At 63.4% G+C, this 57,671-nt stretch carries 42 protein-coding genes, 2 tRNA genes and 1 pseudogene (1 of these 45 cut by a window edge); 17 read left to right on the forward strand and 28 right to left on the reverse strand.

Features of this window, described 5'->3' with window-relative positions:
- Both B4L76_RS15710 and B4L76_RS15715 read right to left on the reverse strand, forming a co-directional pair.
- Positions 1 to 11, reverse strand: partial view of a hypothetical protein gene (locus B4L76_RS15710; RefSeq protein ID WP_296233741.1) — the beginning only. 472 nt of this gene lie to the left of the window's left edge; the window shows 11 of its 483 coding nt (coding positions 1–11); its start codon is at positions 9 to 11; its stop codon lies beyond the left edge, outside the window.
- 249 nt (positions 12 to 260) lie between these two features.
- Positions 261 to 485, reverse strand: a complete 225-nt coding sequence (locus B4L76_RS15715) for a hypothetical protein (RefSeq protein ID WP_225776701.1) — start codon at positions 483 to 485, stop codon at positions 261 to 263.
- A gap of 1,112 nt (positions 486 to 1,597) precedes the next feature.
- Here B4L76_RS15715 and rmuC point away from each other — a divergent pair.
- Entirely contained in the window at positions 1,598 to 2,971 is a 1,374-nt protein-coding gene (gene rmuC / locus B4L76_RS15720) for a DNA recombination protein RmuC (protein ID WP_296233784.1), read from the forward strand.
- Here rmuC and B4L76_RS15725 read toward each other — a convergent pair.
- The 3 genes and pseudogenes from B4L76_RS15725 to bglX all read right to left on the reverse strand — a co-directional run bounded on the left by B4L76_RS15725 (position 2,943) and on the right by bglX (position 10,086).
- Positions 2,943 to 6,419: a hybrid sensor histidine kinase/response regulator gene (locus B4L76_RS15725; protein WP_296233742.1), complete on the reverse strand. Its 3,477-nt coding sequence runs from the start codon at positions 6,417 to 6,419 to the stop codon at positions 2,943 to 2,945. The genes rmuC and B4L76_RS15725 overlap by 29 nt on opposite strands.
- A gap of 113 nt (positions 6,420 to 6,532) precedes the next feature.
- Complete coding sequence (locus B4L76_RS15730) at positions 6,533 to 7,711, reverse strand: MFS transporter (RefSeq protein WP_296233743.1); 1,179 nt, start codon at positions 7,709 to 7,711, stop codon at positions 6,533 to 6,535.
- A 117-nt stretch (positions 7,712 to 7,828) separates the two neighbouring features.
- A pseudogene (gene bglX, locus B4L76_RS15735) lies at positions 7,829 to 10,086 on the reverse strand (beta-glucosidase BglX).
- A gap of 191 nt (positions 10,087 to 10,277) precedes the next feature.
- Between bglX and B4L76_RS15740 the strand changes: the two are divergent.
- Positions 10,278 to 12,155, forward strand: a complete 1,878-nt coding sequence (locus B4L76_RS15740) for a 1-acyl-sn-glycerol-3-phosphate acyltransferase (RefSeq protein WP_296233744.1) — start codon at positions 10,278 to 10,280, stop codon at positions 12,153 to 12,155.
- A gap of 9 nt (positions 12,156 to 12,164) precedes the next feature.
- On the opposite strand, the gene sugE is transcribed toward B4L76_RS15740, so the two are convergent.
- From sugE to rdgC, 3 genes are all read right to left on the reverse strand, one after another.
- Positions 12,165 to 12,482 carry a quaternary ammonium compound efflux SMR transporter SugE gene (gene sugE, locus B4L76_RS15745; protein WP_085675375.1) on the reverse strand — a complete coding sequence of 106 codons (318 nt, stop codon included), beginning with the start codon at positions 12,480 to 12,482 and terminating at the stop codon, positions 12,165 to 12,167.
- Positions 12,483 to 12,709: 227 nt separating this feature from the next.
- Entirely contained in the window at positions 12,710 to 13,675 is a 966-nt protein-coding gene (locus B4L76_RS15750) for a bile acid:sodium symporter family protein (protein WP_296233745.1), read from the reverse strand.
- 182 nt (positions 13,676 to 13,857) lie between these two features.
- On the reverse strand, positions 13,858 to 14,778 hold the full coding sequence (rdgC, locus tag B4L76_RS15755) for a recombination-associated protein RdgC (protein WP_296233746.1): 921 nt from the start codon (positions 14,776 to 14,778) through the stop codon (positions 13,858 to 13,860).
- Positions 14,779 to 14,994: 216 nt separating this feature from the next.
- Here rdgC and B4L76_RS15760 point away from each other — a divergent pair.
- The 6 genes from B4L76_RS15760 (at position 14,995) to pcaQ (ending at position 24,153) form a co-directional block, all read left to right on the forward strand.
- Positions 14,995 to 15,070 (forward strand) — tRNA-Val (locus B4L76_RS15760).
- Positions 15,071 to 15,083: 13 nt separating this feature from the next.
- Positions 15,084 to 15,160, forward strand: a tRNA-Asp gene (locus B4L76_RS15765).
- A gap of 423 nt (positions 15,161 to 15,583) precedes the next feature.
- Complete coding sequence (locus B4L76_RS15770) at positions 15,584 to 19,609, forward strand: bifunctional nitrate reductase/sulfite reductase flavoprotein subunit alpha (RefSeq protein ID WP_296233747.1); 4,026 nt, start codon at positions 15,584 to 15,586, stop codon at positions 19,607 to 19,609.
- Between the two features lie 302 nt (positions 19,610 to 19,911).
- Positions 19,912 to 22,464: a nitrite reductase large subunit NirB gene (gene nirB, locus B4L76_RS15775; protein ID WP_296233748.1), complete on the forward strand. Its 2,553-nt coding sequence runs from the start codon at positions 19,912 to 19,914 to the stop codon at positions 22,462 to 22,464.
- Entirely contained in the window at positions 22,464 to 22,826 is a 363-nt protein-coding gene (nirD, locus tag B4L76_RS15780) for a nitrite reductase small subunit NirD (protein WP_296233749.1), read from the forward strand. Before nirB ends, nirD begins: the two co-directional genes overlap by 1 nt.
- A gap of 394 nt (positions 22,827 to 23,220) precedes the next feature.
- Positions 23,221 to 24,153 carry a pca operon transcription factor PcaQ gene (gene pcaQ / locus B4L76_RS15785; RefSeq protein WP_296233750.1) on the forward strand — a complete coding sequence of 311 codons (933 nt, stop codon included), beginning with the start codon at positions 23,221 to 23,223 and terminating at the stop codon, positions 24,151 to 24,153.
- Here pcaQ and B4L76_RS15790 read toward each other — a convergent pair.
- The 11 genes from B4L76_RS15790 to B4L76_RS15840 all read right to left on the reverse strand — a co-directional run bounded on the left by B4L76_RS15790 (position 24,144) and on the right by B4L76_RS15840 (position 35,669).
- Positions 24,144 to 25,490, reverse strand: coding sequence for a TolC family outer membrane protein (locus B4L76_RS15790; protein WP_296233751.1), 1,347 nt, complete (start codon positions 25,488 to 25,490; stop codon positions 24,144 to 24,146). The two genes, pcaQ and B4L76_RS15790, sit on opposite strands and share 10 nt — an antisense overlap.
- A complete protein-coding gene (locus tag B4L76_RS15795; protein ID WP_296233752.1) occupies positions 25,460 to 27,031 on the reverse strand; it encodes a DHA2 family efflux MFS transporter permease subunit in 1,572 nt (523 codons plus the stop codon). Before B4L76_RS15795 ends, B4L76_RS15790 begins: the two co-directional genes overlap by 31 nt.
- Positions 27,028 to 28,092, reverse strand: coding sequence for an HlyD family secretion protein (locus tag B4L76_RS15800; protein ID WP_296233753.1), 1,065 nt, complete (start codon positions 28,090 to 28,092; stop codon positions 27,028 to 27,030). The genes B4L76_RS15795 and B4L76_RS15800 overlap by 4 nt, the downstream gene beginning before the upstream one ends.
- A gap of 73 nt (positions 28,093 to 28,165) precedes the next feature.
- A complete protein-coding gene (locus tag B4L76_RS15805) occupies positions 28,166 to 28,966 on the reverse strand; it encodes a DUF3050 domain-containing protein (RefSeq protein ID WP_296233754.1) in 801 nt (266 codons plus the stop codon).
- A 38-nt stretch (positions 28,967 to 29,004) separates the two neighbouring features.
- The gene (locus tag B4L76_RS15810; protein WP_296233755.1) at positions 29,005 to 29,976 is read right to left on the reverse strand and encodes a fatty acid desaturase; all 972 of its coding nucleotides are present in this window, start codon (positions 29,974 to 29,976) and stop codon (positions 29,005 to 29,007) included.
- Between the two features lie 10 nt (positions 29,977 to 29,986).
- The gene (locus B4L76_RS15815; protein ID WP_296233756.1) at positions 29,987 to 30,814 is read right to left on the reverse strand and encodes an SDR family NAD(P)-dependent oxidoreductase; all 828 of its coding nucleotides are present in this window, start codon (positions 30,812 to 30,814) and stop codon (positions 29,987 to 29,989) included.
- Positions 30,811 to 31,956, reverse strand: a complete 1,146-nt coding sequence (locus B4L76_RS15820) for an acyl-CoA dehydrogenase family protein (RefSeq protein ID WP_296233758.1) — start codon at positions 31,954 to 31,956, stop codon at positions 30,811 to 30,813. The genes B4L76_RS15815 and B4L76_RS15820 overlap by 4 nt, the downstream gene beginning before the upstream one ends.
- Positions 31,957 to 31,960: 4 nt before the next feature.
- A complete protein-coding gene (locus B4L76_RS15825; RefSeq protein ID WP_296233760.1) occupies positions 31,961 to 32,404 on the reverse strand; it encodes a type II toxin-antitoxin system RatA family toxin in 444 nt (147 codons plus the stop codon).
- Between the two features lie 9 nt (positions 32,405 to 32,413).
- Positions 32,414 to 33,670 carry an aspartate aminotransferase family protein gene (locus tag B4L76_RS15830; protein WP_296233761.1) on the reverse strand — a complete coding sequence of 419 codons (1,257 nt, stop codon included), beginning with the start codon at positions 33,668 to 33,670 and terminating at the stop codon, positions 32,414 to 32,416.
- Positions 33,671 to 33,674: 4 nt separating this feature from the next.
- Entirely contained in the window at positions 33,675 to 34,748 is a 1,074-nt protein-coding gene (locus tag B4L76_RS15835) for an SDR family oxidoreductase (protein ID WP_296233762.1), read from the reverse strand.
- 183 nt (positions 34,749 to 34,931) lie between these two features.
- Positions 34,932 to 35,669, reverse strand: a complete 738-nt coding sequence (locus B4L76_RS15840) for a helix-turn-helix domain-containing protein (RefSeq protein ID WP_296233763.1) — start codon at positions 35,667 to 35,669, stop codon at positions 34,932 to 34,934.
- 269 nt (positions 35,670 to 35,938) lie between these two features.
- Between B4L76_RS15840 and B4L76_RS15845 the strand changes: the two genes are divergently transcribed.
- The 4 genes from B4L76_RS15845 (at position 35,939) to B4L76_RS15860 (ending at position 38,251) form a co-directional block, all read left to right on the forward strand.
- Positions 35,939 to 36,691 (forward strand): FKBP-type peptidyl-prolyl cis-trans isomerase, encoded by a 753-nt coding sequence (locus tag B4L76_RS15845; protein ID WP_296233764.1) that lies wholly within the window; start codon positions 35,939 to 35,941, stop codon positions 36,689 to 36,691.
- A gap of 295 nt (positions 36,692 to 36,986) precedes the next feature.
- Positions 36,987 to 37,427, forward strand: coding sequence for a YkvA family protein (locus tag B4L76_RS15850; RefSeq protein ID WP_296233765.1), 441 nt, complete (start codon positions 36,987 to 36,989; stop codon positions 37,425 to 37,427).
- Between the two features lie 120 nt (positions 37,428 to 37,547).
- Positions 37,548 to 37,886, forward strand: a complete 339-nt coding sequence (locus tag B4L76_RS15855) for a helix-turn-helix domain-containing protein (protein ID WP_296233766.1) — start codon at positions 37,548 to 37,550, stop codon at positions 37,884 to 37,886.
- Positions 37,883 to 38,251: a hypothetical protein gene (locus tag B4L76_RS15860; RefSeq protein ID WP_013971408.1), complete on the forward strand. Its 369-nt coding sequence runs from the start codon at positions 37,883 to 37,885 to the stop codon at positions 38,249 to 38,251. Before B4L76_RS15855 ends, B4L76_RS15860 begins: the two co-directional genes overlap by 4 nt.
- 51 nt (positions 38,252 to 38,302) lie before the next feature.
- Here the strand turns inward: B4L76_RS15860 and B4L76_RS15865 are convergent, their stop codons facing one another.
- A complete protein-coding gene (locus B4L76_RS15865; protein WP_296233767.1) occupies positions 38,303 to 39,280 on the reverse strand; it encodes an EAL domain-containing protein in 978 nt (325 codons plus the stop codon).
- A gap of 118 nt (positions 39,281 to 39,398) precedes the next feature.
- Entirely contained in the window at positions 39,399 to 41,480 is a 2,082-nt protein-coding gene (locus B4L76_RS15870; protein ID WP_296233768.1) for a carboxy terminal-processing peptidase, read from the reverse strand.
- 143 nt (positions 41,481 to 41,623) lie between these two features.
- Between B4L76_RS15870 and B4L76_RS15875 the strand changes: the two genes are divergently transcribed.
- The 4 genes from B4L76_RS15875 to B4L76_RS15890 all read left to right on the forward strand — a co-directional run bounded on the left by B4L76_RS15875 (position 41,624) and on the right by B4L76_RS15890 (position 49,058).
- Positions 41,624 to 42,598: an NAD(P)H-quinone oxidoreductase gene (locus B4L76_RS15875; protein ID WP_296233769.1), complete on the forward strand. Its 975-nt coding sequence runs from the start codon at positions 41,624 to 41,626 to the stop codon at positions 42,596 to 42,598.
- A gap of 99 nt (positions 42,599 to 42,697) precedes the next feature.
- Positions 42,698 to 44,638, forward strand: a complete 1,941-nt coding sequence (locus B4L76_RS15880; RefSeq protein ID WP_296233770.1) for a hypothetical protein — start codon at positions 42,698 to 42,700, stop codon at positions 44,636 to 44,638.
- Positions 44,639 to 44,669: 31 nt separating this feature from the next.
- Positions 44,670 to 46,595, forward strand: coding sequence for a hypothetical protein (locus B4L76_RS15885; RefSeq protein ID WP_296233771.1), 1,926 nt, complete (start codon positions 44,670 to 44,672; stop codon positions 46,593 to 46,595).
- A 228-nt stretch (positions 46,596 to 46,823) separates the two neighbouring features.
- Positions 46,824 to 49,058, forward strand: coding sequence for an autotransporter outer membrane beta-barrel domain-containing protein (locus B4L76_RS15890; protein WP_296233772.1), 2,235 nt, complete (start codon positions 46,824 to 46,826; stop codon positions 49,056 to 49,058).
- A gap of 65 nt (positions 49,059 to 49,123) precedes the next feature.
- Here B4L76_RS15890 and B4L76_RS15895 read toward each other — a convergent pair whose 3' ends face one another.
- The 6 genes from B4L76_RS15895 to B4L76_RS15920 all read right to left on the reverse strand — a co-directional run bounded on the left by B4L76_RS15895 (position 49,124) and on the right by B4L76_RS15920 (position 54,442).
- Complete coding sequence (locus B4L76_RS15895; protein WP_296233773.1) at positions 49,124 to 49,777, reverse strand: HAD family hydrolase; 654 nt, start codon at positions 49,775 to 49,777, stop codon at positions 49,124 to 49,126.
- Between the two features lie 13 nt (positions 49,778 to 49,790).
- Positions 49,791 to 50,780 (reverse strand): ABC transporter ATP-binding protein, encoded by a 990-nt coding sequence (locus tag B4L76_RS15900; RefSeq protein WP_296233774.1) that lies wholly within the window; start codon positions 50,778 to 50,780, stop codon positions 49,791 to 49,793.
- Between the two features lies 1 nt (position 50,781).
- Positions 50,782 to 51,576, reverse strand: coding sequence for an ABC transporter permease (locus tag B4L76_RS15905; RefSeq protein ID WP_296233775.1), 795 nt, complete (start codon positions 51,574 to 51,576; stop codon positions 50,782 to 50,784).
- Positions 51,566 to 52,417, reverse strand: coding sequence for an ABC transporter permease (locus tag B4L76_RS15910; RefSeq protein WP_296233776.1), 852 nt, complete (start codon positions 52,415 to 52,417; stop codon positions 51,566 to 51,568). The genes B4L76_RS15905 and B4L76_RS15910 overlap by 11 nt, the downstream gene beginning before the upstream one ends.
- Positions 52,414 to 53,220 carry an alkaline phosphatase family protein gene (locus B4L76_RS15915; protein ID WP_296233777.1) on the reverse strand — a complete coding sequence of 269 codons (807 nt, stop codon included), beginning with the start codon at positions 53,218 to 53,220 and terminating at the stop codon, positions 52,414 to 52,416. The genes B4L76_RS15910 and B4L76_RS15915 overlap by 4 nt, the downstream gene beginning before the upstream one ends.
- A 157-nt stretch (positions 53,221 to 53,377) precedes the next feature.
- Positions 53,378 to 54,442 (reverse strand): ABC transporter substrate-binding protein, encoded by a 1,065-nt coding sequence (locus tag B4L76_RS15920; protein WP_296233778.1) that lies wholly within the window; start codon positions 54,440 to 54,442, stop codon positions 53,378 to 53,380.
- Positions 54,443 to 54,770: 328 nt separating this feature from the next.
- Here B4L76_RS15920 and B4L76_RS15925 point away from each other — a divergent pair, with 328 nt between their 5' ends.
- Positions 54,771 to 55,484 (forward strand): UTRA domain-containing protein, encoded by a 714-nt coding sequence (locus B4L76_RS15925; RefSeq protein ID WP_296233779.1) that lies wholly within the window; start codon positions 54,771 to 54,773, stop codon positions 55,482 to 55,484.
- 28 nt (positions 55,485 to 55,512) lie between these two features.
- Here B4L76_RS15925 and B4L76_RS15930 read toward each other — a convergent pair whose 3' ends face one another.
- Entirely contained in the window at positions 55,513 to 57,669 is a 2,157-nt protein-coding gene (locus tag B4L76_RS15930) for a mechanosensitive ion channel family protein (RefSeq protein WP_296233780.1), read from the reverse strand.
- Positions 57,670 to 57,671 lie beyond the last annotated feature (2 nt).

A 57,671-nucleotide genomic window follows, 5' to 3' on the forward strand; every position in this document is an offset into this window, starting at 1 on the left:
GCGATACCCATGATGCCCTCGACCAGTTAAGGGCCGGACGGGCGCTGGAGCTTGGCAGCTAGTGAATGATCAGGCCCGCCGGAAGCGGCAAGTACCGCTCGAGTTGAAGTGTAGTGTGATAATGGTCGTGTAAAAGGCTGTTTTTAAATCGATTGCTGCCTGACGTACCGGGCTATATGCCTTACGGCAATTACGCCGGCATCGTTCAGGCAGGCTTGCGATGGGATGATTCAGCGCTTGAATGCCGCCGTATTCATCGTTCACGCGGTGAGCGACTGACGGGTGCGGTCGATGACCGCTTGCAGCGGTTCACTGCGGCTGTACTGCTCGGGGTACAGGCGCTCGGTGTGGCAGGCGACGCCATGTTCGTCTACCAGGGTAAAGCTGAAACTGCCCTTGCGGGGGGCAACGATCAGGCACTTCAGCGGCGAGAAGGCCTGGGAAAGGGTGCCAATGGCAGCCTGAATTTGATGATGGGTTTGCATATTGTTGGAGGTTCCTGCTTTAAACACGGGGGTTATGATCCGTGCATGATAGAAACGTTCCAGTGACGCCTTTATTAAGGGACGAACGAACCTGACTGGAACAGGGCAGCCAGAGGGGGCGCAATCAAAAAAGTGGGCGCTTGGGCTGACTGGTAGGTACTTCAGAGGGCAGGCAGCACGCCGGGGCGAAGGTTCTAGGCCGTCGGGGTGGGATCCTGATCAATCTGTCACGTGATTCGTGCTTGGGCAGCGCAAGGCTGGCGAGTGAATCATCGAATGGGCCGGTCCAGGTTTCAGCAGCTCACACTTGGGCGGTGTGGGTCTGCAAGGACGCTTGAGGCCAGAATTGACTTTCAGCTTGGTACTAACGAGGCGCACCTTACCGGAAATGCAGGCGCTTGGCAAGCATCACAGGCTTGTTCAGGTTAGCCGCGCAGTATGGCGCTTATTTTCCAGGCCTGGAAGGGGGCCAGATGACCCGGAACCGATCTGATGTCCTCTCCCTGCACCCAAATGAAGGTTCCAGGGTGGACTTGTTCACACTCGCAACGGCGCTTGTAACGGCTTGGCAACAGGCTGCGATGCGCTCGCCAATGCCTTGACTGGGCGGTTAAGTCAATGAAAAAAAACACTATTTTCAGCTGGTGAAAAAATCGTCAGTTTGACCGAAAGCCCCGATCTGCGGGGGTTTGCGGGGTATGGGAGGGGGTTGTCCACCGAGTTATCCACAGGAACTGTGGATTGTCCGAAGCGCTTGCTCTAGGACGGGCGTGCCAGCAAGGTAATGAACTGTTCGACAATCGCCAGGCTCCAACAGGGCCTCGATCCATTCACTTGAAAACGTCAAGAAAAGATCGCTGAAAACTTTTTGCAATGTTGTGGAAAATGCCCCAGCTGGACGCAGCAAGAGGGGGTGGCCCTCTGCTGTTGCGTAATCCGCGCCGCAAGCGTTTGCTGATAAGCTGCGCAGCAATCATCCAGGATCATTCGGGGTAAGCATGGCAGTGGATCTGGCCAGCGTTCTGCTGGGCTTGGTGGCGGGGGCCTTGCCCTGTCTGGGGTGGATCATGCAGCTACAGCGCCGCCAGGCGGCGCGGCAGGCCGAGCAGGCCTTGCTCGAAGAACGCCTTGGCGCCGCCCTGTTGGCCCAGACTGGCCTGCAGGCGCAGCTGGACGCCAGCCGCGACGAGATCAGCGATCTAAGTGAAGCCAACTCGGTCAAGCAGGCCCAACTGGCGGCCCAGGGTCGCGAGCTGGAATTGCTCCAGATCGACCGCGACAACGCCCGCGATGCTGCCCATGCGTGGAGCCTCGAGCGCGCCAGCCGCGAAGCCGAACTGCGCCGTCTGGAGGCCCAGACTGCGCGCCTGGAGGCCGAATTGCGCGAACAGCAGGAAAGCCACCAACAGCGTCTGGAAGACTTGCAGGAAGCCCGCGACACCTTGCGTGCACAGTTTGCCGACATGGCCACCAAGATCTTCGATGAGCGCGAACAGCGCTTCGCTCAGACCAGCCAGCAGCACCTGGGCCAGTTGCTCGACCCACTCAAGGAGCGGATTCAGGCCTTCGAAAAACGCGTGGAGGAAAGCTACCAGCAGGAGGCCCGTGAACGCTTCTCGCTGGGCAAGGAGCTGGAGCGCCTGCAGCAGCTGAACATGCGCCTGTCCGATGAAGCCACCAACCTGACCCAGGCGCTGAAGGGCCAGAAGACTCAGGGCAACTGGGGTGAGCTCATTCTTGAACGGGTGCTGGAGCATGCCGGCCTGGAAAAGGGCCGCGAGTACCAGACCCAGGTCAGCCTGAAGAGCGCCGACGGCGAGCGCTTCCAGCCTGATGTGCTGATCATGCTGCCCGGCGACAAGCAGGTGGTGGTGGATGCCAAGGTCAGCCTCACGGCCTACCAGCAGTTCGTGGCCGGCAATGACGAGGCTGCGCTCAAGCAGCATGTGCAGTCGCTGCGCAGCCACGTCAAAGGCTTGTCGAGCAAGGATTACAAGCGCCTCGAAGGCCTGCACAGTCTGGATTTCGTGCTGCTGTTCGTGCCGATCGAGGCGGCCTTCTCGGCGGCCTTGCAGGCCGAGCCGAACCTGTTCCAGGAAGCCTTCGACCGGCATATCGTGATCGTCAGCCCGACTACCTTGCTCGCCACCCTGCGGGTGATCGACAGCCTGTGGAAGCAGGAGCGCCAAGGCCAGAACGCCCGCGAAATTGCCGAACGTGCCGGCTGGCTGTACGACAAGTTCGTGTTGTTCATTCAGGACCTGGACGAGCTGGGCAGCCGCCTGCAGCAGGTGGACAAGGCCTATGCCGCCGCGCGCAACAAACTGTGCGAAGGGCGCGGCAATCTGGTCAGCCGCAGCGAACAGCTGAAACTGCTAGGTGCCCGCGCCAGCAAGAGCCTGCCGGCCGACTTGCTGGAGCGGGCATTGTCCGACGAAGCGATGCCCGAGGAAGTGCTTACTGAACCAGGCTCAGATGGCGATTGAGCAGGGCGCGCAAGGCCGCCGGCTTGACCGGCTTGGCCAGGTAGTCCAGGCCCGAAGCATGCACCATCGCGAGGGTTTCCTTGCTGCCGTCGGCGCTGATCACCACGCCCGGCACCGGCTCGCCAAGGCGCGCGCGTAGCCAGCCCATCAGCCCGATACCGGTCTCGCCGTCGTCCAGGTGGTAGTCCACCAGCGCCAGGTGCGGGCGCATGCCCTTGGCCAGCAGGGCTTCGCATTCGGCCTGGTTGCGCGCGGTCCACACCTGGCACCCCCAACGGCTGAGCAGGCTGTTCATGCCGATCAGGATGCTGTCTTCGTTGTCCACGCACAGCACCTGCAGCCCCGCCAGTGGCTGACCGGCCTGTTCCACCGGGGTGCTGGCCGCCGGCGCCGCCTGACGGGCAATCGGTACGCTGACGCGGAACACCGTACCCTGGCCCGGCCACGAGCGTACTTCCAGCCTGTGGCCCAGCACCCGACACAGCCCGTCGGCGATCGCCAGGCCAAGGCCCAGGCCTTTCTCGGCTCGGGTCTGGTGGCTGTCCAGGCGCTTGAACTCCTGGAAGATCACCTGCAGCTTGTCGTCAGCGATGCCTGGGCCACGGTCCCACACTTCCAGCCACAGCCGTTCGCCCTGGCGTCGTACCCCCAGCAGGATCGGGCTCTTGCCATAACGCAGGGCGTTGGTCAGGAAGTTCTGCAGCACCCGGCGCAGCAGCTTCATGTCGCTCTCCACCCGCAGGCGACTGCCGCGCAGGCGGAATTCCAGGCCTTTTTCGGCGGCCAGCAGCTTGAACTCGGCGCCCAGGGTGTCGAACAGTTCGTTGAGGGCGAAGGGCTTGGGGTCCGGGGTGATCTTGCCGTTTTCCAGGCGCGAGATGTCCAGCAGGTCGCTGATCAACTCTTCGGCCGAGCGCAGCGAGCTGTCCATATGCTGCACCAGTTGCCGGGCCTCTTCGTTCATGCCTTCGGCCTGCTGCGACAGGGCCGCGGAGAACAGCCGCGCCGCGTTCAGCGGTTGCATCAGGTCATGGCTGACCGCGGCCAGGAAGCGGGTCTTCGACTGGCTCACGGCTTCGGCATGGCTCTTGGCTTCGGACAATGCCTGGTTGAGTTGCGACAGTTCGTGGGTGCGTTCGGCAACCCGTTGCTCCAGGCTTTCGTTGGCGTCACGCAGGGCCTGCTCGGCCTCGCGGAACGGCGTGATGTCGGTGAAGCTCATGACGAAGCCGCCGCCCGGCATCGGGTTGCCGATCAGCTCGATCACCCGGCCATTGGGGAACAAACGCTCCGAGGAATGCGCGCGGCCCTGACGCATCCAGTGTAGCCGGCGCGCTACGTGCACTTGCGCTTCGCCCGGGCCGCACAGGCCGCGTTCGGCGTTATAGCGGATGATATCGGCAATCGGCCGGCCTACGCTGATCAGCCCGTCGGGGTAGTTGAACAGCTCCAGGTAACGGCGATTCCAGGCCACCAGGTGCAGGTTCTGGTCAACCACGCTGATGCCCTGGTTGATGTTCTCGATGGCACCTTGCAGCAGGGCGCGGTTGAACTGCAGCACCTCACTGGCTTCGTCGGCGATGCGCACCACGTCTTCCAGCTGCATGTCGCGGCCTTCGATGGCGGCCTTGACCACCGCGCGTGTCGATGAGGTGCCGAGCACCCCGGCCAGCAAGCGTTCGGTGTGTTCGATCCAGTCACCGTCGGCGTTCTGGTTGGGGTTGAAGCCCTTGCCCTGACGGTAGGCGAAGCGGATGAAGCTTTGCCGCGCGCGCTCTTCGCCGACAAAGCGCGAGGCCAGGGTCAGCAGGTCGTCGATCTGCACCGCCAGCAGCGGCTTGCTGCTGGGGCGGGCACTGGTCTGCTGGCCGATGAAGCGGCCGGCCTGCCAATGCTCGGAAACCCGCGTGCGCGACAGCACCGAGACCCAGGCGAAGAGGGTGAAGTTGCCCGCCAGCGACAGCACCACGCCTTGGGTCAGCGGGCTGATCGGCAGGTTCAACGGGTTGCCGTGCAGCCACGCCAGCCCCGGAAACAGTTGCAGCGACCAACCCACACTGTGCGCGGCAATCGGCAGCACCAGGGTATAGAACCAGAGGAAGATGCCCGCCGCCAGGCCGGCGAACACGCCGCGGCGGTTGGCCTGCTTCCAGTACAGTGCGCCGAGCATGGCCGGGGTCAACTGGGTCACGGCGGCGAAGGCGATCTGGCCGATGGTCGCCAGGCTGGCGGTGGAGCCGAGCAGGCGGTAGCTGACGTAGGCCAGCAGCAGGATCACCACGATGGTCACCCGGCGTACCGACAGCATCCAGTGGCGGAACGCCTCGAACGGCCGCTCGGCGTTGGTCCGGCGCAGCAGCCAGGGCAGCAGCATGTCGTTGGAAACCATGGTCGACAGCGCCACGGCCTCGACGATGACCATGCCGGTAGCCGCCGAGGCGCCGCCGATGAACGCCAGCAGGGCCAGGCTCGGGTGGGCCTCGGCCAGTGGCAGGCTGATGACGAACGAGTCTGAAATCACCGTGCCCGGCAGCAACATCTGCCCGGCCAGGGCGATGGGCACCACGAACAGCGCGGCCAGCGCCAGGTACATTGGAAACACCCAGCGCGCCAGGCGCATGTCCTGGGGTTCGATATTCTCCACCACGGTGACGTGGAACTGCCGTGGCAGGCAGATGATTGCCATCATCGCCACGGCGGTCTGTACCACCATCGACGGCCAGTTGATGGTTTCTTGCCAGTAGTCCTGCAAATGGACCGACTGGCGCGCCTGGTTGAACAGGTCGTCGAAGCCGTCATACAGGTTGAAGACGACGAAGATGCCCACGGCCAGGAAGGCCAGCAGCTTGATCAGCGATTCGAAGGCGATCGCCAGGACCATGCCACGGTGGTGTTCGGTCACGTCCAGGCTGCGGGTGCCGAAAACGATGGCGAACAGTGCCAGCACCAGCGACACCACCAGCGCGGTGTCCTGCACACGCGTACCGGTGGCGTCGGCACTGGCGCCGATCAGCAGGTTGACACCCAGCACGATGCCCTTCAGTTGCAAGGCGATGTAGGGCAGTACGCCGACCAGGCAGATCAATGCCACCACGACTGCCAGGGTCTGCGACTTGCCGTAGCGTGCGGCGATGAAGTCGGCGATCGAGGTGATGTTCTGCTGTTTGCTTATCAGCACCATCTTCTGCAGCACCCATGGCGCGAAAATCAGCAGCAGCACCGGGCCCAGGTAGATCGGCAGGAACGCCCAGAGCTGTTCAGCGGCCTGGCCGACCGCGCCGAAGAAGGTCCAGCTGGTGCAGTACACCGCCAGCGACAGGCTGTAGACCCAGGCGCGCAGCTTCGGCGGCAACGGCGTGCTGCGGCGGTCGCCGTAGAAGGCGATGGCGAACATGATGGCCATATAGGCCAGGGCGACCACGGCGATCAGCCCGCTGGACAACGACATGAAGACTCCGAAGCAAAAAAGATAACGCGGTCCCGATCAATCAGTCTGGCACGCAGGTGCCGCTTCGTCAGCGCAGACCATGGTCGCAGTGGCAGGTGGTCGCAGGGTGCATTTCAACCTGTGTGAGTACCCAGCCAATAGAACACCCCTGCCAGTATCACCGACAACACCAGCAGGTAGAAGATCGCCCCGGGCCACAGATGCACCAGGGCAAATCCCACCATCACCGGCCCCAGCGCCGCGCCCAGGTTGGATAGGTTCTGCGCACCGTAATACACCCCGCGCAAGTGTTCCGGTGCAATCAGGTCGATGAACATGTACTCGGCGGGGATGACGATGATTTCGCCCAGGGTGAACACCAGCATCGCCAGGCACCACATCAGCGTCGACCCGGCCAGGGCAAAGCCCAGCAGCCCGGCGATGAACAGGCTCATCCCGGTCAGCAGCCAGGGCATCAGGCGCTGGCGGCTGATACGTCGGCCGATCAGGTACTGCAAGGCAATCACCGTCACTGCGTTGGTGGTCACCAGATAACCGACCAGGCGTGCTGCCTCGCTCGGGCTGCTGGTCACCACCAGGTACTGCGACAGGTAGGCGGTGAACTGGCCGAACACTACCGCGCTCAATACCCCGCCGAGGGTGAAGCACACCAGCCGACGGTCAGCGGCCAACCCTAGCGCCACCTGACCAAAGCCGGCACCGGGTTTGCTCGGCGCGCGGGCCTGCAGGCCGCGGTCGCCAAGGCGCCAGTAGGCCAGGCTCATGGCCAGGCCAAGCAGGGCAGAAACGATGAACGGCAGGTGGTTGTCCAGCTCCAGCATGGCCACGCCCAGCAGCGGCCCGGCGGCATAGCCGACGTTGCTGAGGGTGTATTTGATGGCGAACACCTCGGCCCGCTCTTGCACTGGCAGCAACGCGCAGAAGCCCGCCTTGGCGGCGATGTCGACCACTGCCAGGGCCAGGTTGATCAGCACCAGGCAGATGAAGAAGAGCATCGCTGCGCGGCTGGCAACGGCACCCACGAATGCCAGCGCGAACAGCAGCGAGCACGCGCTGACCAGCGTGTGGTTGCGCAAGGTATCGACCAGGTGGCCGCCATACAGGCTCAACAGCGAGGCGACAATCAGCGCACCGCCTATCAGCAGGCCGATCTGGCTGATCGGCAGCTGGAAGTTATCGGCCAGATACACCACCAGGTAGGGCAGGGTAAGGGCGCGGGCGACGGTGAGCGTGAAGGTAGTGAGCAGCAGAAGGCGAACGGTGTGCGGGTAGCGTTTGATGGCGGCGAGCATTGCCACGTCCTTGTTGTGCTGGTTTGCCGGGCTCAAGCATATGCCAACAGTGGCCCGCTGCGCAGGCAATTCGCGGACGTGCCCGCGAAGGATGTCGGAACAGGCGATCGCTGAGTCTCAGGGCACCAATTCAAAGCTGGCTGTCTGTACTGTTTGCGAGTCCAGACCGACCATTACGTCGAATCTGCCGGGTTCGCCAGCGCAGGTTGCGGTCGACGAAGCTGAGCGCGGAAGGGGGCAGATGAAGGTTTACCTCTCGCACCTGTCCAGGTGCCAGCCACAGTTTTTCGAAGCCCTTCAGTTCCTTCACCGGCCGGCTTATCGAGGCGCTCCGGTCACGGAGGTACAGTTGCACGACCGTTTCCCCTGCGCGCAAACCGTCGTTGCGGACAGTCACTTGCACCTGAAGGGCTTGTCCGGAGAGCAAGCGAGTGCTCGACAAGCGCGGCGAAGAAACGCTGAAGTGGGTGTAACTCAGGCCGTAGCCGAAGGGGTAGAGCGGCGTATCGTCGATGTCGTAATAGCGTGAGCGGTAGGCTGATGGCCTGGCCGGATCGAACGGCCTGCCTGTGTTGAGGTGGTTATAGTAAAGAGGGATCTGGCCCACGCTGCGTGGGAACGTGACAGGTAGTTTGCCTGACGGGTTGTACTCGCCAAAGAGTACGTCGGCGATGGCGTTGCCACCTTCGCTGCCACTGAACCAGGTTTCCAGTACAGCATCGGCCCATTGGCTTTCCTCGTTGATGGTCAGTGGCCGGCCATTCATCAGCACCAATTTCAGCGGTTTGCCGGTCGCCTTCAATGCTCGCAGCAGAGCCCGTTGCTGCCCAGGCAGGTTCAGGTCGGTTCTGCTGGCGCCCTCATGAGACATGCCGCGCGCCTCACCCAGTGCCGCCACCACCACATCGGCCTGACGAGCCGTGGCCACGGCCTCGGCAATCATGGTTTCAGCGGGACGTGAGTCGAAGCTGACCTGGTTGTCTGCAAGCAGGATGAAAGCCTGCGGGTTGTCACTGATGTTTGCCCCCCTTTGCATACAGCAGGCGTGCGCCGGGGGACTGGGCACCTTGTAACCCTTGGCGCAGTGTCACGGCCTGCTCGGGTTGGCCATTGGCGTGCCAACTGCCTAGGATATCCACGGCATTGTCGGCGAGGGGGCCGATCAGGGCGATGGTTGCTTGCCGGCTCAAAGGGAGCACCTGGTGACTGTTTTTCAGCAGTACCAGCGAACGGCGTGCCATATCTCTGGCCTGGGCACGGTGCAGTGTTTGTTCGGCGTTGTCCGGGGTAGCCCGCAGACGGCGATAAGGGTCATCGAACAGGCCGAGTTCGTATTTGGTGGCCAGCACCTGGCGAACGGCGTTGTCGAGGTGTTGCTCAGGCACCTTTCCTTGCATGACCAGGTCCGGCAGGTCGTGGACGAAGTAGCGGTCGCTCATGCTCATCTGCGTGCCGGCCATGAGTGCAGCCTGTGCGGCTTGCCTGCCGTTTTCGGCCACACCATGGGCGATCAGTTCCTCGACGGCGCCATGGTCACTGATAACCAGGCCGTTGAACTGCCATTGCTGGCGTAGTGTGTCCTGCAACAGCCAGGCGCTGGCGGTGGCTGGAACACCGTTCAGGGTGGTCAGCGTGGTCATCACCGCACCTGCCCCGGCATCCAGCGCTGCCTTGAACGGCGGAAGGTAGTCTTGTACAAGGCGCCGTTCACTGATGTCCGTGGTGTTGTAGTCCCGGCCGCCTTCCACCGCGCCGTAGCCGGCAAAGTGCTTGACGCAGGTCATCAGGCTATCCGCCGCGCCCAAGGCCGGCCCCTGCAGTGCAGGTATCACCGTCCTGGCGATACTTGTCACGAGGTAGGTGTCTTCGCCATAGCCTTCAGACATCCTGCCCCAGCGCGGATCGCGGCTGAGGTCCAGCACTGGGGCGAAGGTCATGTCCAGGCCGTCAGCGGTGGCTTCGCGTGCGGCGGAACGCGCATTCTTGGCAATCGCCTGCAAGTCCCAGCTGGCGGCCTGCCCCAGGTTGATGGGGAATATCGTTCGCCGGCCGTGCACCACATCCCCTGCGAAAAACAGTGGGATGTGCAGTCGGCTGCGCTGAACCGCGGCATCCTGCAGTTCACGCAATGCTGCCGGGTCTGCTTGCGCCGCTGTGAACATGGCACCGACTTGGCCATTGGCAATGCTGGTGAGCATGGCCTGCGGGGGCGGGCCTGCGTCTGCATACACCATGCGTAACTGGCCGACCTTTTCGTGCAGGGTCATCTGCGTCAGCAGTTGATCGATAAAGCGGTCCTTGCCTGTCTGCGTGCCGCTGGCAGGGACGTCGGCAGCCATCGCGCATGCAGCCAGTGCTGGCATGAGCCTCGTCATGACCCAATTCAGGCGGGCGAGCAGCGGTTCCATCCGATCGATTCGCGGCTGATAAAAGCCGACAATGGCGCCTGGACGCTGCAACGCGCTACTGGTAGTTCTATCAGTTGACGTCGACGATGTGGCTTGGCATGGCCCGAGCGCATTCTAATAAGACAACTGCCATCCATGGCTGACCAGGACCAAGGACGATGAGTCATTCCTCGCAATTCACCTTGCTCGGCAAGCGGCGTTTCCTGCCGTTTTTCATCACCCAGTCGCTGGGTGCGTTCAACGACAACCTGTTCAAGCAGTCGCTGATCCTGGCGATCCTGTTCAAGCTCAGCCTGGGCGACGGTGACCGTTCGATATGGGTCAACCTGTGCGCCTTGTTGTTCATCCTGCCGTTCTTCCTGTTCTCGGCGTTGGGCGGGCAGTTTGGCGAGAAGTTCGCCAAGGATGCGTTGATCCGGGCAATCAAGCTGGCCGAGATCGCGATCATGGCGGTCGGCGCGCTCGGCTTCGTCACCAACCACCTGGTGCTGATGCTGGTGGCGCTGTTCGGCATGGGCACGCATTCGGCGCTGTTCGGCCCGGTGAAGTACTCGATCCTGCCGCAGGCGCTACGCGAAGAAGAACTGGTCGGCGGCAACGGGCTGGTGGAGACCGGCACCTTCCTGGCCATCCTCGCTGGCACCATCGGCGCCGGAGTGATGATGTCGGCCGACAGCTATGCCACGGTGGTGGCCGGCGGCGTGGTCGGCACGGCGGTGCTGGGCTACCTGGCCAGCCGCTGGATTCCGCGCGCCGCCGCCGCGTCGCCGCAAATGCCACTGGACTGGAACATCTTCAGGCAGTCCTGGGCGATCCTGCGCATGGGCCTGGGGCAGCCGCCGGCGGTGTCGCGTTCGATCGTCGGCAACTCGTGGTTCTGGTTCGTCGGGGCCATCTACCTCACGCAGATCCCGGCCTATGCCAAGGACTGGCTGCACGGTGACGGTACGGTGGTGACCTTGGTATTGACCCTGTTCTCGGTCGGTATCGCCCTGGGCTCGCTGCTGTGTGAGCGGCTGAGCGGGCGCAAGGTGGAAATCGGCCTGGTGCCGTTCGGCTCGTTCGGCCTGAGCCTGTTTGGCCTGCTGTGGTGGTGGCACTCCGGCGATGTGCCGGCTGCCGCCGCCGCGCACGACTGGCTGGCGCTGCTGGGCATGGGCCAGGCCTGGTGGATCCTGCTGTCGATCGTCGGCCTTGGCGTGTTCGGTGGCTTCTATATCGTGCCGCTGTATGCGCTGATCCAGGCCCGCACTGCCGAAGACCAGCGCGCCCGGGTGATCGCCGCCAACAATATTCTCAATGCCTTGTTCATGGTGGTGTCGGCGCTGCTCACCATGGTTCTGCTGGGCCTGGCCAAGTTGACCATCCCGCAGCTGTTCCTGGTGGTATCGCTGCTCAATATCGTGGTGAACCTGTATATCTTCAGGATCGTGCCCGAGTTCACCATGCGCTTCCTGATCTGGCTGCTCAGCCATTCGATGTACCGCGTGCAGCACCGCGACCTCGAGCGCATTCCCGAGCAAGGCGCGGCATTGCTGGTGTGCAACCACGTGTCGTTCGTCGACGCGCTGCTGCTCGGTGGGGCGATCCGCCGGCCGATCCGTTTTGTCATGTATTACAAGATCTACAACCTGCCGGTGCTCAATTTCGTGTTCCGCACTGCGGGTGCGATTCCGATTGCCGGGCGCAATGAAGACCTGGCCACCTACGAGCGCGCTTTCACCCGGATTGCCGGGTACCTGGCTGATGGCGAACTGGTGTGCATCTTCCCGGAGGGCAAGCTGACCGGCGATGGTGAAATCGATGTGTTCAAGGGCGGCGTCAACCGCATCCTCGCGGAAACCCCGGTGCCGGTGATTCCGCTGGCCTTGCAGGGGCTGTGGGGCAGTTTCTTCAGCCGTGACCCGGCCAAAGGCTTTTTCAAGCGCCTGTGGTCACGGGTAACCATCGTGGCAGGCGCCGCCATCCCGGTGGAGGCCGCACAGCCGGAAGCGTTGCGCGAGCAGGTGAGCCGCCTGCGCGGCGACCTGCGCTAGGGAAAAACGTTAGCTGGCGCTGACCTTCAGGCCGACCAGGCCGGTAACGATCAGCGCCACGCTTACCAGGCGGACCAAAGCCATGGATTCGCCGAACAGGATGATGCCGGCGATTACCGTGCCAACGGCGCCGACCCCGGTCCAGATGGCGTAGGCGGTGCCCAGCGGCAGCTCTTTCATGGCCAGGCCCAGCAGGCCCAGGCTGATGGCCATGGCGGCGACGGTCAGTGCGGTGGGCAGCGGCTTGCTGAAGCCGTCGGTGTATTTCAGGCCGACGGCCCAACCGACCTCGAACAGGCCGGCGAAGAACAGGATGATCCAGGACATGGTGGGTCTCCATCGTTGCAAATGATGGGGCCGTCCCCGGAATGGTCACGCGCTGCGTCGTGAGGTCGTCCTCACCGTGGGCACCATGGTGCACATATGCGGCCCACTGGGCAAGCCTGTGCGGCCTCCGCGGGTAAACCCGCTCCCACAGGGATCTCCACAATTTTCAGACCTGTGCAGTACCTGTGGGAGCGGGTTTACCCGCGAAAGGGCCCGTACAGGCAACATCAATGCCTGGCCGGCTCCCCGCCTTCAGCTTCTGCCACCGGTTCCCCCAAGCGCCGGAACCAGGTCGACAGCAGCGCCCCGGAAATATTGTGCCAGACACTGAACAACGCACTGGGTACCGCCGCCAGCGGCGAGAAATGCGCCGCTGCCAGCGCTGCACCCAACCCTGAATTCTGCATGCCCACCTCCAGCGCCAGCGACTTGCGTTGGGCCAGCGGCAGCTTGCACAGCTTGCCGGTCAGGTAGCCGAGCAGATAGCCGAAGCTGTTGTGCAGCATGACCACTGCCATGATCAGCAGCCCTGACTCGGCGATTTTCGCCTGGCTGGCCGCCACCACTGCGCAGACGATCATCACGATGCTGACCACCGACACCAGCGGCAGCACCTGCACTGCCGCCTGCACCTTGTTGCCGAGCAGGCGCTGGGCCAGCACGCCGAGCACGATCGGCAGCATCACCAGTTGCAGGATCGACCAGAACATGTCCATGAAGGACACCGGCAGCCAGGCCGATGCGAGGAGCCAGATCAGCGCCGGGGTCAGCAGCGGGGCGAGCAGCGTGGTCACGGCGGCGATTGCCACCGCCAGCGCCAGGTCACCCCGTGACAGCCAGACCATCACGTTCGACGCCGTGCCACTCGGGCAGCAGCCGACCAGGATCACGCCCACGGCGATTTCCGCTGGCAGCTGGAACAACTGGCACAGCAGCCAGGCCATTCCCGGCATGATCACGAAGTGCGCGACCACGCCCAGCATCACCCGCCACGGCTGGCGGGCGAGGGCGGCGAAGTCGTCAAGCTTGAGGGTAAGGCCCATGCCGAACATCACCAGGCCCAGCAGGGGCACGATGGCTACCTTCAGGGCGATGAACCATTGCGGTTGCAGGAAAGCCAGCACGGCAAACACCAGCACCCACAGGGCGAAGGTGTTGCCGACGAAGCGGCTGAGGGCGGCGATGGCAGGCATGGGGCAAGTCCTTTTCCAGTGATGTCCTGGTACTTTCATGGGCCCGATCGCAGGCAAGCCAGTGCCCGCAGATACGGCACACACTTCAGAACCTGTGACGTAGCGGTGGGCGCTGGCTTGCCAGCGATCGGGCCGGTGCTGTCTGGAGGTTTCCTCATCCCAGCACCGGCGTTTCAAACCAGTCAGACCCCTTGCGGGATCTCTTCGCCACCCAGCGCCTCGAACAGCGCCGGCAGGAACTCGGCAAAGGTCATCATCATCAGCTGGAAGCTGGCGTCGAACTGTTGCGCAGCTTCATCGCCGCCATCCTGTTCAGCCTGCTCCTGCAGCAACTCCTCGAACTTGACCCGCTTGATCACCATCTTGTCGTCCAGCACGAACGACAGCTTGTCCTGCCAGGCCAGGGCCAGCTGGGTGACCACCTTGCCGGTGCTCAGGTGCAGCTGGATTTCTTCGCTGGTCAGGTCCTGGCGCTTGCAGCGCACGATGCCGCCGTCTTCGGCGGTGTCGCGCAGTTCGCATTCGTCCAGCACGTAGAAGCCTTCGGCGGCCTGCTGCGACTTGACCCAGTCGGTCATGGTGGCGGCTGGTGCGATCTTCACCGTCGCCGGGCGCACCGGCAGCGAGCCCATCACTTCACGCAGGGTGGAAAGCAGGTCTTCGGCACGCTTGGCGCTGGCCGAGTTGACCAGGATCACCCCCAGGCGCGGGGCGATGGCGGCGAAGATCATCGAGCGGCGGATGAACGCGCGCGGCAGGAAAGCCTGGATGATTTCGTCCTTGATCTGGTCGCGTTCCTTTTTATAGACCTTGCGCATCTGCTCGGTCTCGATCTCTTCGACCTTTTCCTTGACCGCGTCGTTGACCACGCTGCTGGGCAGGATGCGTTCTTCCTTGCGCGCGGCAATCAGCAGGTACTCGCCGCTGACATGCACCAGGGGAGCGTCTTCGCCCTTGCCGAATGGCGCGACGAAACCATAGGTGGTCAGCTCCTGGCTGGCGCAGGGGCGGGCCGGCTTGCTGGCCAGGGCCGCTTCCAGCGCTTCAGGCTCGAACGGGACTTCCTGGGTCAGGCGGTAGGTCAGCAGGTTCTTGAACCACATGAGGGGCAATCTCTCGTTAATGCATAAGGCGGGCATTATTCTCCGAGCGGTGCTCCGAGGCCAACCCTGTCAGAGGGCCAGCAGCCATCTGGATGCCGGGAAAATGCCCGGCAGCGCTAGGTCTTTGAAAGATCTCGAATTTTTTTTGAAAAAAGTCGAAAAAACGCTTGCCAGGGTAGCGGGGCGTCCGTAGAATGCGCGCCACACCGAGACGAAGGGTGATTAGCTCAGCCGGGAGAGCATCTGCCTTACAAGCAGAGGGTCGGCGGTTCGATCCCGTCATCACCCACCACTCGATGTTTAGCGCAGCGGTAGTTCAGTCGGTTAGAATACCGGCCTGTCACGCCGGGGGTCGCGGGTTCGAGTCCCGTCCGCTGCGCCATATTCCACTTCCAGGGCCTACTGAACACCCGGAAGTCACAGAGAAAGCGACCTTAGGGTCGCTTTTTTTGTTTCTGCTGTTGAACCAGCCCATCGCTGATGTTGCCATGCCGGTCAGTGCCCCAGCCTGGCGCCAGGGCGGGCAGGGATGCCATTGCATGGTGCATGCCCGTCCTGGCCCTTTCGCCGGAAAGCCGTGCCTACGGGGGCCCACGTCAGGATGGCAGGCTGTGCAGTACCTGCGGACGCGGGCTTGTCCGCCAACGGGTCGGCACGGCTGGCCCGCAAATTGCTGATAAACGCCTGTCCAGGGCTGTCAACGTCGACCGCCCGCAAACCTTCACGACAAAGGCGCCGTGTTGCCCCGCTTGCCAAGCAAGCCGGGCAGCCGGCGCCTTTTTGCGTTTTCACAGGAGCCCGCCCCATGGCCAACAGCGAAGTACGCAGCGTCTGCCCCTATTGCGGCGTTGGGTGCGGCATCGTCATGAGCGTTGTCGATGGCAAGGTCGGCAAGATCAGTGGCGACAAGCAGCACCCTAGCAACTTCGGTCGCCTGTGCACCAAAGGCCTTACCGCACACCTGCCGCTGGGCGCCGCCGGGCGCATGGCAGACGCCTATGTCCGCCAGCAGCGCAACCAGCAGCCGGCGCGCACCAGTATCGACCAGGCCATTGCCGAGGCTGCCGCACGCCTGCGCGGCATCATCGACCAGCACGGCCCTGACGCCGTGGCACTGTACGTGTCCGGGCAGATGTCGCTGGAAGCCCAGTACCTGGCCAACAAGTTGGCCAAAGGTTTCATTCGCACCCGTCACATTGAGTCCAACTCGCGTCTGTGCATGGCCAGTGCTGGCAGCGGCTACAAGCTGTCGCTCGGCGCCGATGGCCCGCCCGGCAGCTACCAGGACTTTGACCACGCTGATGTGTTCCTGGTGATCGGGGCGAACATGGCTGATTGCCACCCTATCCTGTTCCTGCGCCTGCTCGACCGGGTCAAGGCCGGCGCCAAGCTTATCGTCGTCGACCCGCGGCGCAGTGCCACCGCCGACAAGGCCGACCTGTTCCTGCAGGTACGTCCTGGCACTGACATGGCCTTGCTCAACGGGCTGCTGCACCTGCTGCAGCGCAACGGCCATACCGACCCCGATTTCATCGCCCGCCATACCGAAGGCTGGGATGAACTGGCCGGCTTTCTCGACGACTACCCCCCGCAACGCGTGGCCGCGATCACCGGCCTGGCTGAGGCCGACCTCATCAAGGCCGCCGAATGGATCGGCACCGCCAGCAACTGGATGAGTTGCTGGACCATGGGCCTGAACCAGAGCATTCACGGCACCTGGCACAGCAATGCCCTCTGCAACCTGCACCTGGCCACCGGTGCCATTTGCCGCCCCGGTAGCGGGCCGTTTTCGCTGACCGGCCAGCCCAATGCCATGGGCGGCCGCGAGATGGGCTACATGGGGGCCGGTCTGCCGGGCCAGCGCTCGGCGCTGGTGGCGGCGGACCGCGCCTTCGTCGAGCGGCAATGGAGTTTGCCGCCTGACAGCCTGCGGGCAGAAGAAGGCGAGGGCACCATCGCCTTGTACCAGCAGATGAAAGCGGGTGAAGTCAAAGCCTGCTGGATCATCTGCAGCAACCCGGTGGCCAGCGTTGCCAATCGCCAGCAAGTGATTGATGGCTTGCGTCAGGCCGAGCTGGTGATTGCTCAGGATGCCTTCCTCGACACTGAAACCAACCGCTACGCCGACATTCTTCTGCCTGCCGCGCTGTGGGCCGAAGGCGAGGGCGTGATGATCAACAGCGAGCGCAACCTGACCCTGATGCCGCGCGCTGTGGCGCCGCCCGGGCAGAGCCTGCCGGATTGGCAGATCATTGCCCGGGTTGCCTGCGCGATGGGCTACGCCGATGCCTTCGACTACCCTGATGCCGAAGCGGTATACGAAGAGATCCGCCGCTTTCACAACCCCGCAACCGGCTACGACCTGCGTGGCATCGGTTATGCCGAGCTGCGCGAGCAACCGCGCCAGTGGCCCTGCGCGCCCGGTCGCGACGACCCGCGCAGCCCGTTACGCTACCGCAACGATGGCAGCAGCCAGGCGCTGCTGCACGATGCCTGCGGTGAACGCCCGGCACTGGCCTTTGCCACCAGCAACGGCAAGGCGCGCTTCTTCGCCCGCCCCTGGCTGCCGGCGGCGGAGTTGCCAGATGCTGATTACCCCATGGTGCTGAATACCGGCCGTGTGCAACATCAGTGGCACACCCTGACCAAAACCGGCAAGGTGCCGGCGCTGAACAAGCTGGAGCCTGGCCCTTTTGTCGAGCTCCACCGCGAAGATGCCGCACGGCTGGGTATCGCGGAAAAGGACCAGGTGGCCATCCGCTCGCGCCGGGGGCAAGCCGTGTTGCCCGCGCGTATCAGCGACCGGGTGATGCCGGGCAACTGCTTTGCCCCGTTCCACTGGAACGACCTGGTTGGCGATCAGCTGGCGATCAATGCGGTCACCTGCGATGCGGTCGATCCACTGTCGTTGCAGCCAGCGTTCAAGCACTGCGCCGTGGCCCTTGAGCGGGTTGCCGGTGAACGCATCGAAGCCTCAGAACTGAGCGCTGCCGTTGCGCAGCCAGCGCGCAGGCCAACCGCTGTGCTATCACAGGTGCTTGGTCTGGACGCGCTGCCAGTTCCGGCGCTGGCCGAGCAAGAGCGCCACTACTTGCAAGGGTTCCTGCTGGGCCTGGACCAGGTCCACGCCGAAGGCGTGCGCTGCCTGCCGGCCAATGCACCGCTGGCCAGCAATAGTCGGCTGTTCGTCGATGGCTTGCTGGCCGGGCTGTTCGCCCAGCCTGCGCCAGTGCAGCAAGCCGCGCCGGCAGCCCCACGTCACCAGGTACTCTGGGCCTCGCAGACCGGCAACGGCGAGCGGCTGGCCGAGCGCTGTGCCGCATATTTGCGCAGTGCCGGTCTCGTTGTGCAGCTCAACTGCATGGATGCGGTCAGCCCGCATCAGCTGCAGGGCGCGGCCAGCGTCGTGCTGATTGCCAGTACGTTCGGTGATGGCGATGCGCCGGATAGCGCAACGGCGTTCTGGCGTGCCTTGCGAGGCGAGGAGGGCGCCCGTTGTGCCGAGCTGCCCTACGCCGTGCTGGCCCTGGGCGATTCCAGTTACCAGCAATTCTGCGGTTTCGGTCGCAAGCTCGACCAGCGCCTGGCCGAGCTGGGTTGGCGACGCCTGCTGCAACGGGTCGATTGCGAGCCGGATTTCGACGATGCCTTCGCTGCCTGGCTCGATGCGCTGCTGCCAACCCTGGGCAGTGTGGCTGCACCGCAGCCGCGCAGCGCAACCGCACCGGCGGCGGCCTGCAGCAAGCAGCAACCCTGGGCCGCCACCGTCCTGGAGAACCGCCTGCTCAACGGCGCAGGCGCCGCCAAGGAAACCCGTCAGCTGGTCTTCGACCTGAGCGGTAGCGGCTTGAGCTATGCCCCAGGTGATGCATTGGGGGTATGGCCGCGCAACTGCCCGGCGCTGGTCGATGAACTGCTGGCGCTGATGCAGCTCGATGGCCAGACCATCATCGAGCTGAAAAACCAGCCTCCCATGCCGTTGGTAGAAGCCTTGCAAGCGCACCTGGAGATTGCCAAGGTCACCCCGCAACAGTTGCAGGCTTTTGCCGGCAATGCCCCGGACCTGCAGCGGCTGCTGCAGCCGGAGTGCAAGGCCGAGCTGCAGGACTGGCTGTGGGGCCGGCAACTGGTCGATGTGTTGCACGCCTTCCCGCAGCAACTGCCGCTGGCCAGCTGGCTCGAACTGCTCAAACCGCTGCAGCCGCGGTTGTACTCGATCAGTTCCAGCCCCCTGGCGCACCCTGGACAAGTGCACCTGACCGTTTCCACGGTGCGCTATGGCTCACGCAAAGGTGTGTGCTCAAGCTTCCTTGCCGACCGCGCGCAGTCACTGAAGGTGGCGATCTTCCCGCAGGTGTCGCAGCACTTCCGGCTGCCCGAGGACGACAGTGTGCCGCTGATCATGGTCGGCCCCGGCACCGGCATTGCGCCGTTCCGGGCCTTCCTCGAGGAACGAGAGGTGCGTGGAGCCAAAGGCGCCAACTGGCTGTTCTTCGGTGAACAGTACGCGGCAACCGATTTCTATTACCGGGAGCAATTGCTGGCCTGGCAAGCCACAGGGCACTTGCGCCTGGACACGGCCTTCTCGCGGGACCAGGCGCAGAAAATCTATGTGCAGCAGCGCATGCTGGAGCGCGGCGCGGAGCTCTGGCAGTGGCTGCAGGCGGGGGCTTACTTCTATGTGTGTGGTGATGCGCAGCGCATGGCCAGGGATGTGGAGGCGGCGTTGCGGGTGATCGTGGCCGAGCATGGGGGCATGGATGCGGCGGCAGCTGCGGCTTATGTCGAGGCGCTGGGCAAGGCCAAGCGGTATCGGCGGGATGTGTATTGAATGCGCCAAGATGGGGAGTGATGCACTTGGAGTGTGCATTTACTACGCTGGCCCCATCGCTGGCAAGCCAGCTCCCACAACTAGTTCGCCAGCTTGTGGATCTGTGATGGCCCTTGTGGGTGCTGGCTTTCTGGCGATAGGGCCAGTTCTGGAAACAGCTTTGGCACAGTCCCTGCTTTAACCTGGTTACAACAATGCCCACCGATCAACGGCGATCAACCGGGCCCCTACCGTGATGAATACAGGCAAAGGCGCCTGGAGCTTCGGCTCCAGGCGCCTTTTTTTTGATCGAGGATCGGCTTATGAAGGCAACAGCGAGCAGCGGGCAACGAGAGCGACTGATCATCGTCGGCAACGGCATGGTCGGCCATCACTGTGTCGAACAACTGGTCAGCCGCGGCGCCCTGCAGCGCTTCGAGCTGCACGTGTTCGGCGAAGAGCGGCAACGCGCCTACGACCGTGTGCACCTGTCCGAGTACTTCGGCGGCAGCTGCGCCGAAACCCTGGCCCTGTGCGGGCAGGACTTCTACAGCGCCAGCGGGGTACACCTGCACCTCGGTGAGGCGGTGCTGGAGATCGACCGGGAGCGCGGCGAAGTGGTCACTGCCGAGGGCCGCTACGGCTATGACCAGTTGGTGCTGGCCACCGGCTCGTACCCCTTCGTACCGCCGATCGAAGGCTCCAGCGGTAATGCCCGTTTGGTCTACCGCACCCTCGATGACCTCGACGCCATTCGCGCTGCCGCCGCCAGTGCCCGCCGTGGCGTGGTGGTGGGCGGTGGCCTGCTCGGCCTGGAAGCGGCCAACGCCCTCAAGTCGCTGGGCCTGGAAGCCCACGTGGTGGAGTTCGCCCCACGGTTGATGCCGGTGCAACTGGACGGCGAGGGCGGTGCCGCGCTCAAGGCCCAGATCGAAGCCCTCGGGGTGGGCGTGCACCTGTCGCGCGCCACCCAGTCGATCAGCGCCGGTGAAGATTACCGCTACCGCATGAACTTCGAGGGCGGCGAGCACCTGGAAACCGACCTGATCGTGTTTTCTGCCGGTATCCGCCCGCAGGATGCCCTGGGCCGAGCCTGCGGCCTGGAAATCGCGGTGCGTGGCGGGGTGGCGATCGATAACCACTGCCGCAGCAGCGACCCACGCATCTTTGCCATCGGTGAGTGCGCCTCGTGGAATGGCAGCGTCTTTGGCCTGGTCGCCCCGGGCTACAGCATGGCACGCAACCTGGCCGCGTTGCTGGTGGGGGACGCCGCTGGCGAATTCACTGGTGCCGACATGTCGACCAAGCTCAAGCTGCTGGGCGTGGATGTCGGCTCGATCGGCGATGCCCACGGCGCCACGCCAGGCTCGCGCAGCTACCGCTTCATCGATGAAGCCAACAGCGCCTACCGCCGGCTGGTTGTGGACGCCAGCGGCAAGCGCGTGCTCGGCGCGGTGCTGGTTGGCGACAACAGCTATTACGATACGCTGTTGCAATACGCCCAGAACGGCATCGCCCTGCCGGCCGACCCGGCGACGCTGATCCTGCCGCAAGGTGGCGCAGCACCAGCCCTGGGCGCCGATGCGCTACCCGATAGCGCCACCCTCTGCTCCTGCCACAACGTCAGCAAGGGCGCGGTCTGTGCTGCCATCGACAGCGGCTGTGGCGACCTTGCCGCGGTCAAGGGCTGCACCAAGGCCGCGACTGGCTGTGGTGGTTGTGCGGCCCTGCTCAAGCAGGTAGTCGAGCATGAGCTGGGCGCCCGTGGCGTGGCCGTGGACAAAAGCCTGTGCGAGCACTTTGCCTACACCCGCCAGGAGCTGTACGGGCTGGTGCGGGTGGAGGGGATCCGCACGTTCAGCGAGCTCCTCGAGCGCCATGGCCAAGGGCAGCTTGGCTGCGACATCTGCAAGCCCGCAGTGGGCAACATCCTCGCCTCGTGCTGGAACCAGCCGATCATGGACCCGGCGTTGGTGCCGCTGCAGGACACCAACGACACCTTCATGGCCAACATGCAGAAGAACGGCACCTACTCGGTGGTGCCACGCATCCCCGGCGGTGAAATCACCCCCGACAAGCTCATCGTGATCGGCCAGGTGGCGAAGAAGTACGACTTGTACACCAAGATCACCGGTGGCCAGCGTATCGACCTGTTTGGCGCCCAATTGCACGAACTGCCGTTGATCTGGGGCGAGCTGATCGAGGCCGGGTTCGAGACCGGCCACGCCTATGGCAAGTCGACCCGCACGGTGAAGTCTTGCGTGGGCAGCACCTGGTGCCGCTACGGGGTGCAGGACAGCGTCGGCATGGCCCTGCGCCTGGAAGACCGCTACAAGGGCCTGCGCAGCCCGCACAAGCTCAAGTTCGCAGTGTCCGGCTGCACCCGTGAATGCGCCGAGGCGCAAAGCAAGGACATCGGCGTGATCGCCACCGACAAGGGCTGGAACCTTTACGTGTGCGGCAACGGCGGCATGCGCCCGCGGCACGCCGAACTGTTCGCCACCGACCTCGACGACCAGACCCTGGTGCGGCTGATCGACCGGGTGCTGATGTTCTACATCCGCACCGCCGACAAGCTGCAGCGCACCTCGGTGTGGCGCGAGAACCTGGAGGGCGGGTTGGACTACCTGAAGCAGGTGGTCATCGACGACAGCCTGGGCCTGGCCGGCGAACTGGAAGCGCAGATGCAGCATGTGGTCGACCAGTATGAATGCGAGTGGGCCAACGCCCTGAACGACCCCGAAAAACTCAAGCGCTTCCGTACCTTCGTCAACGACCGCCGCGCTGACCCGGACGTACACTTCGTGCGCGAACGCGAACAACGTCGGCCTGCGGCGGCGCTGCACCTGATTCCAACCGTCGAGGAGGCTGTGTGATGAATACGTCCAATGCTGCTGTGAAAGCCCAAGTGAACTGGCAAACGGTGTGCCAGGCCGACGACCTGGTAGCCGATTCCGGGGTGGTGGTATGGCTCGATGGCGCCCAGGTGGCTTTATTCTACCTGCCGGCGCAGGCACAACCGCTGTACGCGGTGGACAACCGCGACCCGCGTTCCGGGGCCAATGTCATTGGTCGGGGGCTGGTGGGCACGGTGAAGGGCGAGCTGGTGGTGGCGGCGCCGTTGTACAAGCAGCACTTCAGCCTGCACAGTGGTGAGTGCCTGGAAGACGCCGGGCAGCGCTTGCGGGTGTGGCCGGTACGCATGAATGGCGAGGCGGTGGAACTGGCGCTGGCCTGATCGTCGATTGCACGCAACATCGGCTTCTTCGCGGCCAGCATGTCCGCGAAAGGGCCGGAACAGCCCGAACATCCCAGTTGGGCTATTGAGGCTTCGGGGATACGGCGATCAGGCACGGGGCTGCATAGCCGGCCTGGCGCTGTTCGTTGCGTCCGCTTACCAGCATGCGCAGTTTCCCGGGGTCGATCGCCAAGCTGCCCGTGTCGGTGGGCAGTTGGCCGGGCGCCTGCAGTTCCCGCGAGGCAGACGATGGGGGCGGGCTTGCTTGCGAATGATGTTCATCAGGGTATGGTGCCTTGAGTTATATCCGAACCGCAGCAAAGCCATTGAGCGGCGTGCTGCTGGCCTCAGCAACTGGCAGAAATGCCAGTTGCGTTGGGGTAAGCTTCAGCTCATGAACCTCGACACCCGCATCAAGTACCGCCACCTCCTGTGCTTCCTGGAAATTGCCCGACAGGGCAGCCTGGCCAGGGCTGCCGACGTGCTCGCGATCAGCCAGCCGGCCATCTCCAAGACCCTCAAGGAACTCGAAAACCTGCTGCAAACGCGGCTGTTCGCACGCAGCCGCCAGGGCGTCGAACTGACCGCGGACGGCACGCGCTTCATGCGTTATGCCGGGCCCAGTGTGCAAGCCCTGCGCGATGGCGTCAGCAGCCTGCGTGGCGAAGCACGGGCTGCTGCGCAGGTAAGCATTGGCGTGTTGTCCACGGTCGAAGGCCTGCTCATGCCCGAGGTGTTGTGTCGCCTGCACCAGCGCCACGACGCGCTGGTAATCAATGTGGTTACCGGGGTCAGTGCGCAATTGCTCGGCCAACTGCGCCTGGGCGAGCTGGAGCTGGTGGTCGGGCGCATGACCGACAGCCCACAGATCCAGGGGCTGTCGTTCGAACACTTGTACAGCGAGTCGATGAGCCTGGTGGTACGCCCGGGCCACCCGCTGCTGGCCAGCGCGCCGGTTGAACGGACCCAGGTCGGGCGTTACCCGCTGGTGTTGCCGCCGGCCGGTACCACCATTCGCCAGCATGCCGACAGCCTGTTCGTGCAATGCGGCATCCAGCTGCCGGCACAGCGCCTGGAAACTCTGTCCCTGGCCTTGAGTCGGCGCTACCTGCTGGGCAGCGATGCGCTGTGGGTGGCGCCGCGCGATGCGGTGCTGCTCGACCTGCGGCGTGGCGAGCTGGCCGAACTGGACCTGGGCGTGTGCGAGCGGGGCGGCTCGGTAGGCATCTGCCGCAACGCTGCCTTGCCACAGAGCCTTGCCGGGCAGTGGGTGTGCGAGGTGCTGCGCGAAGTGGCTGGGCAGTACCGCGACGGCGCCTACCCCTGAAACGGTGCGGTCAGCAGGACGTTGATGGCCTTGAGGCTGTCATCGCTGAGGCTGCCGCTGGCTGCCATCAGGCGTAACTGCGCCTGCACGATGGCGTAGCGCTGACGGGCCAGTTGCAGGCGGGTGCGGGTCAGCTGCTGCTCGGCATCCAGCACATCGTTGCTGATCCGCGCACCGGCCTCGAAGGCATGCGTGGTGATCTTCAGGTCACTCTGGCTGGAGCGCAAGGCCTGCTGCAGGGCCTGGTACTGGCTGATCCCGCCCGTCAGGTTGAGGTAGGCCTGGCGGGCCATGAAATCCGCCTCGCGCCGGGCATCTTCCAGTTCATTCTCGGCGGCGCCCTGCAGCGCGCGGGCTTCGCGGGCAAGGGCCTGGGTACCGCCACCGGCATACAGCGGCACGCTGAGTTGCACGCCAACCACCGTCTGGGTGTACTTCTCTTCCGGCACGGTAACGTCGTACAGGCTGCCACCGACCGAGGCAAAACGGCCATGCGCGGCCACCAGGTCGAGGGTTGGCAGGTGCCCGGCCTGTTGCTTGTCCACTTCCTGCTCGGCGATCAGCTGGCGCACTTCGGCGGCCTGCACCTTCAGGTTGTGCTGGCGTGCCTGTTCGGTCCAGGCATCCAGGCGGGCCGGCTGCGGGCCGCTGAACGCCACGTGGTCGTCAAGCCTGGCCAGTTCGCCCGGCGTGCTGCCGGTCAGTCGGGCCAACGCCTGCTGGTTCAGGCGCAAGGCATTGCCGGCGGCGATCTGCTCGGCCTGCGCCAGGTCGTATCGCGCCTGGATGCGCTGCACCTCGTTATCGGTACCGGAGCCCTCGCGCCGGAAGCGCTGCGCCTTGTCCAGTTGCTGGGCCAGGGTTCGCACCTGCTGGCGGCTGGTGGCCAACTGGTCCTCGGCCAGCAGCAGCTCGAAGTAGGCGTCGGCCACGCGCAGCATCAGGTCCTGGCGTGCAGCGAGCAACTCTATTTCGCCCGCCGTTGCCAGGGCCTTGCCCTGTTCATGGCCGATCACGTTCTGCCAGCGCAGCAGCGGCTGGACCAGTACCAGCGCGTAGGCATTGGAATTGTCGCGGTCGCGACTGGCCGCCCCGCTGTGTTCGCGGTCGACCCAGGCTGCGCCGCTTTCCAGGGACAGCTGCGGCAACAGTCTGGCCAGCCCTTGCGGAGCCTTCTGTGCAGCCGCCAGCTGGCGTTGCTGGGCTGCGGCATAGGCCATGTCGTGCCCCAGGGCCTGCTGGTAGCTCTGGTACAGGTCGCGGGCGTGGACGGGGCTGGCGCCGACCAGGGAGAAGGCCAGCACGACTAGGCAGGTTCGTGTGCTTTGTCCGAACACGTCACGGACTCCTTTGCAGGTGAGGGCTTGGGTTGGCGGGGGTTGCGCATCAGCAGCACCATTGGCACGCCGATCAGCATCACGGCGCCGAGCAGACCGAAGAGCATGCTGAAGCCGAGCATCTGCGCCTGCTCCCGGGCCTGGAGAAAAGCCAGCACGGCATTGGCCTGGTCGGCACCCAGCAAGTCGGTGGAAAGCCGCCGCGGGTCGAGGTTGGCCAGGTCCCAGCCGCTGGCGAGCAGAGTGTTTTCGTCGACGTGCTCGGAAAGCTGCCGGTAGCGTGCCCAGGAAAACCGGGTCAACAGCGTGGCGGCGATGGCGATGCCGACACTGCCGCCTAGCTGGCGCATCAGGTTGAGCACGCCGGAGCCCACCGAAATCAGCTGCGCCGGCAGTTGGCGCATGGCCAGGTTGGTCAGCGGCACGAAGATCATGCCCAGGCCAAAACCACGGATGATCAGCGGCCAGTACAAGGTGTCGGGGTTGCTTTGCAGGGTGAACTGAGTGTGCAGGTACATGGCGTAGCCGTAGACCAGGATGCCCACGCAAATGAAGTAGCGCTCATCGATGCGGTTCTCTTGCGACAGCTTGCCGATCACCAGGGTGCTGACCGCGCTGGCCAGCGCCCCGGGGAAGATCACCAGGCCACTTTGGTAGGCGCTTTGTTCCAGCAGCGTCTGCAGTAGCAAGGGCACCATGAACAGCGTGCTGTACAGGCCGAAGCCGACGCAGAAGGCGCAGACCGAACCCAGCAGGAACTCGCGGTTGTTGAACAACGCCAGGTTGACGATCGGGTTGGCTACCCGCCGCTCCCAGTAGCAGAACCCCAGCAGGCCGAGCAGCGCCAGGGCCAGGCACAGCAGGCTCAGGTTGGACTCCAGCCAGTCCCAGTGCTCGCCACGCTCCAGCAGGATCTGCAGGCTGCCGACACCGACGGCAAGCAGGACAAAGCCCAGGTAGTCGATGCTTTGTGGGCGCCGTTCGTTGGGCGAGTCGCCCACGCACAGCCAGGCCAGCAGCAGCGCCAGCGCACCGATCGGCAGGTTGATCAGAAAGATCCAGTGCCAGGAGAACTCGTCAATCAGGTAGCCGCCCACTGACGGGCCGAGGGTCGGCCCCATCATCACCCCGACGCCGTACAAGGCCAGGCCGGCACTGACCTTTTCCTTGGGGAACACGTCGTAGATGATCGCCTGCGAGATGCCCAGCAGGCCGCCGCCGGCCAGGCCCTGCACCACGCGCCACAGCACCATCTGCCACAGCTCCTGCGACACTGCGCAACCCAGCGACGCCAGCACGAACAGTGCCGATGACACCAGATAGTAGCGGCGCCGGCCAAACCAGGCCGACAGCCAGCCGCTGGCCGGGAGTATCACCACGTTGGCGACGATGTAGCCGGTCGAGACCCAGGAAATTTCGTCCACCGAAGCGCCAAAACTACCCATCAGGCTTGGAATGGCGACGTTGACGATGGTCACGTCGAGCAGCTCCATCATCGAGATCAGGGTGACCGTCACGGCCACCAGCCAGGGCGATTTCATAGTGTCTGGCCGTTATCGCGGGTATCGACCTCGACGAACACGCTCATGCCTTGGCTGAGCGCCTGCTGCATGGCGGTGGGCAACTGGCGGAACTCGATGCGCGCCTGGATACGCTGCACCACCTTGGTGAAGTTGCCGGTGGCGTTTTCCTGTGGCAGTAGCGAGAAGCGCGCGCCGGTGGCCGGTACCAGGCTGTGCACCACCCCTTCGAACTGCTGCCCGGGGAAGGCGTCGACGCTGATGCGTGCCGGTTGGCCCACTCGGATGCGGGCGATCTGGGTTTCCTTGAAGTTGGCCACTACCCACATGTGCTCGGTGCTGACCAGGCTCAGCAGCTTCTGCCCGGCCACGACGAACTGCCCGGGCTGTACGTCCTTGTGCACGATGACCCCGGCCCGCGGTGAAGCCTGGCGGGTATCCTGCAGTTCGATGCGGGCCAAGGCCAACGCCGATTCGGCGGCCTTGATCCGGTACTCTTCCACTTTCAGGGCAGCCTTGTTGGCCAAGGCGCCTTCGCGGGCCGCGGTGGAGTTGTCGCGGGCTGCCTGCAACTGGTGGTTCAGGGCATTGAAGCGGGCCCGTGCAGCTTCCAGGTCCTGGGTGCTGACCACGCCTTGCTCGGCCAGGCGTTGGCTGCGCTGGTAGTCACTGCGCGCCTGCTCGACATTGGCCACCAGCTGACCGATGGTGGCCTGCGCCGCCTGGCTGCGTGCTGCGGCGCTGCGCACCTGGCTGTCGATCAGGCCGGGCATGCCGCTCTGGCCGGTAGCCACCAGGGCGCCGAGGTAATTGGCCTGGGCTTGCTCGACCCGCTGCAGGTATTCGTCCTCGCGCACCTGGAACAGCAGGTCACCCTTGTTCACCCGGGTGTTCTCGTGGACTGGTACCTGCACCACCACGCCACTCAAGCGGGCCCGGATGGGAATGATCACGCCTTCCACTTCGGCGTTGTCGGTGCTGACGTACTGCCTTGCGTATTGCCAGCGTTGCAGCCCCAGCACTGCCAGGCCAGTGATGACCAGCGCCGATACTGCCAACTTGGCGTACTTGCCTTTCACCATGTCACACGCTCTCGTCCTTGTGGTTACGGGGCCAGTGCCCCTGCCCGCAGCTGGCGCAGGCAGGGGCCGCTACTCAGCTGGCTGCAGCCGTGCAAGCGGCCTGCCCACTGGCACTGGCCCGCTGTTGCAGCAGTTCGAGCACGCCGTCCCACAGTACCGTGCGGGCCACCAGTGCATCGGCGGCGCTTTTGGCCAGGGCCTGCTGCTGTGCCGGCTCGCTGACGATCTCGGTGATGATGCGTTTGGCTGCCGGGCCGTGATCGTCGCCGTCCATCTCGATGTGGCGCTTGAGGTAGTAGGTGAGCATCGGCACGCTGGTTTCATCGATGGCCCAGCGCTGCAGCAGGCCGGTGAACATGTCCGGGATGATGTCTTCGCGGCCGAAGAAGAAGTACGCCAGTACCTGCTCGGTCGAGCCATGCAGGGCAACGTCGAGGGTCTTGCTGACGAACACCTTGGCCGGCAACGGGATGTCGACGTTGGTCAGCGCCTGGGCCAGTGGCACACCCGCTTGCAGCAGGGCCTGGAACTGGCGGAACGGGCCGGTATCGGCACCAATTTCATCCATCGCGCTGAGGTACAGGTCCAGGTGGCTGATGAAGCCACCATCGGGGTGTTCGTCGGTTTCCTCGCCGGTGACGATCTCGTTGATCAGTCGCGCGGCAATGATGTGCCGGGGTGGCAGCCAGGGCAGGCTGACGCAGGTCAGGTCGCGCTGGATGCGTTTGAGCAGGGTCATGAAGTCCCACACCGCGAAAACATGGTTTTCCATCAGCAGGCGCACGTCATCCAGTGTGCTGATGCGGGCGAACAGCGGGTGTTCCAGCAGGGTGCGGCGTTCATTTTCAATCAGTTCATCTACGTCAAAAGACATACTCGGCTCCTTGAGTGTGTTGTGAGGCTGCGGGCGGATCACTGCCCGGAGCGGCCGGGTGGTGGCATTGCATGCCAGGCACCGGCATAGGGGAAACGTGCCTTGCAGTAGCGCAAGGCGCCAAAGAAACGCGGTTCGAGCAACGCCTGACGGCCTTCGTACCAGCCGCTGGCGAGCAACTGGCGATGCAGGCGTGGCAGCCGCCAGCACGGCACCCGCGGGTACAGGTGGTGCTCCAGGTGGTAGTTGGAGCCCAGGTGTAGCAGGGTGCTCAGGCAGGCCGTACGCGAGCGTGCCACCGGCAGCGCAACGCTGGCCTCGAAGGCATGTTCCTGATAGGCATTGAGGGCCGAAACCAGCAATGCCAGCAGCAGGCACCCGGCCACGGCGGGCAGCAGCAACGGCCACCGGGTTGCCAGCGCCAGCCACAGCGTCGGCCACAACAGCAGGCAGGCCAGGTTGACCCGGGCCAGCAGGCGGATCTGCTGGTCCGGTAGCGGCAGGGTGCCGCTGACCTTGGCGCCGGGCAGGGCCAGGCGGACGGTTTGCAGCAGGTACCAGGCAGTAACATGCAGGCGCGACAGCAGCAGCCGGGTGAGCGCCAGGCGATAACGCCGCAGCAGGCGCCAGTCGGGGTCCTTGGGGCCGCCGTTGTAGCGATGGTGCTGCCAGTGGTCGACGAAGTAGCCGGTGACGCAGAAGCCGGTGAGCATCGAACTCAGCAGCACCGCCAGCAGGCAGCTGTACAGGCGGTTGTCACTGAGGTTGAAGTGAAACCCCTCGTGGCCGAGGATGCCCTGCAGGAACAGGCCGTAGCCGGCCAGCACCAGCAGTGGCAGGGCCAACGGCCATGCCTGTGGCGCCTGGCTGAGCAGGGCCACCACCAGCGCCAGCGGTACAGCGAACAGCAGCAGCGCGTAACCGACCACCAGGGTGGTTTCCAGTGCCGATGGCTTGAGCAGGCTGCGGTCCGGGCGCAGCGACGGCTTGTCCAGTGCCAGTTGCGTCATCGGCCTGGCCTCAGTCGATCAGTTCTGGCTTGAGCGACAGCTGCCCGGCCTTGCTCAGGCTGCGCAGGCGCAGGCCGATGAAGGCATCCACCAGGCTCGGCAACCAGCGGGCGGTATACATGGCCACGCTGCCGAGGAAGGTCAGGCCGCGATTGCGCAGGCCACGCTGGGTGCAGGCACGCACCAGGCCGTTGCTGGCGTCATCGAGCTTTTCTTCCAGCGACAGCAGCACGCGGTCGCCGCGCTTGAAACTGACCAGGCGCTTGACCGACAGGCCGACCCGTTCCGCCGGGTCATGAATGGCAGTGTCGATGAACCCGGGGAACACCGTCACCACGTCCAGTTGCCCCGGGTACTGCATGCGCAGCACATCCGAATAGGCACTCATGGCGCGCTTGCTGGTGGCGTAGGCAGCGACGTAAGGCGCGTTCACCAGGGCGAACAGCGAGGACACGTTGACCACCTTGCCACGGGTGCGCAGCAGCGCCGGCAAGAACCGCGAGGTCAGTTGCCAAGGCGCCAGCAGGTTGACTTCCAACGCGCGACGCACGTCTTCGGTTACCCCGGTCTCGCCGCGCTCGAGGGTCAGCACCCCGGCATTGTTGACCAGGATGTCGATGTCGCCGAAGCGCTCCAGGATCGAGGTGGCGGCTTCATCCAGGCGTTCGCGGTCGCACAGGTCGAGCACGTAGTAGGCATCGAAATTCAATGCCGTGTGCGGCTCGAGGCGGTCGATGCCGACCACGGTCGCACCCTGGCGCTTGAGTTTGCGTGCGGTTTCCAGGCCCAGGCCACGTGCCGCGCCGGTAATGACGACGATCTTGTTGAGCAGTTTCACGGGGTGACTCCATTGGCAATGCTGAAGGTGGCGCCTTGCAGGTAGCGATCGAGGTTGGCGGTCATGCTGAATCGCCCAGGCGGGTGGAACTGCAGGCCCCGGGTGCTGGCCAGCCAGTCGCAGCCCTGGTTCGAGCGGATGAAGGCCAGGCCACCGAGCATCTGGTGGGCCAGGTCGGAGGCGCTGGCCAGTTGTTGCTCGATGCCGTAGCGGACCAGCAGCAGGCGCGCCAGCAGGTCGTCGGCGTCGCCTTGCAGCTGCTCTACTTCGTGGGCCAGGCCTTGCAGCGCGCTAAGGCACAGTTGCAGCTGGCAGGCCAGTTGCACGCGCTGCTGGTCGCTCCAGCGGCGCTCGTCAACAGCCCGTTCCACCAGGCCCATGCACGCCCCCAGGTAACTGGCGCTGATCAGCAGCTCGAACCAGATGAAACCGATGGTCTGTACCTCGCCCAGCTGCGACTTCAGCCCGGCGGAGAAAATCATCTTGTCGTTGACGTACACATCTTCCAGGCGCAGTTCCAGGCTTTGCGCCGCCGCCAGGGCACTGTTGCCCCAGAACGGGTGGTGGCTGATGCCCGGGGCGTTGGCGGGAATGAGCGCAATCATCAGTTCCTCGCCGTGCTCGCTGGCCCGGCTGAAGCTGGCGGTCAGCAGGTCCATCGAGGTGCTCAGGCTGCACGGTTGCTTGCTGCCGCTCAGACGCACGCCATCGGCCAGCTGCACGGCCTCCATGCCGGCATCGAGGATGCCGCCACCGGGCACACCTTCGGCGAAGCCCGAGGCCAGCAGCAGACGCTGCTGGGCGATGGCCGACAGCAGCAGGCCTTCGGCGCCCGCGCCATTGGCGGCAACCGCGACCAGGCTGGCCACGGAAAACTGATGCATGGTGCTGGCCACCGCCAGCGAGGGCGACAACGCCCCTAGGGCGAGCTGCACCTGCAGCGCTTCGCTTGCGCTGGCGCCCAGGCCGCCGCCGGCCTCGGGTACCAGCAAGGCAACCGGGCCGCTGTGCTTGAACCAGTCCACCACCGGGCTGGCGGCGGCCTCGCGTTGCTCGAATGGCAGTTCCAGCAGCAGGTTGGCGAAGCCTGGGGCAAAGCGCTGCAGCGTGTGCCGGGCGTTGTTCAGCAGGGACAAGGGCATGGCATCACTCCTTGATCCGGCTGTTCGGGAACAGGCCCTGGATGATGGCGCTGATATTGTCGTGAATCGCCTGCCGGGCCACCGGGTCGAGCATGTCGGCCAGCATCGGCAGGCCCAGGTCGAAGCAGGAGCGGAAGGCGATGCTGGCGCCTCCGTCGGTTTCGCTGACTTGCCACGAGCCGGAGAAATGCTCGATGTCGCCAGCGGTCTGGCGGAAGTGGATGTGCAGGTTGTCCCGGTCGAAGACATCGCGTTCCTGCCACTTGAGAATGCCGCTATGGAAATTCACCTCCCAGTGGCTCAGTACTTCGTGCTCGGCGATGGTCTCGATCTCGATGTTGCGCACCGACTCGCACAGCTGCGGGTAGACGCTGAAATTGCTGATGGCCGCGTAGACCTGCTGGGCGCTCTGGCTGGGAACATGGGCGTTCAGGCTGACTTCATTCATTTCGGTGTCCTATTCGAAAGTGCAGGCAAGGGCGCGGGCGAAACCGCCCAGCAGCCATTCGACGTCGCTGTCGCTGTACAAGGCTGGCGGTGTCAGGCGGATTACCCGGTGATCGTTGAGCGAATGGTTGACCACGATGCGTTGGTCAATCAGGTGCATGACCATGTTGGCCGCCAGCCCGGCGTCGGCGAACTCCAGGCCCAGCAGCAGGCCGGTGCTGCGCAGCTGCACCTGGGCGCCACGCGGATGCTGGCGCAGCACCGCCTGCAGGCCTTGGCGCAGGCGTTGCCCCAGTGCTGCGGCGCGGCTCACCAGCTGGTCGCGCTGCATCACGTCCAGGGTCGCCATTACCGCGGCCATGGCCAGCGGGTTGGCGCCGAAGGTGGAGGTGTGCATCAGCGGGTTGCGATTGAGCGGTGCCTGCATTTCGGCAGTGCAGACCATGGCGCTGACCGGCACGCAGCCACCGGACAGGCTTTTGCCGACCAGCAGGATGTCCGCGATCACGCCCTCGTGGTCGCAGGCCCACCAGCGCCCGGTGCGGCCCATGCCGGACTGGATCTCGTCGGCGATCAGTACCGCGCCGTACTGGTCGCAGAGCTGGCGCACCTGCTGCAGGTAGCCGGCCTCGGGCACGATCACCCCCGCTTCGGCCTGGACCGGCTCGAGGATCACGCAGGCGCGGGCGGGCTGGGCCTGCAACTGTCGGCGCAGCGCTTCGGCATCGCCGTAGGGAATGAAGTGGCTGTCGCCCAGGCGCTCGGCAAACGGTGAGCGGTACAGCTCCCGACCGGTGACCGCCAGCGAACCGAGGGTCTTGCCGTGATAGCCGCCCTGGGTCGAGATCACCTGCTGGCAACCGTTGAGCCAGGCCAGCTTGAGTGCGGCCTCGGTGGCTTCGGTACCCGAGTTGCAGAAATACACGTACTGCAGCGGGTCGGGGCATACCGCAGCCAGCGCTGCAGCTGCCTGGGCCTGGAACGGGTTGAGCAGCAGCTTGCTGGCCATCGGGTGGCTGTGCAACTGGCGGCTGACCTGTTCGACCACCTGCGGGTGCGAATGGCCGAGCAGGAACACGCCATAGCCACCGGCATCCAGATAGCGGTTGCCGTCCATGTCGAACAGGTAGACGCCTTCGCCAGCCACCTCGATGGGCAGGTTCATCATCGACGCCAGGCGGGCATAGCCGGCATTGACATGGTCACGGTACTGCGCGCGCACGCGCTCGGCGTCGAGCCCTTCGGGCAAGGGAGTGAAGCTGTTCATCGTCTCAGGCCTCCATGGCCAGTTCGCCACGGCGCTCGCCGGCTGCCGGGATCTTCAACATGCGCTGCATGGCCGATAGCTTTGGCGACAGGCGTGCCAAGGTCAGGGCCAGCTCCTGGCGTGGCGAACGGCGGGCCAGGCGCTGCGCCGGCAACAGTTGCTCCAGCGAGCTGGGCAGCGGCTGCAGCAGGCTGGCGTAGCGGCACAATTGGGTGGCGCGCCCGAGGGCGGCGCGGATGTTCTCTTCCAGGGCAGGCAGGAATACCGGGCGCACCAGCCGTTCGTAGATGTCCGGGTTCATGCAGCGCGGGCGCTGGAAGGGCTTGCCCTGATCCTGCATTTCCGCACACATCAGGTCGAGCAGGGTACGGATATCCAGCGCCTGCGGGCCGTTGCTGAGGAAGTAGTCGTCACCGATCAGGCGTTGGTCGAGAGCGCTGGCAATGCCGGCCGCTGCCACATCGCGGGCGATCACATCGACCCGCCCGGCTTCCGGGCAAGGGATGATCGGCAGGTAGCCCGACATCATCAGCCCCATGGTCAGGTGGAAGCCCTGCAGGATGGGCATGTGGCCGCTGTGGCTGTCGCCGATGATGATCGACGGGCGGAAGATCGACACCGGTACGCCGGCCTCACGTACCAGGGTTTCGGCCTGGCGCTTGACCTCTTCGTACGGGGTCGAAGGCATAACCCCGGGGTGGTAGTCACATGGGTGGGTGAAGGCGGTGCTGATGTGATACAGCGGTACGTCGGCGTCGCGAACGAAGTCCAGCACCTGCTCGGTGCCTTGGTAGTTGACCGAGAACACGGCTTCGGCGTGGCCATCCAGGCGGGTGATGGCCGCGCAGTGGATGACCCAGTCGACCCGCTTGGTCAATGCCAGGTAATCCGTGGCGGACAGACCCAGGCGCGGTTGGCAGATGTCACCGCGCAGGGTCTCGACCCCGGGGTGGTTGATGCTGCTGCGGCGGGTCAGGCAGATCAGGTGATAGCGCTCGGCCAGTTGGTCGATCAGGGTATCGCCCAGTACACCGGCTCCGCCGGTTAGGAAAACGGTCAGCCGCGAGGGTCCTGACATCGGCTAGCACTCCTTGCTCGCTAAGGTTGATGAAGTGGCATGGCACCCGTCCGCCTGGCAGCCGCCTAGGGTCGCCAGGAGCGGAACGATTAAAAAAGCCGACCGTGGTCACACAGCCGGCAAGCGCCCCTGCGCCTGGTGGTGGAGACCCCGGTTGGCGCGGGCTGGAGGGATAATGGCGTTTTACAACTGGTGATTCTTGAACGAATCGCTTGTATTGCGCAGCACCACGGCAACGCGGCTCGGCGACATGCCGACCATGCGCCGCATCATGCGGGTGAGGTGGGCTTGGTCAGCGAAATCGCCGGCGATCGCGGCATCGCTGAGGCTGGCGCCGTTGGCCAGGGCATGGCAGGCCCGTTCGAGTTTGCGCCAGATGATCCATTGCGACAGCGGCACGCCCATCTGCCGCGTGGCGAAAAAGCGCAGGCGAGGGCTGGACAGGCCAACCGCATTGGCCGCACGCGATACCGCACCGATGCCGGCGCAGTCCTGGCGCAGCAGGTGCAGGGCGTTGGACAAACGTGGGTCGAAGCTGTCGAGCGGTACCAGCCTGAGTTCCAGGGCACTGACCACGTCATTGAAGTTGGCCGCGTTTCGCACACAATCGACGATATCCTGGCTGATCGCTGCCGTGCCGCTGTCGTCGAGCAGGGCCTTCAACGCGCGGCCAAGGGGGGCGTCGGGGTAGAAGTAGAGGAACGCCACACGGCCGGGGTTGGGCAGCGAGCGATGGTCGACAGAGGGCCCGATCAATACCCCCGGTGCGGTGAGGACGTGGTTGCCGAACTCCACCGTGATGTCGTAGCGCAAGCCGATGCACAGCTGAATGGCAACGTGGGCATGGGCAGCAGTCTGGTCGGTCTTGCCGATATAGCCCAGCCAGTAATCACCGAAGGTTACGGCTCCATCCCATCTCATCGTGCATCCCTGAAGGCTGTGCCAGATGGCCTGGCCGCGCCCGGGCCAGTATCCCGAAAGCGGCAGATGATAGCGTTATGGTATATCTTGGTCGACACAAAACGTAACGAAGCATCTTTTGCCTTCCTCAACGCCTTTCTGCCGCGTGCACGGCTGTGGAACTATTCCCTGTCTGCCGGCTCTTATGCCGGTAGCCATGGGTCGGGGACGCCTGATAAGCTCGCGGCTTTACCCTGATTGCCCTTATGGCGCATGAACAAGGAAATCACATGAAACAGCATCGTTTGGCGGCTGCGGTTGCCCTGGTAGGCCTGGTACTGGCTGGCTGTGATCAACAGACCAGCAGCCCCGAGCTGAAGACTCCGGCGCAGAAAGCCTCCTACGGTATCGGCCTGAACATGGGCAAGAGCCTGGCTCAGGAAGGCATGGAAGACCTTGATTCGAAAGCAGTCGCCCTCGGCATCGAAGACGCCGTCGGCAAGAAAGAACAGCGTATCAAGGACGAAGAGCTGGTCGAGGCTTTCACCGCATTGCAGAAACGCGCAGAGGAACGCCTGACCAAGGCCAGCGAAGAAGCCGCTTCTGCCGGCAAGAAGTTCCTCGAGGAAAACGCCAAGAAGCCTGGCGTGGTCACCACGGCCTCGGGCTTGCAGTACGAAGTGGTCAAGAAAGCTGACGGTCCGCAGCCCAAGCCGACCGACGTGGTCACCGTCCACTACGAAGGCAAGCTGATCGATGGCAAGGTGTTCGACAGCTCCGTCGAGCGCGGCAGCCCGATCGACCTGCCAGTCAGCGGTGTAATCCCGGGCTGGGTCGAAGGCTTGCAACTGATGCACGTTGGCGAGAAATACAAGCTGTTCATTCCGGCCGAGCTGGCCTACGGCGCACAAAGCCCGAGCCCGCTGATCCCGGCCAATTCGGTATTGGTGTTCGACCTTGAACTGATCGCTATCAAGGACCCGGCCCAGCTGCAGGGCGCCGAGCCGGAAGCCGAAGCACCAGCCGAGGCACCTGCCAAGTAATACTGGCTGGCCCATGCAAGACGCCCCGTCCCGACGGGGCGTTTTCGTTTGTGGCGGATACTTGGACGAACCCGCAACTGCAGATACTGTCCCAGCAAATGCAGCGTGACGAAGCCGGCCGTGTCTGGCCCAAATGGTTTGCTCCGCAGCCATGGGCACGCTGTGAAACGACTGTGTAAAAAACGCCCGATCTGACCGGGGCCCTTGCCTGGCAGGCACCTGCGGTCGGAAACGTCGCCCTGTTCACAAGGTTATCCACAATAAATGTGGATAACCTTTCCGCCCCGGAGGCTACATGAGCGCACCCTGGAATTTCACCCGTTTCCTGCCTTTGGCCGAGCGTCTGCTCAGCCGTGGCCGGTTGCCGGCCCTGTTGTTCGCGGTGGCCCGCAAAGGGCCGCGCCTCGGCAAGCTGCGTGAAGACGTGAAGCTGTTGCAGTCGCTGTGCCTGGCTTGGTGGCGTGGCGAGTACCGCGCCATCAGCGCCAAGGCCCTGGTCACCATCGTCGCCGGCCTGTTGTATTTCGTCAGCCCCATCGATGCCATCCCGGACTGGTTGCTCGGTGTTGGCTTGCTCGACGACATCGCCGTGCTGGGTTGGGTACTGAAGACCGTGGCTGACGAGCTGGCGCGCTTCAAGGCCTGGCGCGACAGCCAGGCGCCCGAGCGGCTGCGGGTGGTCGAACGCCTGCCGACCACGCCGCAAGCCCTGCAGCTGGAGCGCAAGACGCAGTGAAACCGGCCTGAGCGACACCTCGGTTGCAGCTCGACTGCACAGACCCCGGAGTTGGTCATATAATTGGCATAAGGGTTATGCCTACGGATTACATGCAGTAATCCTTACTGAGGGGGTTGTATGGGTATTCAGGTCATCAGCCGGGACGGTCAACCCGAGTACGCCGTGGTTCCCTGGGAGGACTACCAGGCGCTGCTCAAGGCAGCAGGGCAGGCGCCCGCCGAGGCGGCTGCGCGGGATGCGGGCAGCGCTGCCATCAGCGCACCCTTGCCGGCATTCAGTGAGGTTGCACAGATTCGCCAGGCCAAGGGCATCGCGCCTGAGCAACTGGCGCGCAACGTTGGTGTAAGCCCGGCTTACCTGGCCATGATCGAGGCGGGCGAACGCCAACCGGATGCCGCCATCCGCCGCGCCCTGGCCTGGCATCTGGGCGTGGCCGGCTGGAGCGAGCCATCATGAGCCAGGTCAGGATCAGCCGTCAGCACTGGGATAACCTGCTGGGCGAGCTTGACCTGGCCCGTCGTCAACGTCACTTGCTGACTTACCGTGCACTGATCGAGCGCTTGCAACTGCCCAGCCCGGCCATGCAGACACTCACCGCCGCGCTGGAATACCTGGCGGTGCTGGATGCCCGTGCCGAGCAGCCATTGCGCAGCTCGTTGGTCATCAGCCAGGGTGCCAGCCGCTTGCCGCGTACCGGTTTTTTCGAATGCGTGGAGCGCCTGGGCCGGTTCTCCGGGCCGGTCGATGGCATGGAGGCGGCATCGTGGCATGCTTCCGAAGTTGTCCGGGTGTTCGAGTACAGCTATCCCGAAACGGCTTGATTTACCGCCTGCTCAGGCCTCTTCGCGGGTAAACCCGCTCCCACAGGTTCATCACAGCGATTGAGCCTTGTGCTGCACCTGTGGGAGCGGGTTTACCCGCGAAGAGGCAGGGGCAGGCAGTGCATGCCGGTGAATCAAGCCACAAGCTCTGCCATCGGCGTCCACCACCTCCAAGGCCTCCAGGTGCCGGTGACGACCAAACAGCTCCAGGAGCTGCCCGATCGTGGCATTCAGCTGCACCGTAGGCTGTTCGGCCAGCCGCACACTCGTCGACACAGGTAGCGTCCGGCTTTCGCGAACACCCAACTCCTGTGGCCGTCCCAGCAGGTAGCCCTGCACCAGGTCCACCCCCATCTCGACCAGCACCGCCAGTTCTTCCGCCAGCTCGATGCCTTCGGCGATCACCTGTGCCTTCGACGCCCGGGCAATCTGCAGGATCGAACCGACGAACTCGCGCTTGAGCGGGTCACGGTGGATGCCGTCGATGAAGTGACGGTCGATCTTGACGTATTCGGGGCGCAGTTCCGACCACAGGCGCAAACTGGAATAGCCTGCCCCGAGGTCATCGATGGCAATCGAAAAGCCCATGTCGCGGTAATGGTGCAGGGCATTGGAAAGCAGCTGGAAGTCGTCGGTCGGGGTGTGTTCGGTCAGCTCGATGACCACCCGGCTGGGCGCCAGACCGACCTGGTCGAGCAGTTTCAGGGTCTGGCCGGACGGATAGTCCGGTTCCAGCAGCGACTCGGGCGAGACGTTGAGGAACAGCTGGCCCTGCAGCCGCTGTTCACTGAACCGCCGGCAGGCACTTTCCCGGCAGGCGGCCTCCAGCTCGGTCAGGCGGCCGGCCTGTCGAGCGATGGTAAACAGGTTCAGCGGAGCGTGCAGCGGGCTGTTGGACGGGCCGCGGCTCAGCGCTTCATGGCCGAACACCCGTTGTTCGCTCAGGCGCATGATCGGCTGGAACAGACTGTGAATGCTGCGTTGAGCCAGGATGGCACTCAAGGCGCTGAGCTGTTCGGCGACGGTCATGACGAATTCCTGAAAATGAAAGGGCCGGACGCTTGCACGTCCGGCCCCTCTATTTCACGACAGCGCGATGACTGTTTGATGACAGGTCACATTAATTTGCCATCATTGCTGTCGTTTCTTACTTCTTGGCCACCTTGGTGCTTGCACTGAGGTAGTCGATCAGGATGCGACCGGTCTCCGCCAGGTAGGCGTCGTCTTCCGGCTTGGTGTTTTCATCCTCGGTCGGCAAGGCGTCCTCATCCTCTTTTTTCAGCTCTTTCAGCGGCTCTTCACCCTTGGCCTTGCGGCGGATGTTTTCCAGTGCCAGCTGCTTGGCCTCGATTTCATCATGGCGCGCGCGGCGTTCCTGCTCGTTGAGGCTGACAGTTTTCTCGTTCAGCAGCTTCTGGGTCAGCGCCAGGCGGTCGCGAATATAGGTGAATTCCGCGTCCTTGTCGCTGCGCGCTTCATGCTGCGCCTTGAGCTGGGCCAGGAACGGTTTGAACGGGTCGGCCGCTGGCTTGACCACTGGGCGGATGGTGTCCCACGGCATCGCTTCGGGCAGGGCGCTCTCGCCGATTTCCTTGGTATCGATGATCGACGGGTAGTCGATGTCCGGCAGCACGCCCTGATGCTGGGTGCTCTGCCCGGAAACCCGGTAGAACTTGGCCAGGGTCAGCTTCAGCTCGCCATGGTTGAGCGGCTGGATGGTTTGCACGGTGCCTTTGCCGAAGGTCTGGCCACCGATGATCAGGGCCCGGTGGTAGTCCTGCATGGCGCCGGCAAAGATCTCGGACGCCGAGGCCGACAGGCGGTTGACCAGCAGTGCCAGCGGGCCCTTGTAGAAGGCGCCGGGGTTTTCATCTTCCAGCACGTCGACGCGGCCGTCGCTGTTGCGCACCAGCACGGTCGGGCCTTTCTCGATGAACAGGCTGGTAAGCTCGGTGGCTTCCTGCAGCGAGCCGCCTCCGTTGTTGCGCAGGTCGATGACCACGCCGTCGACTTTTTCCTTCTGCAGTTCGGTGAGCAGCTTCTTCACGTCACGGGTGGTGCTCTTGTACTCCGGGTCACCTGCGCGGTAGGCCTTGAAGTCGAGGTAGAAAGCCGGAATCTCGATGATACCCAGCTTGTAGTCACGCCCGTCCTGCTTGAGCTTGAGCACTGACTTCTTCGCCGCCTGCTCTTCAAGCTTCACCGCCTCGCGGGTGATCGAGACGATCTTGCTGGTCTGGTCGCTGGGGGCGTTGCTGGCCGGAATGATCTCCAGGCGCACCACCGAACCTTTCGGGCCACGGATCAGCTTGACCACTTCGTCCAGGCGCCAGCCGACCACGTCGACCATTTCCTTGTTGCCCTGGGCCACGCCGATGATCTTGTCGGCCGGGGCCACCTGCTTGGTCTTGGCTGCCGGGCCTGCCGGTACCAGGCGCACGATCTTGACCTGGTCGTTGTCGCTTTGCAGCACCGCGCCGATGCCTTCGAGCGACAGGCTCATGTTGATGTCGAAGTTCTCGGCATTGTCAGGCGACAGGTAGTTGGTGTGCGGGTCGTAGGACTGGGCGAAGGTATTGATATAGGCCTGGAAGATGTCTTCGGCACGGGTCTGGTCCAGGCGCGCCAGCTGGTTCTTGTAGCGCTTGGTCAGGGTTTCCTGGATCTGCTTGGGTTCCTTGCCGGCGATCTTCTGGCGCAGCACCTCGTCTTTCACCCGCTTGCGCCACAGCTCGTCGAGTGCGGCCTGGTCCTTCAGCCATGGGGCGTCCTTGCGGTCGATCAGCAAGGTCTCCCTGGCGCTGAAGTCGATCTTGTCCACGCCCTTGTCCAGCTCGGCCAGGGCGAAGTCCAGGCGTTGCTTGACGCGGTCCAGGTAGCGTTTGTAGATGGTGAAGCCCGGGTCCAGGTTGCCGCTCTTGAGGAAATCGTCGAATTGCGTTTTCCACTTGTCGAATTCAGCGATGTCGGCGGCGGTGAAGTAGCTGCGCGCCGGGTCCAGCAGCTTGATGTAGCTGTCATAGATGATGACCGAACGGGCGTCGTCCAGCGGCGGCTTGCTGTAGTGGTGGCGCTTGAGCAGTTCCACCACGTTGAGGCTGGCGACGATCTCGTCACGGTCTGGCTGCAGGCTGTCCCACTTGTTGGCGGCCGCCGCATTGCCGCCGAGCGTGAGGCTGCCCAGGCCGATCATCAGCGCCAGGGCGGTGCTTGGGAGGAAATGCTTCATGCTGATTCGACGTGGAGGCAATTGATCACGCATAGTAGGCCGTCTTTTCCGTTCGCCGGTTCCAAAAAACCGGACGCATACTGCAAAAAGCCTGGGACATAGCATTCCCAGGCTCGGTCATATGATTCAACTATGGAGGCACTGTGAAGGCATTGCAAGGCGTTGACGGACATGTGGCCTGGGTAGAGGCCGAACGCCCGGCCTGTGACGCGGGCCAAGTGCGCATTCGGGTAGCCGCAGCGGGGCTGAACCGCGCCGACCTGCTGCAGATGAAGGGCCTTTACCCGCCACCGCCAGGCGCCAGTCCCTACATGGGCCTGGAGTGCGCCGGGGTGGTCAGTGAGGTGGGGGCAGGCGCCGACTGGCGGGTGGGTGACCGGGTATGCGCGCTGCTGGCCAGCGGCGCCATGGCCGAAGAAGTGGTGGTGGATGCCCGCCACGTGCTGCCGGTACCCGAGGGCCTGAGCCTGTATGAAGCCGCAGCATTGCCGGAGGTCTACGCCACCGCCTGGTTGAACATCTTCCAGCTTGGTCGGGTGAAGGCTGGCGAGAAGGTGTTGGTGCACGCTGGCGCCAGTGGCGTTGGCTCGGCCGCCATCCAGTTGTGCAAGGCGTTCGGCAGCCCGGTGTGGGTCAGCGTCGGTTCACGGGACCGCCTGGCCTACTGCGAGAAACTGGGCGCCGCCGGTGGCGTGGTGCGCAATGAGAACCTTGACGCGCTGGAAGGCTTCGGGCCGTTCGATGTGATTCTCGACCCGGTGGGGGCGAGCTACGGTGAGCTCAACCTCAAGGTACTGGCCCGTGATGGCCGCTGGGTGATCATCGGCCTGATGGGGGGGCGTTCGTTCGAACTGGACCTGGCCCAGATACTGACCAAGCGCATTCAGTTGCAGGGGTCCACATTGCGCAATCGCGATGACAGCTTCAAGGCCGAATTGATCAGCACCTTGCGCAAGGATGTCTGGCCGTTGTTCAGCGAGGGCCGTCTGGATCCACAACTGGTCGGAACCTACCCGATCGAGCAGGCGCAAGCGGCACTCGATGAGCTGGCGAGCAACCAGATTGCAGGCAAACTGGTGGTCATCATAGAGCCCATGGACCAACCTGCCACCTGTTAATTCTGTCAGTAGCGGACACTGGGGCAGAGGAATAACTTTCGGTCATCGCTTAATACAGGCCTGCCGCCAAGCAGGCGGGATGATCGAAGGAGCTGTCCCATGTGTTCCGAAAAGGTATTCGCCCGCAGGGTGGACTTGGTCGAACCAAAAGTCGACGCCATCATAAAGGACGAGAATGGCCTGCCGCGCGCAGATGGGCTACTGCCCATTGCGGCGTTGCAACAGCCGTTGCGCGTTGTAGTACCGGGGAATTACGCCGACCCGGAGCTACCGAGTGTCACCCTGGATTTGGGTTGGCAGTTCCAGGGCGCGCCCTTCAACTCAGTGCATAACGAAACCCTGCGACCACCCTATGACGACGAGCTTGAGCTGTTCATTCCGATCAACTTGCTCAATCACGGCGTATATGACCTTCAATACATCATCAGCCAGTTGGGCAATCGCAATCCATCGCCGATATTGACCGTCACAGTCGATACACAGCCGCCCAATTACGGTCAGCCGGGCCAGGCGCTGCAGATTCAGGGGGTGCCAGGCGGTGAAATCACGGAGGAATACCTGGCCCAGTACGGCGAGGTAGTTTTCAAGGTGCCCTTGTATTTCGTGGCGCGTGCCCGGGACGAAGTCATCCTTTACTGGTCCGACAGCAACCCACCGCCCAGTGATGAGCCCGAGGTGAGTCGCAAAACAGTGACCCAGGACGAAATCGACAACGACAGTATCCTGGTCAGCTATGACGCAGCGGTGATACGCGCTTCGGGTTCAGGCCTGCGTTACCCGTGGTACCAGCTCACCGATCTGGCGGGCAATGTCGGCCCGGGTGCCGTGGTTGTGCAAACGCCTGTCGAGCTCAGCCCAGGGCCCGCCAACCTGCCGCCACCACGGGTCACGTTGTCGGTGCGTGGGCTGATCGACCGTGAACATGCCCGGGAGGGGGCCAACGGCGAGGGCGGGGTCGTGGTGGAAATCGACCCTTACGACAACGCCAGCGAGCGGGACCATGCCATCGTCAGCTGGCAGGGTCAGAAGCTTGCGGAGCGTCCTGTCGACCCCGCGGACTTTCCGCTGCGCGTTTTCGTGCCTTGGCCAGCGCTGGTCGCAGCGGGTTTGGGGCCGGGCGATGCCCAGGTGAAGTATGAAATCCGCCGCAATCTGCAATTCACGCCTTCACCCGAGCTAGCGGTGCCGTTCGACCTGCGCGTTGCCGGCCAGGACCACAGCGCTGCACCGGCTTTGCTCAACCCCTTGCTGGCACTGGTCGAGGTCCGGGGCCGCAATTCGGACAAGCCCAATGTGCTCGAACCCATCGACCACGGCGAGGACGCGCGGGTTTTGCTGCGCTTGTTCGACAACCCTCAACCCGATGAACTGGTGCTGGTGTACTGGGGCAATCAACCCCAGCCAGTGGCGGAATATCGTGTCGAGGCCGGGGATCCGTCCGGAAAACCCATCGAGATCGATGTCCCTTGGGAGATCGTCGAGCAGCAACCCAATGACCGGGCACTGCCGGTTTGGTACCGCACCGACAATGGTGTCAACCAGCAATTGGCTAACACTACGCCAGTAGACGTGGCGGTGGAGATGATCCGTGACCTGCCAGCGGCCACATTCCCCCACGCTGACCGATACGGCTACCTGAACTGCTGCTCGAGACCGCGGCTGTGGGAAGGGGTGACTGTTCGCGTGGAGCCCCATGCATTGATCGAGGCTGAAGACACCCTGGAGCTGAGTTGGCAAGGCCACGACAACCTCAACGGGTCTTCACCTATCCCTGGCGTGGCGCACACCTTCAGCCGCAAGGTGTCGAGCGATGAAGCGTCCCAGGGCACTGTCTTCGTGGTCTTGCCCTACGAAACGCTCATTGAACCAATGGTCGATAACGCCTCGGCCACTGTCGAGTATCGCCTGCTCAAGCAGGACGGACGTCTAGGTATTTCCGTGCGTGACGTCGTGAAGATCACGCGAACAATGCCAAGTAGTGAAGTTTGTTCCCCCACCAACGACCTCTGTGATGAAACGGGCGAATCGGTCGCCGAATAATCGCAGGCACTTTTTATAAAGGAAAAACACCATGGGCTCTTTGATCTCTGCTGCACAAGCACGCCTGAATTATCGTAAGTTGCGGTATGGACAGGGTACGTTGGCGATGAGCGCTCCTTCATTCCCGGGTGATTCATTGTTGCCGGATTTGCCCGGGGATCATCCAAATATGTTGAAAAGGCCACACGGCGTGGACCGGGATGTTGAGGTGCCGTATTTTGATGTCAACGGAACCACGGGTACTGTCAGGGTTCAGTTAATGGTGGGCGAGGATCTTGTAGGTACTCCTCAATCTTTTTCCCTTCCGTTTGATCCTGCCGATTTTCCCAAGACATTCACGTTGCCGGCGGATTACACAACGAATAGTGGCCCTGTCAAGTTGCGTTACCGCGCGATGTACTTGGGCAATCCCAATTATTCTGACCCGTTGGACTTCTATGTTGATACCCTTGCGCCAAACCAGAGTCAGCCGGGGCGCGAACTGGTGCTCCCTGCTGAGGTTGAGGCAGAGGGCGTCACTCGGGAATATCTGGATGCCAACGGCAGTGTTCAACTGACCATTCCGGACTATACCGATGCCAAACCTGGCGATGTGATCAAGGCTTATGCCGACGCTATGGAAATCGGCAGCTTCACGCGCGATGACCTTACCCAGCCAATGGTGATCGAGTGGACAGAGGATAAGATGCCTCACGAAGGCAACTACCCACTGGTGTACACCTTGGCCGACCGCAGCGAGAATATTGGGCCTCGATCAACTTACAAGAATGTCAATGTGTACCTGACCGCGGCACCGGCCAATCTCGTGCCGCCGAAGGTTCCGCAGTTCGATGATGGGCTGATCGACCTGGACGATGCCCAGGAAGGCGTGGGCGTGCAGATCGACGCGTACGATAACCATGTCCCGGGTGATGCCGTACAGGTGTTTTGGGCGGGCGTGGCGGTAGGGGTCCCGGTTCCAATCGGGGGGTTCCCGGCGTTTGCCACGATTCCCTACCTCACTGTGCGTGAAACACCGGCCGACACCGGGCCAAAACAGAAAACGGTGACTTACAGTATCGTGCGCGGTGTCCGCAGTTTCCCTGAGCCGACCGGGATCGAACTGGATATTGATCTACGCGTAGGCGGGCCCGACAACCCTGACCCTGATCCCGATCCGGAAGTGGGCAACCCGGCGCTCGCGGTTGTTACTGTTCAGGGAGCGGTTAGTACGGCCCCGAATGTCATCGCGCCAGATGACGCGGGGCAGCCGGCGACTGCGAGCGTTGATCTGTATGCGGGCGCCGTGGTCGGTGAGGTATTGCACCTGTTGTGGAACGGTGTGGAAGTTGACACGTATACGGTTGATGGCAATGAAGGGACTGGTTTCAAGGTTGAATTTAATATCGCTTGGGAAGCCATCGAAGCCGGTGGTAACGCGGCCGCATTGCCGGTGCGTTATGTGGTGTCCAACGCCGACAATGAAAACCTGAATCGCTCGCCCATCACGGATGTTGCTGTCAGTGCGGTGGTTGTAACATTGCCCGCCGTAACGTATTTGAATTTGTATGATGATCCGGACGAAGGGCCTATTATCAATTGCTCAACCCTGCGCGATGACCCGCTGGGCACAGGTAAAGTCATCGAAGTACGGGTCGCCGGTGGCGAAGACCGTCTGGCCGATCAGGAACTGACGTTCAACTTCCAAGGTTACAGCGATGCTGCAGGGACGACGCCCATTGATAATACGGACTACGAATTCACTTATACCCCAAGCGCTCAAGAGGCCGCGTCAGGGTTCACTGTACGGGTGCCCTACGACCCTTACGTGCTGAACATCCGGCTCGGTTACGGCGGTATCAAATACACCGCCGTGATCAACGAGCTGCCGGTGCTTTCGGCAGAAGAAATCAGGTTGGTATACGTTGAGTTGCCAGGCGGCGGCGGTGAGACGTGCCCTGTCAGGTTTCGGCGATAGTTGAAGATGAGCCGGCAAAGTGCACCTTGCGGTGCGCTTTGCTGCATCTGCTCGTTCAAAAACACGATTACGACGCGGCAGGTTTCTGTTGCTGAGTGTATATCAGATTTTTCCTACATATTGATAATTGTTTTACATATAAATTTCCGGCGCCGCAAATGCATTGAACCCTACATGAGAGTCCAGATTATGCGATCAATATTTCCCGTCCGGAAGCAATCCTCTGGATTGTTCGCCCTGAGCCTGATCAGCGTGGGGCTCTATTCGTCTGCGGCGGCTGCCATCGTGGTCGACAACGGTGAAACCTATACCGTCGATTCTTCCCAGCCCGCCGACCGCTACATTGTGCGTGGCCAGTCGACCTTGAATACTTTGGCTGGCAGCTCATTACTCGACGTTTTCGTTTCAGACGGCTCTGTGCTGAACATGCAAGGGAGCCAGGTGAATGCGCAGGATTATGGCGTGCAGATCCTGAACGCTAGCGGGACGGTCGATAACAGTACGATCCGCAGCGAATTCTTTGGCATCAACGTCAGCCGACTATTGGGTACGGTGACCGGTGGGTCGACCCTCACGGTCAGCAACAGTGATGTTTCCGGTGCAGAAGGTGGCGCAGAGGTCACTGGGTTGAGCACACTGGTGTTGGACAACAGTCGAGTCGAAGGTACCCAGGCAGGTGCCGATGGCGTGAATGTGCGAGGAGGCTACGCCATCATTCGCAACAACTCCGTGATCACCGGTGCCAACAATGGCATCAGTATCGGCGCAGATTCCGACAATGTCGGTGACTATCGGGCAGAGGTGGACGGATCGACTGTCATTGGCCGCGACGGTGCGGCATTGGCGGTTATGCAGGGGGCGCAAGCGACCATAGCGTTGAGCAATAACGCGCAGCTAAAAGGTGCCAACGACCTGCTGCTCGATGTATCCGAAGGCTCAAGCGTCGATTTCAGCGTGGCCCGAAGCACCCTGCAAGGCAATTTCCACATTCGTGATAACAGCTCGGGCAGCCTGGCTTTCGATGCCAGCACCGTATCTGGAGATGTGGTGGTCGAATCGGGCAGCGAGGCTGACGTGGCATTGCGCAATGGCGCTTTCTTCACCGGCAGACTGCAGAATGTCAACCAGATGGCTGTTGAGTCAGGTGCTGTATGGGCACTCACTGGCGACCAGCAACTGGCCAACCTGTCACTCAATCAGGGTACGGTTGATTTCAACAGTGGCCATGGGGATTTCCGCCAGCTGGAGGTAGAAAACCTCTCAGGCAGCGGCACGTTTGTGATGAATGCCGATTACACCACCAATGCGCACGATACCTTGACCGTGACAGGCAATGCGACAGGTGAGCATACCTTGCAGGTTGCCGGTAGCGGTCAAGACCCGACCGACCCAAGAGCGCTGACCCTGGTGAATACTGCTGCCGGGGATGCACGCTTCAGCCTCAGTGGCGATCAGCCCGTCGACGTAGGTACCTACTCATACAAACTGGCGTCCCGTGGAGATGGCGGTGGTGGTACTGAATGGTTCCTCGACCCTGAGTCAAAGATCATCAGCCCCGGCACCCGTTCGGTACTGGCCTTGTTCAACACCGCGCCTACCGTGTGGTACGGCGAACTCACCTCTCTGCGCAGCCGCATGGGCGAGCTGCGCTTCAACGGCGCCAAGGCCGGCCTATGGACCCGTGCCTACAGCAACAAATACGACGTCGGGGAGCAATCGGGCGTTGGCTACAGCCAGGTGCAAAGCGGCTTCTCGCTGGGCGCCGATGCACCGCTGCCGTGGGGTGACGGCCAGTGGCTGGTAGGTGCGCTGGCTGGCCATAGCCGCTCCGACCTTGACCTGACCCGGGGTACGTCCGGCAGTGTCGACAGTTACTACGTGGGGGCCTACACCACCTGGCTTGACCAAAGCAGCGGCTATTACTTCGATGCCGTGCTCAAGGCCAACCGCTTCGATAACAAGGCCAAGGTCAGCATGAGCGATGCCACCCGGGCCAAGGGCGACTACCAGAATACCGGCCTGGGCGGCTCGGTGGAGTTCGGCCGCCACATAACCTTGCACGATGGCTGGTTCGTCGAGCCGTATGGGCAACTGTCGGCAGTGGTGATCGAAGGCAAGGACTACGGTATGGACAATGGTATGCAGGCTGAGGGTGACCAGACCCGCTCGCTGCTGGGTAAGCTCGGCAGCGTGGCGGGCCGCAATGTGCGCCTGCAAGGTGGCTCCGTGATCCAGCCGTACGTCAAGGCCGCGGTGGCCCACGAATTTGCCAAGGCCAACCGCGTGCAGGTCAACGACAACCTGTTCAACAACGACCTTTCCGGTTCGCGTGCCGAGTTCGGTGCGGGTGTGGCGGTGGCGTTCACCGAGCAGTTTTCGCTGCATGCCGATTTCGACTATGCCAAGGGCGAGCATATCGAGCAGCCCTATGGCGTGAACGTGGGGATGCGCTACAGCTGGTGATCGGTACATGCAGGGCCAACAGCCGGCAGAAGTGCACGTGTTGGCCCTGTTTTTTTGGGAAAAGCCTACTTCCAGTCGAGGATCGGCCAGGCATTGATCTGCGCATGTTCGCGTAGTACAGGGTCTGGGTTGACCACGTAGGGATGGTCGATTCTCACCAACAGCGGCAAATCGTTACGCGAGTCGGAGTAGAAACTCGCCCCTTCGAGGTTCTCCTGTTCCTGATCCAGCCAATCCAGCAGCCGGGTAATCTTGCCCTCGCGGTACGTCAGCACCCCATGGGTCTGGCCGGTATACACCCCGTTCACCGCCTCCAGCTCGATCGCCAGGTACTCATCCACCCCCAGCCGCGCCGCAATCGGCCCGACCAGGTGCGTGCCTGAAGCCGAAATGATCAGGATGCGATCCCCGCGCTTGCGGTGCTCGGCAATGCAGCGGCAGGCGTCGCCGTAAATGATCGGCTCGATCACTTCCTCGACCCACGGCTCGACCAGGTGCCGGACCTCTTCCAGGGTGCGCCCGGCAATCGGTTCCAGGCTGAAGGCCATGTACTCCTCCATCCTCAGGTGGCCTCTGCCATAGGCCTCCATCAGCTCATGGTCACGGCTCAGGAAGGCCTTGCCGTCGACCCAGCCCAGCCGGGCCATCTGCTCGCTCCACAGCGACGCGCAGTCGCCGTTGATCAGGGTTTCGTCCAGATCGAATATTGCCAGTGCCATTGGGTAACTCTCCTTAGGCCACTTCCCGTAGCGCCGTGGGGTCGATCGACAGGCTTACCCGCTGCCCGTCCGCGTGCAGGTCGGCTGCCGAGCGATTGAGTACGTCGACCACCAGATCTACCTCGCGTACGCGTACCCGGTAGCGGATCACGTTGCCCAGCAGGCTGTGGCTGCGTACTTCCGCGTCCAGTGCGCCGTCGCGGCCCAAGGTGATCGATTCCGGGCGGATCGCCAGGCGGCTGGCCACCGGGCGCTGCAGCAGGCGGCTGGCGCTGTCGGCGTCGAGCAGGTTGTAGTTGCCGATGAAGCCGGCGGCAAACAGGTCCACCGGCGCGGTGTAGAGGGTTTCGGCGTCGCCACTCTGGACGATACGCCCCTGGTTCATCAGGAAGATGCGGTCGGACATGGTCAGCGCTTCTTCCTGGTCGTGGGTAACAAAGATGGTGGTCAGGCCCAATTCACGCTGGATGGCCCGGATCTGCTCACGTAAATGCTTGCGGATGCGCGCATCCAGCGCCGACAGCGGCTCGTCTAGCAGCAGCAGGCGTGGGCGGGTCACCAGTGAGCGGGCCAGGGCCACGCGCTGACACTGGCCGCCGGACAACTGGTGCGGGTAGCGCCCGGCGAAGTTGCCCAGCTCCACCAGTGCCAGCGCCTCGCGCACCCTGGCCTGGCTTTCATCGGCCTTGACCTTCTGCATGCGTAGGCCGAAGGCAACGTTCTGCTCCACGGTCATGTTGGGGAACAGCGCGTAGCTCTGGAACACCATGCCGATACCGCGTTTCTGCGGGTTCAGCGGCACGATGTCGTCGCCGTCGAGCAGGATCTGCCCGCTGTCCACCGGGGTCAGCCCCGCGATGCAGCGCAGCAACGTGGACTTGCCGCAACCGGACGGGCCGAGCAGGGTGACGAACTCGCCGCGCTCGATGTAGCAGTCGATGTTCTCGAACACCGGGCTGCCGGCGTAGCTCTTGTGCAGTTTCTGTACGCTGACGAAGCTCATGTCAGGTTTTGTCCTTGTTCAGGCGGTTGGCGACCCAGGTCAGTACCAGCACGAAGGCGAAGTATGAAATCACCAGTGCGCTATTGAAATGGCCGCTGCTGTTGCGCATGTTGTTCAGGTACACCTGCAGGGTCTCGTAGCGGGTACCGACCAGCAGGTTGGCGAACACGAATTCACCGAACAGGAACGAGAACGACAGCAACAGGGCTACCATCAGGCCCTTGCGCAGGTTCGGCAGCACCACCAGCAGCGCCGCCTGCCAGGTGCTGGCACCGAGCAGTTGGGCGGCGTCCATCAAGTCGCGCAGGTTGATCGCCTGCAGGTTGTTGGTAATGGCCCGGTACATGAACGGCAGGGCGATGGTGAAATAGCAGCCGATCAGGATCCACGGTGTACCGACCATCGCCATGGGGCCGCTGCCGTACAGTTGCAGCAGCCCCACCGAGGACACTACCGGTGGCACCGCGAACGGTAACAGGATGAGGATGTTCATCAGCGCGTCGAGCCTGGGGAAGTGGTAGTGGACCACGAACAGCAGCGGCAGGATCAGCACCACCGACAGCAGCAGCGCGCCCACGCACACCAGCAGTGATTGGGCAAAGGCGGCCAGGAAGCGTGGCTCGCTCCACAGCGCGATGTACCACTTGAAGGTCAACCCGCTGGGCAGCAGGCTGGCAGACCAGCTGGTGGCCAGCGAATAGAGCAGGGTGCCGGCCAGTGGCAACAGCAGGATCAGAAACAGCAGGTAGACTACGGCGCGGTGGTACCAGCCGCCAGAACGCGTGTCAGCGCGCATGGTAGCTCCTTTTCAGCAGCCATTGATGCACCACCGTGACCAGCGTCATCAGCCCCACCAGGACCATGGCCAGAGCGCTGGCCAGGTTGGGGTCGAGGCTGATGTCACCGGCCACCAGGCCAGCGATGCGGATCGGTAGCACGTTGAAGTTGCCAGTGGTCAACGCGTACACGGTGGCATACGCACCGAGGGCATTGGCCAGCAGGATGACGAAGGTGCCTAGAAGCGCCGGGGTCAGCACCGGCAGGCCGATGTGGCGCCAGAATTGCCAGTGGCTGGCTCCCAGCAGCGCGGCCGACTCGCGCCAGTCTTCACGCAGGGCGTCGAACGCCGGGTACAGCAGCAGCACGCCAAGCGGGATCTGGAAGTAGGTGTACACCAGGATCAGTCCGCTTTTGGAATAGATGCTGAAGTCCTCCAGCAGGCCGGCCTGTTTCAGCAGCAGGGTCAGCGCACCGTTGAAGCCGAGCAGGATGATGAAGGCGAAGGCCAGTGGCACCCCGGCGAAGTTGCTGGTCATGTTGGCGAAGGCGCTGACGAAGTCGCGCAGCTTCGAGTCCACCTGGCGCAGCGAGTAGGCGCCGAGGGTGGCAATCACGATGCCGAACAGGCTCGACCAGAAGCTGATCTCCAGGCTGCGTTGCAAGGCCTGCAGGTAGAACTTCGAAGCGAATACCTTGCTGAAGTTGGCCACGCCCCAGCCTGCTTCCGATTGCAGGCTGTTGATCGCCACCCAGGCCAGCGGGGCAATCTGGAAGATGACGAAGAACACGGCAAACGGTAGCAGACAGAGCAGGGCCAGATAGCGGCCATGGTTGCTGCTGCTCTTGGCTTTGGTCACTTCAGCAGCTCCCGGCACACGCTCTTGTCATGCGGCGCGCCAAGCAGCTCGCAGATGGTCCCGCACAGCTCGGTCTGCAGCGGCTTGGCCGCCGGGTCCAGGCTGAAGGCATCGCCGAAGACGAACAGCGGCACTTCGCGTTCTTCGGCAAGCAGGCCGTTGTGCGAGCGGTCGTTGTTCATGCCGTGGTCGGCGGTGACCAGCACCTGGTAGCCCTCTTCGAGCCAGCCTGGCAGGTAGTCGGCCAGGAGGATGTCGGCACTGCGTGCGGCGTTGCGGTACTGGCTGCTGTCCAGGCCGTGATGGTGGCCGACGTCGTCGATGTTCATCGGATGTACCAGCAGGAAGTTGGGGGTATGACGGCGGCGCAGGTATTCGCCATCGGCCAGCAGGTGCGAATCGGGGTAACGGTCGTCCCAGTAGAACAGCCCGTGCTGGATCGGCAGCTTGGGTGCGTGGGTATGGCGGTCGCGCTGCGCGTCGAAGGGCGAGCGGTTGTACAGCTCGCTTATCCAGTGGTAGGCCGCCGCGGCAGTGCTGAGGTTGGCTTCGCGGGCGTAGTGGAACACGCTGCGCTGGTTGGACAGGCGGCTGACCTTGTTATGCACGATGCCGCTGTCGATCGGCGGCACGCCGGTGAGGATGCATTCGTACAGCGGCCGTGACAGCGATGGCAGCTCGCATTCCATGCGGTACAGCGCGGCGCGGTCAGCCTCGACATAGGCATGCAGGTGGCCCATGGCATGGTGGGCCACCTGATAGTTGAGGCCGTCGAGCAGGACCAGGATGACGTTGTGGCTCATTCGATACTCCGCAAAGGAACCGGGGAGGGCTTCGCCCTCCTTTCGCGGCACGAGGCCGCTCCTACAGGGACAGCCAAACCCTCCAGGGCGACGCAGGCCCTGTGGGAGCGGCCTTGCGTCGCGATGGGCTGCGCAGCAGCCCCAGGATGGTCCTGCCTTACTCCATCTCGATGATCACTTGCTCCTGCCACATCTGCGGCAGCTTCTTCGAGGTCGCTTCCCAGGCCTCGGCGTTCTTGATCGGCTGCGCCGGCTTGTACTGCTCGTTGGGCAGCAGCTTGGCCTGGACATCGTCCGGCAGCTTCAGGTGCTCGGCACGGATCGGCCGCGCATGCCCTTTGGCCAGGTTGATCTGCCCGGCATCACTGAAGATGTATTCACGCGTCAGCTTGGCTGCATTCGGGTGCTTGGCGTACTTGTTGATGATGGTGGTATAGCCAGAGATCACCGAGCCGTCCGATGGGATCAGCACTTCGAAACGCTTGGGGTCGATCTGTTCGCGGTAGCTCAGGCCGTTGAAGTCCCACACCACGCCGACCTCGACCTCGCCTTTCTCCAGCGTCTGGATGGTCGGGTTGGCCAGCGACAGGCGCTTCTGCTGGGCCAGTTTGGTGAACAGTTGCAGGCCCGGCGCCACGTTGCTCTCGTCGCCCTTGTAGGCGATGGCCGCAGCCAGTACGCCGTTGGCAGCCTGGGCAGCGGTCCCGACATCGCCGATGGCTACCTTGTACTTGCCTTTTTCCAGGTCATGCCAGGTTTTCGGGCGCTCGTCTTCCTTCACCAGATCCTTGTTGATGATGAAGGCGATGGTGCCGGTATAGGCCAGCGCCCAGTGGCCGTCCTGGTCCTTGGCCCACACCGGCACCTGGTCCCAGGTGCTGGGCTTGTAGGGCTGGCTCACACCCTTGGCCACGGCGATCGGACCGAACGCGGCACCCACGTCGCCGATGTCGGCGCTGGCGTTATCCTTCTCGGCTTCGAACTTGGCAATTTCCTGGGCCGAGCTCATGTCGGTGTCGCTGTGCCTGAGGCCATACTTGCTGGCCAGGTCTTCCCAGGTGCCTTTCCAGTTGGCCCAGGCATCGGGCATACCGACGCTGTTGATATTGCCTTCCTTGCGGGCCGCGTCTTCCAGGGCCTTGAGGTCGGTACCGGCGGCCATGGCAGTGGTACACAGGGCGATGGCCGAACCAAGCAGTGACGCCATGAAGAACTTTTTCATCCGAAGCTCCTTTGGGTGAGTGCCTTTGCGAATTCTTGTGATGAGTAAAGCCGTTGCCCGAGACCCCTGGTCTAGGTCAGCAAACCTTGAGCCAAGGTAGGCCGCTTGCGTGACAATTTGATGTAGGGCTATGCCGGCGCAGGTGTAAGCGGGTTCCTGGCACTACAGCGTAGACCATGCTCGATCCTTGGTTTTGCGGGGCTGGCCCGATTCTGGCACTGCGTCTGTTGCAGCTTTGTCACAGGATGTTCATCAGCCCTGCCTAGGCTTGCACTATTCTCCAGGTGCCCTGTTATGGGGCTGGACTAGTCCACATAGGTAACCTTTGATGCAGTCGATGCCACCGCGTGCGGTAACAGCCATCTGCCATGCGCTGCAGGAGCAGATCGAGCACGGCCTGTTGGCGCCGGGCGGCAAGCTGCCGGCTGAGCGCAGGCTCAGCGAGGTGTTCGACACCACGCGCATCACTCTGCGTGAGGCGCTGGTGCAGCTGGAGGCCCAGGGCCTGATCTACCGCGAAGAACGCCGCGGCTGGTTCGTTGCACCCGAGCGGCTGACTTACGATCTGATCCAGCGCAGCCACTTCCACGCCATGGTGCGTGACCAAGGGCGGGTGGCCAGTACCGAATTGCTCTCCGCGCGGCTGCAGCCGGCCTCGGCCGCCATTTGCGCGCGCCTGCAGTTGCCGGCGCTGTCCAGCGTGGTGCGCATCTGCCGGTTGCGGCGGATCGACGGGCGGGCGGTGCTGTATGCCGAGCATTACCTCAATCCGCGGTATTTCCCGGCGATTCTCGAACAGGACCTGGCCCAGTCGCTGACTGAGATCTATGGGCGGGTGTATGGCATCCAGTATGGGCAGGTGTGCTTCGAGATCTGGCCGACGGCGTTGCCGGTTGAGGCGGCCAGTGTGTTGAAGGTATCAGCGGGCAGCCCCGGGTTGCATATCACTCGGGTCAACAGCGACCAGCATGGACACCTGATCGACTGTGACCTGGAATATTGGCGGCATGATGCCATCCGTATCTGTGCCCAGGCCGGGTAAGCAGGGTACCGGGGCTGCGAAGCGGGGCCTAGTTCGATGCGCTGCTTCCTTCTGCCATCCCCCCGCCGCCGGCCGTCACCACCTGCACCGACAGGCGTGGTGTCGCCAGGTCCAGCCCGGCCTCATCCAGCTGCCGCTTCAGGGCCAGGTTGAAGGCCCGCGACACTTCCCACTGCTTGATCGGCGCGGTCTTGAACCGCGCCCGCAGGATCGCCGAGCCTGACTCGAAGCTTTCCACGCCCTGCAGCTCCAGTGGCGACCAGATATTGCGGCGCATCAGCGGGTCGTTGCGCAGTTTCTGCCCCACCTCGCGAACCAGGCTGATCGCCTGGTCGATGTTCATGCTGTGCGGGATCGCCACGCGGAAGATCGCGTAGCCGAACTCGCGCGAGTAGTTCTTGATGCTCTTGATCTCGCTGAACGGGATGGTATGCACGATGCCGTCGATGTCGCGCAGACGTACGGTGCGGATGGTCAGCCCTTCGACCGTGCCCAGGTGGCCGCCGACATCCACGTAGTCATCGATGGCCAGCGAGTCTTCGATGATGATGAACAGCCCGGTGATCAGGTCGGCCACCAGCGATTGCGCGCCGAAACCGATGGCCAGGCCGATCACCCCGGCACCGGCCAGCAGCGGGGTGACGTTCATGCCCATGTTGGCCAGGGCGACGATGACCGCGATGATGAAGATGACCACGAACATCACGTTGCGGATCAACGGCATCATGGTTTGCGCACGGGCGTTGGCCAGGCCCCGACGCGAGCGCACCAGGGCGTGGTGCACGGCGGTGTCGGCGAGGATCCACACCAGCCAGGCGACGATCAGTGTGCCGGCCAGGCCCAGCAGGCGCAGGCTTATGTCGTGGCCCTCGCCCTCGGCGAAGCTGATCATCGACAAGCCCCACACGCGCAAGCCCAGTTCGATGAACACCAGCCAGATGAACAGGTGCACCAGCAGGTAGGCGAAATTGCGCAGGCGTTCGGCGTATACCGCCTGGCGCTTGGTGGCCCGCTTGGGGTTGGCGGCATGGCGGCGCACCAGGCCGTTGAGCACCATGCACACCACCACCAGCACGGTGCACATCAGCGACTGGCGCAGGGCGGTGCTGGTATCGCCGGCGGAAACGAAAGTGGCGAACAGCGAGATGGCCACCAGGATCAGCGCCGGCACGAACCAGAAACTGCCGAGGATCTCGATGGTGTCGCTGAGGGTGCGCCGGGTCAGGCGCCGTGACAGCGGCTGGTTGCGGATCAGATGGGCGATGGGCCGGCGAAAACGCAGGATGAACAGCCCGGTGCACAGCGCTGCAATCACGTTGGCCAGGGTCGCCAGGGCATGGGCCAGGTGAGTGCCGAGGGCGATCGTCAGGCGTGGGTCGCTCATGGCCTCGCCAAACGCGGCGAAACTGCCGATCAGCCACAACGGGCGGAATGCCTGGTGGCGCAGGATGTACAGGGCGCGGTGGCGGTGCGGGCCGTCGAGCAGCGAAAAGGCGATCACGCAGATCGCCGAGAAGCAGGTGCCCACCACCAGCGCGTAGGCCAGCACCATGGCCAGCGACTTGCCCAACGACGGTGGCAGCACGACGCTGAGGTAAACGGTGAACACCAGCGCCACCAGCCATGGGCCCAGCTTACGCAGGGCGAAACGCACCAGGTCCCAGGTGCGCGGGTGTTGCGGCAACTCCTCGCTCAGGCCGAAGCGCAGGCGTACCCGGTGGCCGACCCAGTTGAAGGCGAAGGCCAGCACGCTCCATACGGCGATGACCGCAGCAAAGCCGAACAGGATCGCCGGCCACTGGTGCACCGGCACGACCAGCTCGGTCAGTTCGGCCTGGGCCTGTTCGATTTCCGCCGCCCAACGGTGGAACGGGCTGGCGTCGCCGCTGAACTGCTTTTCAAAATCATGCAGGGCGCCACCGATCAGGCCGAGCACGCCTTGTTCGACGTTAGGTTGCGATTGTTGAGTGGCATCGCGCAGCTTTTTCAGGTCGGCCAGCAGCTTGGCCCGCTGCTGGTCGTTTTCCAGGTTCTTGATCACCTCGTCCAGCGACTTGCCCAGCGGTTCAGTGGCTTCCGCTTGCGCGGGCGCGCCACCGCCAAGCAGGCCAGGCAGGCCGGCGGCTTGTACCGGAGGGAGGATTAGCAACAGCAGCAGGAACAGGCAACGCAGGAAGGCGGGCACGG

The organism is Pseudomonas sp. UBA4617 (assembly GCF_002386445.1).
Taxonomy (GTDB): Bacteria; Pseudomonadota; Gammaproteobacteria; order Pseudomonadales; family Pseudomonadaceae; genus Aquipseudomonas.

Bases quoted from the DNA above. Each gene is read 5' to 3' on its own strand.
- B4L76_RS15715 (WP_225776701.1), bottom strand. From the start codon at position 485: ATGCAAACCCATCATCAAATTCAGGCTGCCATTGGCACCCTTTCCCAG.
- B4L76_RS15725 (WP_296233742.1), bottom strand. From the start codon at position 6,419: ATGTCGTTGTCCAGCGGGCTGATCGCCGTGGTCGCCCTGGCCTATATG.
- B4L76_RS15730 (WP_296233743.1), bottom strand. From the start codon at position 7,711: ATGCTCGCCGCCATCAAACGCTACCCGCACACCGTTCGCCTTCTGCTG.
- B4L76_RS15740 (WP_296233744.1), top strand. From the start codon at position 10,278: ATGAGTCATTCCTCGCAATTCACCTTGCTCGGCAAGCGGCGTTTCCTG.
- sugE (WP_085675375.1), bottom strand. From the start codon at position 12,482: ATGTCCTGGATCATCCTGTTCTTCGCCGGCCTGTTCGAGGTCGGTTGG.
- B4L76_RS15750 (WP_296233745.1), bottom strand. From the start codon at position 13,675: ATGCCTGCCATCGCCGCCCTCAGCCGCTTCGTCGGCAACACCTTCGCC.
- rdgC (WP_296233746.1), bottom strand. From the start codon at position 14,778: ATGTGGTTCAAGAACCTGCTGACCTACCGCCTGACCCAGGAAGTCCCG.
- B4L76_RS15770 (WP_296233747.1), top strand. From the start codon at position 15,584: ATGGCCAACAGCGAAGTACGCAGCGTCTGCCCCTATTGCGGCGTTGGG.
- nirB (WP_296233748.1), top strand. From the start codon at position 19,912: ATGAAGGCAACAGCGAGCAGCGGGCAACGAGAGCGACTGATCATCGTC.
- nirD (WP_296233749.1), top strand. From the start codon at position 22,464: ATGAATACGTCCAATGCTGCTGTGAAAGCCCAAGTGAACTGGCAAACG.
- pcaQ (WP_296233750.1), top strand. From the start codon at position 23,221: ATGAACCTCGACACCCGCATCAAGTACCGCCACCTCCTGTGCTTCCTG.
- B4L76_RS15795 (WP_296233752.1), bottom strand. From the start codon at position 27,031: ATGAAATCGCCCTGGCTGGTGGCCGTGACGGTCACCCTGATCTCGATG.
- B4L76_RS15800 (WP_296233753.1), bottom strand. From the start codon at position 28,092: ATGGTGAAAGGCAAGTACGCCAAGTTGGCAGTATCGGCGCTGGTCATC.
- B4L76_RS15805 (WP_296233754.1), bottom strand. From the start codon at position 28,966: ATGTCTTTTGACGTAGATGAACTGATTGAAAATGAACGCCGCACCCTG.
- B4L76_RS15810 (WP_296233755.1), bottom strand. From the start codon at position 29,976: ATGACGCAACTGGCACTGGACAAGCCGTCGCTGCGCCCGGACCGCAGC.
- B4L76_RS15820 (WP_296233758.1), bottom strand. From the start codon at position 31,956: ATGCCCTTGTCCCTGCTGAACAACGCCCGGCACACGCTGCAGCGCTTT.
- B4L76_RS15825 (WP_296233760.1), bottom strand. From the start codon at position 32,404: ATGAATGAAGTCAGCCTGAACGCCCATGTTCCCAGCCAGAGCGCCCAG.
- B4L76_RS15830 (WP_296233761.1), bottom strand. From the start codon at position 33,670: ATGAACAGCTTCACTCCCTTGCCCGAAGGGCTCGACGCCGAGCGCGTG.
- B4L76_RS15835 (WP_296233762.1), bottom strand. From the start codon at position 34,748: ATGTCAGGACCCTCGCGGCTGACCGTTTTCCTAACCGGCGGAGCCGGT.
- B4L76_RS15840 (WP_296233763.1), bottom strand. From the start codon at position 35,669: ATGAGATGGGATGGAGCCGTAACCTTCGGTGATTACTGGCTGGGCTAT.
- B4L76_RS15845 (WP_296233764.1), top strand. From the start codon at position 35,939: ATGAAACAGCATCGTTTGGCGGCTGCGGTTGCCCTGGTAGGCCTGGTA.
- B4L76_RS15850 (WP_296233765.1), top strand. From the start codon at position 36,987: ATGAGCGCACCCTGGAATTTCACCCGTTTCCTGCCTTTGGCCGAGCGT.
- B4L76_RS15855 (WP_296233766.1), top strand. From the start codon at position 37,548: ATGGGTATTCAGGTCATCAGCCGGGACGGTCAACCCGAGTACGCCGTG.
- B4L76_RS15860 (WP_013971408.1), top strand. From the start codon at position 37,883: ATGAGCCAGGTCAGGATCAGCCGTCAGCACTGGGATAACCTGCTGGGC.
- B4L76_RS15865 (WP_296233767.1), bottom strand. From the start codon at position 39,280: ATGACCGTCGCCGAACAGCTCAGCGCCTTGAGTGCCATCCTGGCTCAA.
- B4L76_RS15870 (WP_296233768.1), bottom strand. From the start codon at position 41,480: ATGAAGCATTTCCTCCCAAGCACCGCCCTGGCGCTGATGATCGGCCTG.
- B4L76_RS15880 (WP_296233770.1), top strand. From the start codon at position 42,698: ATGTGTTCCGAAAAGGTATTCGCCCGCAGGGTGGACTTGGTCGAACCA.
- B4L76_RS15885 (WP_296233771.1), top strand. From the start codon at position 44,670: ATGGGCTCTTTGATCTCTGCTGCACAAGCACGCCTGAATTATCGTAAG.
- B4L76_RS15895 (WP_296233773.1), bottom strand. From the start codon at position 49,777: ATGGCACTGGCAATATTCGATCTGGACGAAACCCTGATCAACGGCGAC.
- B4L76_RS15900 (WP_296233774.1), bottom strand. From the start codon at position 50,780: ATGAGCTTCGTCAGCGTACAGAAACTGCACAAGAGCTACGCCGGCAGC.
- B4L76_RS15905 (WP_296233775.1), bottom strand. From the start codon at position 51,576: ATGCGCGCTGACACGCGTTCTGGCGGCTGGTACCACCGCGCCGTAGTC.
- B4L76_RS15915 (WP_296233777.1), bottom strand. From the start codon at position 53,220: ATGAGCCACAACGTCATCCTGGTCCTGCTCGACGGCCTCAACTATCAG.
- B4L76_RS15920 (WP_296233778.1), bottom strand. From the start codon at position 54,442: ATGAAAAAGTTCTTCATGGCGTCACTGCTTGGTTCGGCCATCGCCCTG.
- B4L76_RS15925 (WP_296233779.1), top strand. From the start codon at position 54,771: ATGCAGTCGATGCCACCGCGTGCGGTAACAGCCATCTGCCATGCGCTG.